The organism is Bacteroides sp. B1-V-101 (assembly GCF_023656585.1).
In the GTDB taxonomy this organism is placed as follows: Bacteria; Bacteroidota; Bacteroidia; order Bacteroidales; family Bacteroidaceae; genus Bacteroides; species Bacteroides thetaiotaomicron.
Window position 1 is genome coordinate 1 of record NZ_JAMOKH010000027.1, and the last position, 57671, is coordinate 57671.

Here is a 57671-nt window from a genome sequence, read left to right on the forward strand (position 1 = left end):
CTGATTCAGCCTATAGTCATTTAAGACTAGTGTCAAAGTTAGTTCACTGCAACTCTACTTTTCAAATATACACTTATATTTTGTTGTGATATTTAATACTGCAAATGTAAATGTGTCAAAAGTCAGTAGTAACTAAATTCCCCTCCTTCAGGAAGGAGGTGGCTGAAAGCCGGGGTAGTAGGTATACTGCATGGTTGAATATCAATAGCTTATGTGTTCACCTACCACCTCCCCCTACGGGTACTCCTCCTTCCTGAAGGAGGAGGGTTTAGTTACTTTTGACTTTTGATACGCCTTCTTTTTGTTTGTGAGATATTACTTCTGTTTTATTTTCGGTTTATCAATAAACCTCCAGCTCGTAGATTCTTGCAGCCTTCAGACTGTTGTTTTGTGTAGATTGTGTAACCAGCAGTCTGACGTAACGTACCGAAGTCGGCTTAAACTGGCGAACTACCGTGTTTTTCTTGTTATCACTCAGTTCATCAATCGTTTTCCATTCTTCGTCCGAACTGTTTCTGCCTTGTAAGAAGCAGGTATGAGTGATAAAGACGCTGCCTTCATTTCCGGCATTTACCAACTTCCATCCACGGATCGTCTGTTCCTTTCCGAAGTCGAAGTCAATGTAGTTGGGAGCCGTGCTTGTATCACACCATTTCGTCTTCACATCACCGTCTACGGCATATCTTGCAACTTCTTTTTCGTTGGTTTCACCGGAACATTTGATTAGTTTGGCTTGTTTCAACAGGTTTGTTTTAGTCGTCGCTTCTTCTCCATTGTCTGCTTTCAAGGCTGTGCGGAACAATTCCGAGGCCGGAGTTACTGCCGGATACTTCTCATTAACCAGCGTTGCGGCAAATAATACGATATCTGCATGATCCGGTAAAGTAACCGTAGTCGCTCCTTTAGGAATATCCATGCCAAACTTGAACATATACGTAAACTCATAAGCCTCATCTTTGTCAGAAGCATGACGGTGAGTGCCGACATAAGCGATTTCTGCATCTTTCAGGAAGCCTTCCGTATGTCCCAGATGCTCCCACTGACCGATAAAACCGGTATAGGAAGGTACGGTGATTTCCTGTGAGTTGTTACCGGTGCTGAAGGTAGCAACTGCATCTTCACCGGCAGAGGCTGCCAGGAAATAGATACGGTTGTAAGAATGTCCGGTTGGCAACTGAAGTACATTGCCTTTGCAAGTCAAACCATTGGCAATTTCTTTCTCTCCCAAGCGGAAAGGAATGCCGTCGGCTTTCAGGATGGAGTCGGGGAGAAGTTCTGCTGCATAGCTGTTGCCCGATTCGAAGTTTCCTTCTTTGCGGAAAGCATTCCAGCTGAAACATCTGCGATCATAGTCCAAAGGCAGATAAGCGTATGCCGGAGCTTGAAGATCAGCTTTTTTCTTCAGCTTCACTTTAAATGTCTGTATGCTGTAGGGAGCGATGGATACATTCAGCTGGTTCTTGTTGAAGTCAGCGCTGCCGATCTCTTTTTCCGTACCGTCTGCAAGTACTGCCTTCTCTATTTCACCGGCGAAGGTGATGGCTGCCTGTTGCGGAGCTGCGCCTCCTGTTTCATATACACGTACTACATATTCATCGGATACTTCCGCTTTTTTCAGCGCTTTGATAACGACTTGATCGTTGCTTGAACGCACAAAAGCAAATTCCTTACCTAGTGTTCCGGTATGTTTCGGACTGCTGAAGGCTTTGATCGGTTGATTCAGAATTTCAGCTTTGATGGCGGTGGCGGGTTTGTCAAGTGCTCCGTCATGTCCTGTGAGGCTATAAGTAAATGTATGGAAGCCGAAATCCTGGCGATCCTGATAAGCGTAATTCCCTTTTGTTTCCGGTGTATGGAGAAGAGTCAGACGGACGGTATTGTTATCTGGTTTATCCCATCCATATTTACTGTCATTCAGGATCGATACGCCGTAGCTGTTGTTCTTATCGGTCAGGTCTGCCCATTGCTGCGCATATACTTCGTAAGCGGTCTGTACATTATTACCTCTTTCCACGCTGCCGATTCCCAGATCGTAAGTAGCCTTTTCATTTTCTATATTCAGAGGAAACTCTGCTTTCAGCAGTGTGTTTGTTGACTGCCAGTCTATTTCGTTATAGAAATCTATGCGGTCGGCACGGCTGCCTTCGTAGAGGCGGATGTATTGCTTGAAGAGCGATTTGCCATGCTTCTTCTCAATGCAGAGTGCTTTACGGAGTGCGCCGTTTTCCACTAAAGTGATCTTTGCACCGTCTGTGATGGAGACAGGTTCACGGTCGATGGTCTCTTTCAGGATTTCCCATGCAGGCCATGCGTACGACTTGTTTTCGGTGAAGAGTGCCAGGCGAATCGCTTTTCCGTCTTTTACGAGTTCTTTGTTGTTGCGCTTGTCGGTCAGTGAGATGATATCTCCGTTTTTATCCAGTGTGATTTTGTAGACGGAGTTTTCGATGGCTGAGGCTGCTGAAGGAGAGATCGTTTTTTCAGATCCTCCGGTGCGGACATCGTACACTGCATAACTGTTTGCGGGCAGTGACGCTGCAACCAGGATGTGAGCACGTCCGTTCTCGTAACCGATCATTTGCGAAGCGACTTTCTTGCCTTGTGCATTGTATACAGTGAAGCCTTTCGGGGCTTTAGGCTGTTCGAGGATGATCTCTGTCAAGTCCGATACAGGGAAAGCGTTTGCATTATAAAGAACGACAGGCGTTCCTTTCACGCGTGTATCCATCTGTCCGGCAATGGCGTTGACGGAAGAAGTCAGTACTTGTGAGAATTGTTTCAGAGAGATCAGTTCATCGTTCCATGAGAACTCATAGGCACGGGGGATACTCGTTCCCGTCAGGTCATCATGGAATTGATGGAAGATGAAACGTTTCCATGCCTCCGTCAGCGTGTGTTGCGGATAGCTGGCGGTACCCAGCCATTCGGCAGCGACCGCCGCTCTTTCTGCTGCATCGCCCAACTGTTCGTTTTGTCGGTTGTACAGCTTCATGGCTGCCTGCGAAGTGTAGCAACCTGTTCCGTGAACATCCATCAATAACTCTCCGTCAAATACCGGTAGTTCCGGGTGATTGTTGAACGGCAGATAATCTTTGAACAACTGATCGCTGGTAGCACTGATCACCTCTACCGGGCCATCACCTTTGATTCCCTGTTCTACAGAACGTACCGAACCCAGAGTAGGAGAGCCACCGATATCCCCTGTTCCATAATAGCGGTAGACCGTATTGAGCGGAGTACGTTGGGCTAATTTTTCCAGATCTTTATTCTTCGAGAGATCTTCGTTGTTCCATTTGCGTCCGTAGTCATATCCGTGGGCTAGCATTACTTGTTTGCCGTCAATGCCCTTCCAGAGTCCGATGGTAAACGGATGCTTGCTCTTTCCATAGAAGGGATGATTACGCCAGTCCAGCTTCTGTGAAGAGAAGCCGATCAGTCCGCAGTGTGCGGCAATGGTGGGAAGCGTCCATCCGAATCCGAAGCAGTCCGGCAGGAAGATATCCGTTCCTTCTTTTCCGAACTCTTGCCGGTAGTACGTCTGTCCGAGCATGATGTTACGGATGGAGGCTTCGACGGAAGGAACCAACACATCACTTGCTTCCCAGCTACTTCCGGCGATATGCCAGCGGCCTTCCTCGATGAATTTCTTCATCTCTTCATACTGTTCGGGATAGTATTCCTTCATCCACGCATACTTCACTCCCCCTTCAAAGTTGAAAACGTATTCGGGATATTTCTTTAGCAGAAATAAGTTCTGACTAATGGTATTCCAGACATATTCGTTGATTGTTGTCTGGATGTCCCAGTTCCACTGGGTGTCGAGGTGGGCGTCCGACACCATATAGGCTTTCACCTTTTTCTTCGCGGTGTCATCTTGTGCATAGCTTCCTCCTGCTAAGGCAAGGGCGAGGGCTACGGCAATTACTTTTTTGTTCATCATGGTTTATTTTTAACAAGTTTAGTAGTTTACAAATTTATACAAAACTAATGGAATTAATTCTATTAGGGTTTAGAATAGTACTTCTTTATGGAAATGGCACGGATATTTACCTTTTTGGCACCACTTTACATCTAGAAAGTATTCTTGTCCGGTTCGGGCTGCATCTTGTCAGTCATAAAGAATGATTGCTCAAGAAGCTTTTTGTCATTCAAAACGTGTCCAAATATAGCGGATTTCGAATGATTAGCTGTCCTTTGTAGTGCCAATATGTAGGCAAATATATTTTGTCTGTTCAGAGTACTCTATGGATAATTAGGGTATAAGATAAGTAGCTGATTATCATTCTATAATATATGTTTGTGAACAATGAAAGTACAGCAGGTGTCGGCAATGACAAACCAGTATCAATACTCTCTGACCATTTTATCTTATCATGTTTTTTAGATGTTGCGGTAATAACTCCCATGATATGCTCTCCATTTGTTTCCCAGTCATTACGTTTATTGCAGTTGATGTAGAAAAGAAATTTACAATGATTCTTTTAGTGTTTGTTGATAAAATAGCTTTTCTTGCATAACTTGGTTATATAAACTCAAATTCCCGTTCTCCATGTCCCGGCATGCAGATGAGCTGCATAATCTCCAAAGTGGCATGAGATTTCATTGTGATAAGGTTGCCTGCACCTTTTATCTGTATTTCTTAGTAATGTGATGTCTGTATACATTCCATAGTTATCCCAATATGTGTCTGTTAGTAGGCCGGGACCTGTTATGTCTAAAATCTCCTGTTGCGATTTTAAGATTATTGTGGCTCTTTCTGCCATTTCATCCATTATTCTGTGTAAAAAAGGATGTTTAGGGATTCCACCGAACATATAGTTGGCTATTCGAAGTCGATATCTTAAATTCAAGGCTTCTTGCTCTGCCTGGCAGACAATTTTCTCTTCTCCTAAAACCAAATTATACTTTCTCAACTCATCAAGTGGCTTTAAACTTAACATATCTAAATCCATATAGAATCCTCCATAGAGGTATACAAGGGCTAATCTTAAGAAGTCTGCTTTTTGTACATTGTGATAGAATGCATTATAGGATTCGATGTATTCAGGTAAATCTTGATTTAATATATCCTGTGCATCATCCTTATTATATAGGCGGATATTCCAGTCCGGATGATTGACTTGTATTTCTTGTTTGCATTTCTCGAATAGTTCGGGGAACGGTTCATCTTTGCGTAGAAAGATAAGGTGTATATTCTTTGGGATCATTATTTATTTTATTTTTAAAGGTTACTTACCAAACCAGGTACCAAAGAAATAGTGTATGGCATGAGCCTGATTGATACGCTCTTCCATTTCTTTAGGAATCTGGTTGTTTTTTATTTTCTCTACCTCCCATTGTCCGATAGGATATATTGTCTTTGATTCGAGGATACGTATGTCTTCTTTATGTGGAAATGCGTTGAATGCATGCGTTAGCAAGAAAGGGCCTGTGGAATCCAGTATATCAAATCCGTTATTAACAACTTTCCCACCGGAATGATTGATTAACCTTTGGCATACAAAGTTGATAAAATCATTATCGGGTGTTGACGCCATGAAAGCGTTGCAAATGATATATTCAAAACCAAAGCGTTTAGCATGCCAGTCGGGTTCCTTACCTACGATAAAATCCGATCCTTCTAGTAAGAACTCAATATTTTCGAGGCACTCGAAATCCATGTCTACGTACAATCCTCCATAAACTTTCAAGAGAAGATAGCGTATAGCGTCTGCTCTTTGTATGTTACAAGGATATGTATCATACTTCTCCAGGAAATCAGGGAAATGTTTGCAGACAAATTCCCTGTTCATTTCATCTGTCCATAGGATATATTCCCAATTCGGGAGATATTCTTTCCATGTTTGTGGCAGTTGGTCAAGAGGAGAAGGTACATCTTTTGTTTTCCATGTTTGGTGGATAATTCGTGGGATTCTTAAACTGTTTTTCATAGTCTTTATTGTTGAAATATTTTCTTTTCTTTAATATTTTCTCTTCTATATCGAATGAGGGTTTCATTGCTCTTCAACATGTCCGGAGTGTAGATTTGCGGTTGATAATATGCCTCTTCCAGTTTTTTAAACTTTCCATCCGGCATTATCTGATATTTAGTATCTATACGTTGCCCTTTCAGGTTATCTAGGTGTATAAAATTTCTTTTTATACTATCGAACTGAATGATGTAATTATTTTCAGGAAAGTTCAACTGTTGAACATTCACCGTAAAATCTTTATTGATTTGTGCTTCCATGGTTCTAGCTTTGCTGCATGTTCCAGGCCATTCACAAATGGGAATGTAGTCAATGATTGCTCCTGCAAAATTGAATGTAACTAACCAATGTTTATCCATATCGTGAAGAGCTGACCAAGTTCTGACTATTCCCATGATATATTTTCCATTAGTATCTTCAATGAGAGAAAGAACTGTTTCAATGGGAGGTCTCTTGTCTCTTTTGTCAAGATTAGCATAGAATGGAGAATTGCTTATTCTATAAGATGTACCTTGAGTTACTGCTCTCGTATGTTCAAAATCATCACGAGAGATACTGTTGTTGTCTTGGTAAACAAAGAATGAAATATCATAATTGATGGGTAGCTTTAGGAACTCATTTTTTGAAAAAACATAGAATACACGTTGCAAGTTCTTTTCTTTTATATCCGATAGCTTCACTAAAGAAGTGACTTTGTAGCTGTTTTGGCCATACATAGATAGTCCGCTTGCCATTATTAATATAATTAAAATTGCTACTTTTTTCATGGTTGATTATTATTTATAGATGATGATAGAGTCCACGGTAAAAGTGGACTCTATCGTTTCGTTCTAGGTTATACATTTTTATATTATAAAGATGTTGTATCATATTTCCCACCGTCGTTGGGTCTTACTTGAGTTACAGTATAATATCTGTTAGCAACCTTTGTGCTTCCCTCTAGCTTTAAATTTTCAGTTTTGTAGTAAAGGCGATTAATGTTGCTACATCCATCATCAGAGTTGGAAGTTGCATTATCCATAAATGTATAGTAATACTGTTGTCGTGAAGTATCATATCCTCTTCCTGTAACTACAATAAAATGGTCTGTACCGTCGATGTTTGGATTTAAATCGAGATCATAATCAACTCCTACTATGATAACTCGTTTTGCATTGAGATGTTTATCGATACATTCAATTGCATTTTTGTTGTTTTGAGCTGGATCATTTCCCCAGTTTGTTAATAATCCATTTGCAGAATCAACTAGCTTAAAAACATTTAAGCTACTTCCGTAATTGGATAATCCATATTTTTTTAGTGTTTCTTTGCAAAGACTTAAGCAATTAGCTCCTTCTCTCCAACCAACAAACCTACTTTTGTCCATTAATTCTATTGGATCTTTGGGAACGGGTTTGTCTCCACCTCCAGGTTTCGGACCATCACCGCTAGTTCCTCCACCGCTAGTTCCTCCACCACTAGTTCCACCACCAGTCCACCCGCTACCACTTCCCCAATCTCCACTTCCCCAGTGTCCGCTTCCCCAATACTCGCCAGAACCACTACCGCTGCCGGAACCACTACCGGAACCGAAACCTGATCCGCTACCGTAGATAGTTACGTCCGGTGTCATCCATCCAATGCCACATACATAGACGGTGGTATCTAAGGCTCCTTGGGCATTAAGCCGTTGATAAACTTCTTCTGTCATGCAATCATTGGGACCTGTACCTGCCCCTGAATTGTAACTGGAGATCAATATGGTTTGGTTGATCCCTCTTAATTTTAATTTCTCCGCTTTACTTTTCTTTTCCATAATACATGATAATTTTAGTGTTTATAAATAAAGTCGTTTCTTTTGGATGCATAGATAAGTTTATACACTTGTTTAAGTTGAAATCAATTGATACATATCACCCCATGATAAAGAAGATATTCTACTTCCGTCAGAATTAATTTGTAAGTTTGTTCTTTATCTTTGCTGATTTCAGATGAAAAACAAGGTAGCAATTCGTTGAACAGACATTCAAATGTCTTCTCTTCTTCTATGAGAATCAGAATATTATAACATAAATCGTTAATAAGCACTTCTTTAAAACCCTCATATAGCAGACATGGAATGCATACTATATCAAAGTGGTCTGAATGGCACTCTTTGTTTATACGTTCTTTAAGCAGTTTTTTTGCTTCTGTCGGCCAGGGTTCCGGAATTTCGTAAATGGATAGGTAGGGATTTCTATTAATAGTAAATATGGCTTGTTCCTCTTTTCCGGCATTTAGAAACATGAAATAGGAAGATGAGCATTTCTCCCAATCATACAGATCGGTATAAGATAGCTTTTCCCATTTTTTGGACAAAGAATGAAGATAATCTTGATAGGATGCAATACACATTTGTACACTCAAATCGGGGAAGGTAGTATTTTTAGCCTTGTTTTGCATTCGCTTATGATTATTCGCGAACAATTCTACTACTCTATTGTAATAGTCAGGATATTTATTTAATAGAGTTTTGCTAAGTAAATCACAAATCCGTTGGTTCTTTTTATGTCCGCCGATGATATGTAATAGTTTGGCTTTGTCGTATAGATAAAAATTACAGAAATCATCATAAATGTATCCATTGTCACGAACGCTGTGATCAAGGACTGTTGCCACAGGTTTGTTATAACTGTTTGACTGGGCATAAAACAATATTTGTTCAAAGAGGATATTGTTATTTATGTGAATATCTTTGCTGTTTATATCATTTAAATGGTTTGATTCGATAAAGTTAAATGCAGTCCGGCAGTATTCAGCTATAAACTCCAAGTCATTTCCTCCGATAATTCCTGCATTATATGACATGATAGAGTCTTTTTCTAATTCTTTTTTTAGGAAGGATGGCATTAATAAATCTTTTTGTAGAATATGATTCATCATACTTTTATAATAACTGCTTCCTATTTCTTTGTTCTGAGCAATCAATTCACTCATCTCTATGGTGTTGTCTAGTTTATTAGGCAAATATACATCTCCGTCTACATGTATGAAGGGTTCTTTTTGGAGTGAATAGGTTAATAACTTGGGATATGCCCAATGAGGTTCAGGGCAAGTTAGATTGTCGTATTGAATGATGATATCTGTATACGGTAGTTTCAATTGTTCGGCAAAGATTTCATATCCATGGGAATCGGTATATAAAACGATATTTTGATAGTTGTCTTTTAAAGAAAGACAACTTAATGCCCATGACATTAAATGGTATTGTGGATTCATCCATCCAAAACTATTGTCTAACAATGAATTATTTCCATGCCAAAAGGTTTGTACTATTTTCATAACTATTGATTTGTTGTGTGTTATTTCTATAGTGATAAAATTAGTAATAATGTGGAGGAAAAGGTCCTTCAGATAGGGCTAATTCGCATGGTTGGCGCAAATGTTTACTTTTTTGGCAGTGAAATATGTTTTTTGTGCATCAATCTTGATAAATATAAGAACTGCAAGGATCAGCACAACCTCTGTTCATTCAGAATTGTGTAATCCTTGCAGTTTTATTTATGTCGGGTAGAAAGAAACAGTTTGTTTAGGGCAGCGGATCTGCGGCAGCAGGTTTCTTCGGATTGTAGATAGCCATACCCACCTTGGAATCTGCGCAACCATAATACAGATACCATTTATCCTTATAATAAACCATCCCTTCGATGAACACCGTTCCGTCTACATACTGCCCGCTCTTTTCGAAACTATCCATCGGGCGGAAGAACGGTTCGTCGAGACGGGTGATGAAACGGGTCGGGTCATTGGCGTCGAAGAGGGCTTGTCCGGCAGCGTAAACATTGGCGGTATAGCGTTTGTCGCCTCTGCTTGCACTGTTTTTACCATTATACAGAAGTACGATTCCCTTTGGAGTATAAATAGCTGGAGGACCGCATTCCGTCAGCTGGCTGTCGAAGTGTCCGTCACGGGGTGAAAACAGTTTTCTCAGCGAGCCGTCCGTATTTACGTATGGAGTCCAGTTGACTAAATCTTCGGAAGTGGCGGCAAACACATGTTCCTCTCCCCAATACATGAAGTATTTTCCGTCGATTTTCTTGATCACCTGTTTCCCATTGACAACTTCGGTCAGAATGGAGCCGGACTTGCATCCTAAATTGAAGAACTTGCCGTCATACGCTTTGGCAAAAGCGGGACCGTGCTTTGTCCAGTCTTTCAGATTGCGTGAAGTGGCTATTGCCAGACGCGGAATGTGGCGGTTCCATTGCGTATAGGTCATCACATACAGTCCTTCTGCTGTGACGGCGATACGCGGGTCTTCGCATCCGCCCGGCCATTCCAGTTTCTTTTGAGTATCGTTATCCGGATAAAATACCGGAGTCTTTTCCCGCTTGAAGTGAATACCGTCACTCGAAGTGGCGTATCCGAGACGTGAGGTACGGTGACCGATACCGACACCGGATTTATCTTCTGCCCGATACAGCACGACAATCTTGCCGTCATGCAGGGTAGCCGCCGGATTGAAAGTGTCATTGGATTCCCATGCAACGTAATCCTGTGTCATCGGACAATAGAATTTCGTGTTCTCTATAGGAGATATCACCGGATTAGCTCCCTGTGGTCGTTCGAAGCCTCCGAATGCCCAATCGGGTAATACGTTCTTTTTGTCGTTGGAAGGTTGTCCCAAGGCGGTACAAGTCATCATGGTTGTAGTAACCAGAAATAAAAAGGTTGATTTCATATTATATAATTATTATTGGGGGAGTATATACTCTCTACATATAAATTAAAAAATAAAGATTTGCTGTCATCTGTCACATAAATGGGGGCAAATGAATGATTATGTGATTGTTATGAGGTGACGGCAAGGTGTGATAGCAGAGTGACAGTAGTTTTGCTGTCACTGTGGCATCGCGGAGACGCTTACGGCGAAGAAGGTCGGTTTCTGCGCCTTGATACCAAAGTTTCGTCGGTGAGAAACTAAAGTTTCATCGGTGAGAAACTGTGGTTTCATGAGTGAGAAACTTTAGTTCCAGCAGCTTGAAACTCTAGTTTCGGCAGCTTGAAACTTTAGTTCCAAAGGCATGAGAACTCTTGTTTCATACAGTGAAACGATTGGTTCCAAAGCATGGAACTATCGGTTTCACCGTATGAAGCAGTTATCACAATGTTAAATATAAAACGTTTAAATTTATAATCTAACATATTAATAATCAATATTTTACAAAGCAATTTAATCAAACTTATTTATATGTATACATACGATTTGCATACAAAAACACCGGATTCAAGAAAGCAAATACGCAAAAATACGAATTTTGAAATGAAAAATAGTAAGCCCTTTTTAGCACTATTTTCTTCCGTTTGTACTAATGTGAATAAAATGTGTATTGATTAAAAGTAATAATATTATTTTAGATTTTCAGCGATTTGATACAATCATTTGAGGAATAAACATTTAGCAGAGTATTTGAGTAGTATGAAGTAACGAATTGGCAACCGTTCCATTTTCTGCGATCTGTAATGCAATGCTGTCACATAACTCTCTGTAAATTTAAAAGTAGCCATTTTTTTGTACAATCAAAAAAATGGCTACTTTTAAATTTTCAAATGTAATAAATGCTATAAAGTAGTTTGTGAAAAATCCAAATGGTAAGAAACCTTATCTCCTTTTTCTTTAAAAAAATCACCTACACAGATAAGTTCAGGAATATCTGTTGTCCAAAAAGCTACAGAAGTCATTGATTGAGAGGAAAAATCTATTGTTTCCAACAGTTTATCTGCTTCTTTTTCGCATAACATTTTTAGTTCATCAAAACTATCAGTTGTTTTTCCACACTTAACGGAAAATCCTTGATTTAAGTTATTCATATTCATTGCTATTATTTGTTATAAGTCTTCGCCATTTGCACGATTGTATTCGTTATCATAAAACATTGTAATATAATATTTCCCATAATAGTCTGAAATCATAAACCAAACAGGGCGTTTTGACCAATCTTCCATTAAATATTCAGTCGAGAGTTTTATAATCTCTGACTGGGTTTCTTCGGTCGGATTTGCTAATTGCTCCTCTGTATATTTGGATAATAGGACAGATCGTAATTTTTCTCTAACGGTAACAGTATCTGTTGGCTGTTGATAAAAAACGGCTTCATATCGTTTCTTGTGAACACTTATTTCATAGGAGATGTCTTCGTCTTCGGGTATTGTATAGTCTTGTAAAGATACATATTTGGGATTATGTGCAAATTGTTCGCAGAGTCTATTGAACCTTATTTGAATAGCCCGTTCATCAACATTATTGGCATCAGCTACCATGATGCGGCAAACTTTGTTATTATTCGTCACTACAAAAACATTAACGTTTGCGCCATTAAATTCTCCTACTAAAGCTTCTGACATAGGATCATTCTGATAACCTTTTTCTTTTAGCTTGCGTACCATTTCTTTCTTGTTCCCATCAATAGGAATTCCAAGAAATTGGGTAACATCTTGTTGCGCATGTACGACTATTGAAAACATAAGCAACATCGTAATTGATAGTATTTTTTTCATATTACCAAGTTTTTTGTTCCCCAGTTACCATAAGAACCTTTACTAAACCACGAAGCGTGGAACTGCAATGCCACGTCTAAATTGAAGGTCGTAGGAAAACCCGTAGTACAGATATGGATATAGCAGCCCACGCTATAGCGTGAGAACCACTATGCAATCCCTTGTACTACATTTGAAAATTTCCTACGTTTTCAATTTACAAGATACGCATAACGCTTCTTCAAATTCTAAAATGTCTTGGAGGGAGTTGCTCTCTCCAAATGCAAAAATATGAAAAATGCAGGAAGCGCAATAATATTTCCTGCATTTTTTATGTTGGCACATAAGTATTTATAATCGTTACAGTTTGAATCCCTTGTTTTTCCGTTGCGGTTGCTGTATCGTTGGCCGTATTCGTCGGAGCAGCCTCTCGAACTGCTCCCTGAACCAGTCGAGGATGTTCTTCCCGTTGATGCGCAGGACAAAGCGTTTCCCTCTCTCTCCCTGCTCTATTCCCATCTGCGCAGTGGCACCTGTCACGGAGAGGGCTCTCTTGTGTTCCTCGGAGTAAAGGTTCCCGCTGTACTCCAACGGCTGGAACGTGAAAAGCCGGTCCGTCTGCTCGGGTGTGAAGCCTGCCGAATGGCAGTACCTCTCCATGCGCATCGCGTCGGCGAAAAGAGGAAACCAGCCGCACGCACGCTCCGTCCATTTTTGCAGATATGCCGTCCGCTCCCTTTCCCTTTCCAGTTTTTGGATGTAGTCGGTCTGCACCGTGGCAAGTTCCCTGCCGTGCTGTGCCCGCTGCCGTTGCAGACTGGCCTGCAAGTCCTCTATGCTCTCTTCACGGGCGGCTATTTCGTTTTGCAAGCTGCGGTTGTCCGCCTCCAGCTCCCTGATTTTCCCACTGCCCAAAAGAGAACCCACCTTCGCCATGATGGCGGTCTTTGCCTCCACCTTGACCGCCTCCAGCTTTTGCGTGTTGATTTCCTTTCTGGCCGTTTCCAGCCGTTTCTCCGCCTCTTCCTGCTCGGCTTGGAGTTGGCGCACGTTCTCTTCCAGTTCGTCCGTCTGCCGCCTCAAATCGCGGTAATACTGGGCGGTGGAGACATGCCGGGCTTCCGAACCTCTTATCCCGCGTTGCAGGCCGTATTTCACCATGACTCTGGCATAGTCGTCGTGATAGGCAATCAGTTTGGTACGGTTCAACACGTCGTCGGCACACAGCCGGACGGCATTCGCCTTCTTGCGGTAAGTTCGCCCTTCCTCCTTCGGCTTCTTCTGCCCCGCCTTCCTGCGCTCTCCCGTCACTATCGGTACAAGTGTGGCATGTATGTGCGGCGTGTGCTCGTCCATGTGCAGCACCGCCGAGACCACGTTCTCCCGCCCGAAGGTCCTGTACAGCCAGTCCATGCTGTCCCGGCACCAGTCGTCCAGTCTTCCGGCTTTCTCTATTTCCATCATGTCCTCATGTGTTCCTGAGAGCATGACACGGATGGCGCGTACCTGGTCGTGGGTGATTTTCCTTCTGATGCCCGCACTGCTGATGCGGGCCGCAATCGCGTCGTCACGCTCCCTGATGCCTTCGGGCATCCGGACGAGCTCGCGGTTCAGGTGCGTGCGCGTGGGGTCGACGTTCGGTGCTATCACCCTGCGCTCGATATGGTCGGACATCCGGCTGTCGGATGCCCCCTTCGCTTTTCTGAAATCGAGTGAGAAATATCCCATTGTAAAGTCTTTTTAGGTTTGACAATTCCGCCTGCCGTGCGGATATGCCTCACGGCGAACGGGGTGTGCAGAGGGGCCGGCCCCTCGCCTCAATAGGGCGTTTTTAGCTGCGCTTGCGCTGCGTGAAGAAAACGCCCTATTGAGCTATGGCTTTTCACTGTGCAAAAAGCCTGCGGGATGCGTGGGTTACATTCCGATGCCCTTCCCCTTTTTCTTGCCCGGCTGCTGCACCCACTGTACTTGCTTTGCCTGCTGTACCGGGTTCACCTGCTGTGACAACTTTTTTCCGTTCAGGTAGTCGTTCAGGTCCTTGTACCCGCTGTACACAGGTGATGCGTCGCGGACACGCGAACCGTACTCTCTTTGGATTTCGCGCAGGGCTTCCAGCCCGGCGCGGTCGTTGTCAAGGAAGCAGTGTATCCGCTCATAATTCCCCAGCAGCCGCAGGGCTTTGGAAAGATTGGAAACCGAGTTCAGCACGATATAGTCCTGTCCGTCAAGGGCGGGGCGGTCGGGATGCCCCGCCTGCCGCAGCGTGAGAAAGGAGAGGTAGTCCATGAAACCTTCGAAGAGGCAGCAGGTTTCCCCCGGTTCCGTTTGCCGTATGTGAGTGATGTCTTTCGGGGCTATGCAGCCCTTGAAGAACTTGTTGCGTATCTCGTAGCCTCCCGAACGGTTGGGAAAACCGACGGCAAAGTAGGGTTTGCCGTCGGTCAGATAGTGCACCTCCCTGCATTCTCTTTTTGCCAGTTCCGTATTTATCCCCCTTTCCCGCAGATAGGAGAATAAGGCGGGGGAAGAAAGCGGCATTACTTCCAACTGCCGGAAACTTGGTTGTGATAATGTCTGCCCGCCAAAAGAGAAGGAGACGGGGCGCACGTGCGGTGCCTGCCTTGCTATCATTTCCAGAAGGTAGGGCACATGGTCGGATGCGTAGAGTTCCGCCGCTAGTGCGATGATGTTGCCGCCTTTCCCGGTGGCAAAGTCATACCAGAGATTACGTTCGGTGTTCACCTTGAACGAGGCCTCGGTTTCCTCCCTCAACGGTGACTTGTACCATAGGTTGCCGCCCTGCCGTCTTACGGGTGAGTACCCCAGACTGTGCAGGTATTCGGCTATGCTGATTTGTTTCGCTGTCTGAATGTCCATACGTGTGAGTGTTTGAATGAATGACTGTTTTTGTTTTTTCGCCCGCACCTTCTTATATAAGGTACGGCATATACATGGCTTCACTTAAATGCTCGTATATATAGGATACGGGTATTAAGTGAAGCGGTTGCGTGATGTCCGCGCACCGCTTCGCTTTTCCCTTATATATAGGCACCGTGAATAAAGTGAAGCGTTTCTCCGCATCCGGTTTAATAATGGAAATCGGGCATGAAGGTGTATTTCCTGCCGTTCTCCTGCACTATCATCCGCTTGTTGCGCAACGTGATGATGAGCGATACCGCCTTGTGGTGGTTCAGTCTCACGCCGACGGAGGCATAGGCATTTATCAGCGCGTCCTCCAGTTCCTTGTAGCCGTATTCGCTTTTCAGTGCGAATGCCGCCTCCAGCGCGATGCGGTGCTGTTGCTCCGTGATGTGCCTGTACGCGTCGAACGGCTCCTGCTGCGGTCTTCCGGCTTTCCTCCCCTGCGGGGTATAGTTCTCCACCAGTTCGGGAAGTGCCCTGTCATTGATGCGGAAGGCGAACGGCTCGAAGTCCATCGCCCGGATGTGCATGGCCGATACCCGACTGATGTCGGCGTCGCCCTTGTCCTTCTCCACCAGCAGCACCGTCTCGGCCTTGTTGTTCAGTTCCGTGCCGATGTGCCCGCGCGCGTTCTCGTCACCCTTGTTCTGGTGCAGTATTGTGTGGATATGTATCTGGCGGTCGTCCGTCCACTGCATCAGCTTGGAGATGATGCGTGTGGATTCGCCGGGGCTGTTGATGTCGTACACCATGTCGCGGATGCCGTCTATCACGACAAGTCCCAGTTCCGGGGTATTGTAGATGGCCTGCTCCACAGCCGCGATGCGTTCTTTCGGGGTGTACTTGCGCAGGGCGAGAAATTCGAGGTGCTCGCTGTCCCGGTCGGTCGGCAGGCCTGCCATGCGCAGGATGCGTTCCATCACTTTGAGACAATGGTACGGGCTCTGTTCGGTATCAACGTAGAGGATTTTCCGCTTGTCCTTGGGCAGTTCCGCCGAATACAGCAGTACCGTGCCGTTCTTCAACGCCGCCGCGACGATGGCAGAGACGTTGAACGTCTTCTTGCTTTTCGCCTTGCCGATGGACGCGCTGAAATTGCCCAGCGTGCCGACGACAGTGCCGTTCGCCTTCAGTATCTCGGGAGCCTTCTCACATTTCATGCCGATGCTCAGCCGTGAGGCCTGCCAGATGATGATGGCGTTCTCACGGGTCACTTCTTCCATGCGCTCGTTACTTTCCATGGCTGCGGAGTTTTCGGTTTGCGCTTCTGGCGATGGCGAGTGCCGCCTCGCCCTTGTCGTTCACACGTCTTGCGAGGCTTTCGGCCCATACGAGCAGCTCCCTGCGGGAGAACAGCAGTTTGTTTCCGTACTTGCGGAACGGCACATTCCCCTTGGCGGTCAGCTTGTAGAGGCGGGCCTTCGAAATCAGGAACCCGTGCTGTTCGAGTACCCCCACAGCCGCATCCGGCGTGAGGTTGTCGGGTTCGTCCTTCGGCAGGGTGAGCCCTGCCAGTGTCTGCGAGACGCTCTCGCTCACGATTGCCCGGAGTTCCTCGGGCGTGGTAAGAATGATCTGGTTCATTTTCTTCCTTTCTTTTTGGGTGTTTGTACTATGGCTGTCGTCACAGCCGTTCCAACCGGTTGTGGCGCAAAGGAAGAATAAAGGAAAGCGAATATCGAACCGCAAATAACTTAACACGGATATGACTTTTATGGACGTTTCATGACTTTTGGTGACACTGCGTGGGGCGGGTAAAAAGGGAAACGGTGCCATAGGCGGATATAATCTTCCAATGGCACCGTTTTGCACACATATGTCAAGTGATTCGGAATGCACTATTATTTCACATCCTTTAACTTTCCGAGTTGGGAAATGACTTCTTCTATTACGAAATATTTCTCTCCCGGTATCCCGATGTCGGAGCGCGATATGAAGCCCAGCTCCTCCCACCGGGCTATGCTCTGGCGGCTCACGCCCGCCATCTTTGCCAGTACACTCTGGCCTATCATCTCCCTGCCGAGGATGACGGGGTATTTGTACTTGCGGGTGGCATGGCTGAACCTTATGCGTTCGATGACCGCCTCCACATTGTTTATGGTGGGCCGTACCCGCTCCTGTACGCGTATCACGGCCTCCGTTATCTCATATCCGGCAAGCCCGGGATGTCCGGAAAGCTCCTCCCATATGGCACCGAAACATTTGAGGTGCCGTATCTTTATCTCTCTGGTCTTCTTTCTTGGCATGGTCAGTCGAATTTGGTAAGTAACTGCGCGTTCCTCATCCGTTCGTCCCGCTCGAAACTGGCAAGGTAGTTCTCCGTTATGGCAAGGTTGGAGTGCCCCAGACTTTCGGATATGTAGGAGATATTCGTCCCGCTGCGCTTGAGCACGGTGGCGAACGAGTGCCGGGCCGAATACGTGGTCACGGGGGGCAGACCCACCGCCTCGGCTATCCTACCCAATACCTTGTTGCATTTCTGTATGACCGTATCGACAAGGTGCTTGGTGACGAAGCCGTCCTCCTTCCCCGTGGCGAACTTGAAGATGAGCGTGCCGGGGTTTCCGTCGTCGGGGTTACCCCAGCGGTCCATGATTTTCCGCATCTCGGGGGTGAGCACCGCACGTATGGTACGCACTTGCTTGGAAGTATTCATCGTTTTTGCCCTGACAAAACAGATTTCACCTCCCACGATGTTTCCGTAAGTAAGATAGAGCATGTCCCGGAAGTTGATGCCGTTGCAGAGGTAGGAGAAGAACCACATGTCCCGGTAAAGCTCGGTTTCCTCCCTTCCGTCGGTATAGGTGACGAGCCTCTTTATCTGCTCCAGTGTGAGTGCCAGCTTCCTGCCCTCGGCTGAGGGTATCTCGAACCTGTTCCTGCCGAACGGGAAGTGCGCCTCCTTTATTATGCCGTCCGCCTTTGCCCGGTTCATTATCGCCTTGAGCATCTTGAAATAGACGCTGAGCGTGGACTTGCTTTTCTTTTGGCCCGTCCAGAATCTTCCGCAGCGGTTCAGCCAGTCCACCGTGACGGCAGAAAACGGAATGTCTTTCCCTGCAAACTCCTCCACCGCCGTCAGCAGTGCATGATAGCTGCGGTACGTACCCGCCTGCCCGTTACGTTTCAACTCTTCCGTCTTCGCCTTTATCGCGGCGTTCACTGTCGCGGTGGAGCATCTGCCCAGCCGGACACTCAAAAGATCAAACGCGAAATCGCCACGCTCGGCGAGTGCCTCCACCTGCCCCTTGATGATTGAGAAGCTGTTCTCTATGTTCGAGCGTGCCTCCGTGAGCCTGCGGCTCTTGCTTTCCGCAAGGTTCGCCCAATCCTCCTTTGACAGCTCCTGCCCCGTGGAATAGTATTTCTGCCTGCGGTTGTGTATGACTTGTATCTTCACGGGGAACAAGCCGCTTTTCTTCGCCCTGCGTGCGTCCAGTACCGACAGCACCGAAATTCCGTCCTTTGAATACTTGTACATAATCTGCCGTTTTTGATGGTTCTTTACTTGGTCTGTATGCAAATATATGTGCATACGATTTGCATACAAAAATAGAGATTATCGGAAAACGATGCAAATTATTTGGAGAGAAAATTTGCTAAAACGCACTATAATACAGTGATTTGCGTATATAGGTCAAATGGTGGAAAATAAATAAAAATGGGCTTATTTTAACTTATAAGTAAAGATGGAGTAGAGACTACTGAATGCTATTCAGTAAGTCTGCCTTTCCTTCATTGACCAGTTTGAGGATCAGCTCTCCGAACAACGTATTCTGCCATGCAAACCATGCACGGGTAAAGTTTTTCGGGTCGTTTTTGTTGAATGATTCGTGTATGAAGCCGGTACCTGCATCCGTATCCATCAGCATTTTGATGCAAGTTTTGATTTCTGCGTCATTCTGGCTGGTGAAGGCTTTCATCATGATACTCATGGGCCATATCATGTCATATCCGATGTGCGGACCGCCGATACCTTCTCCGGCACTGCCTTTGAAGAAGTAAGGATTGTCTTCGCTCCATACAAACTTGCGGGTATTCTGATAAATCGGATCAGTCACTTTGACGTCGCCCAGATAAGGCAAAGCGATGAGACTCGGCACGTTGGCATCGTCCATCAGTAGCTGATTGCCGAAGCCGTCTACCTCGAAAGCATAAATCTTACCGTATTTCGGATGGTTGCAGACAGCATATTTCTTTAATGCTTTTTCTACTTCATCCGCCAGTGCGGTACATTCTTTGGCCAGCGCCGGTTTCTTGTTCACGGTGTTCAGAATTTCGGCAGCTTTGCGCAAGGAAGTGACGGCGAAGAAGTTGGAAGGAACGAGGAACTGGAAAGTCGTAGCGTCATCCGAAGGGCGGAAAGCGGAAGCAATCAGTCCGACAGGTTTCACCGGATTGCCCCAGCCATCATTGGTCATGGTGTCGAGTGCGCGTTCGGTCTTACGCTGGAATCTGTACGGACCTTTCGCGTCGTCCTTACGCTGCTGTTCCTTGAAAGTCTTCAGCACATTTGCGATGGCTTGCAGCCATTCGTCGGAGAATACGCTGGCATCGCCCGTTGTTTTCCAGTAATGGTATGCCAGGCGGATCGGGTAGCAGAGAGAGTCGATTTCCCATTTGCGTTCGTGAAGTTCCGGTTTCATGTCCGTCAGGTCGCTCATCCATTCGCCTCCTTCGGAGTTCATGTTGAAGGCGTTGGCGTACGGGTCGATATTGATACATTTAAACTGGCGGTTGATGACTCCTGCCAGCATCTTTTTCAGTTCGGGGTCTTTATTGGCAAGCTGCACATACGGCCATACCTGCGCACCGGAGTCGCGGAGCCACATGGCGTGGATGTCTCCGGTGTATACAAAAGTGTCCTCTTTTCCGTCGAAGTGAACGGTAGTGTCCAGTGTGTTCGGGAAGCAGTTCTCGAACATCCATGCCAGTTTCGCATTGGTCAGTAGTTGCTTGATGTGGTCAATCTGCCGTTCCACTTCCTGCGATACGAATAAGCGCTTGGAGGCTTCGGGGCGGTTGGTCTGGTAATTATTGACCCGGGTATTGTCTTGCTGGGTCACAAATTCGCGGTTTTCCATTGCTTGCACGCCGGCAGCGCCCGAAAGTGCTGCGCAGAGGCAAAGTGTTTTGGTTATATTCATGGTAATTGTTTTTTTAATTCATGTAAGGGTTAATAATCAATGTTTTATTTCTCGATTTCAGCGAACAGCTCGATCAGGCAGGCATTATCGAGCAGCCATTTATAAGGTTCCTCGTTATGTCCCGACCAGTCTCTGCCCAGTAATCCGTTGGCATCCCGGTAGTTTCTCCATGCGTGGAGCGCGTTCTCTGCCATCGCACGGACATAAGTCGGGTTGTGGTCAATCTTCTCCAGCGCCTTGAAGCCTCTGAACAGAATCACGTTAAACCACGACATATCCTTGTGTACCTTGACTGACGGGTCTTTCTTATCTGCTTTCGAACGGAAAAAGGCATCGGTTCCCGCGGCTGTCTTCTGGGCATCGCGCAAGTAATCCTTGTCTCCTGTCTCTTCGTACAGCAATACGCCTGCCTGAATCATTTGTCCACTGTTGTAGGCGTACTTGTCTTTCGAGACTTTCCCTTTCAGGTTGATATTGTCCCAGTAAAGGAAGTCGTCGGGATCACACAAGTGTTTTCTGGTCCATGCGTAAGTTTCCTTGGCCTTGTTCAGATACTTTTTGTCCTTCGTCAGACGATATAGCTTGACGCCGAGTACTGTTGACGGGGCATTGGAGCAGGTGTGCTTCGCTTCTTTCTGCTGTTCGCACCAGAAGATTCCTCCGCCCAGTTCGTTACTCCAGCCGCTGTAGATGTATTCGTACAGGGCAATGGCCTTTTTCAGATAGTCGGCCTTCTTTGTGAGGCGGTAGTAGTCGCAATAATCCAGTGCGATCCAGATGTTGTCATCGTAGTAGCGTCCATGCTGACCGTATTTGACTGGGTACGACTGATAACATGCCGGAAGTCGTTCTCCGTCCCAGTACTGTTCCAGTCCCGGCAGGATGCGCTTTTCCAGTATCGTCTTGTACTTCTTGTCTCCGGTAGCCTGGTACATGGCTACGCAACCGGACATCATCCCTGAGTAGGGCCACAGAAAGGAGGCCTTCAAGGTTCCGTTCTGCTGTGCTCCGCCCGCCAGATAAGTGATTTTCTGGTCGGGATTCACGGGATATGTTTCGGTAAGCAGCCCGTCTTCCGTCTGATATAAATTCAGAACATTGTCGAGGATAGAGTCGGCAATGGACACGAAAGGATGATTTTCCACCGTTTTTCCGGAAGCGGAAGCGAGGCAAAACAACATACAGGCTACAAAACATATATTTCTCATATGGGTATCAGATTATTTAATGAAGTATTCGGGGTTATTTTTGCTGACGTTGGTCAAACACCAATTCCACTTTTACAGGGAAATGGTCGGATGGCGTACGTGCTTCATAAGCCTTAATGGTGATCTCTTCCGGACAATCTCTCACGTCCTCCTTTTTACTGTTTTCCCGTACACTCCGATAGGTATCTGTCAGCACACCGTATCTCTTGACGTGGAAAGAAGGTGAAACGAAGATATGGTCGATGCGGCTTTCGGTAAAACTGTTCGGATCGAAGTTGTTGAAAGTTCCGTTGAGCGCATATCGGTAGTCGCACTTCTCGTAAGAATCGCAGAGGACGCCTTTGCTGACAAATGCGTCGTAGGACTGGTGGGTCTGGTCGACGTTGAAGTCTCCCGTCAGGATAGCCGGCAGATTCTTGCCTCTTCCCAGTTCTTTCATCTTTTCCTGTACGAGGAAAGCGCTCTCCACACGGGCTTTCTTGCCGATGTGGTCCATGTGGAGATTGAAGAACAGAAACTCGAAACCGGTATCTTTGCATTTGAAGTGACCCCAGCTGCAAATACGAGGCAATACGGCATCCCAGCCTTTGCTCGGCATGTCCGGAGTTTCCGACAGCCAGAAATCTCCTTTCTCTACGATGTCGAATTTGTCGGTGCGGTAGAAGATAGCGGAGTGTTCGCCTTTGTCTTTACCGTCGTCGCGCCCTACACCGATATAGTCATAGCCGGGAAGGGCTTCTTTCATGTCTTTCAGTTGGTGAAGGAAGCATTCCTGTGTGCCGAAAATATCGAAATCGTGATATTGCACGATCTGGGCAATCACCGGATAACGCTGTCCCCATCCGTCTCCACGGGCGGAGTCGGAACCGTTGGCATTTCTCAGGTTGTAGGAGGCAACGGTGAGCGAAGTAGGCTGATAGCTCTGGCAGTTGCAGAAGACTATCGCTGCAAGAACGATAAATAAAAGGTTTCTTAGTTTCATGTTTTCTTTAGTTTGTTTGGATTAGATCATTCATTAAAGCATTCAAAAGTACGACATTTTATTCAAATGAAAGGGAATACGGAATATCTTTTTCAGTCGTTCCCCGCTGTTTGTTCGGCGTAGGACTCATCTGATACTGGATATTCGCTCCTTTCAGTAATTGGTCGTGCGTCAGATAATTGCGGGTGAATACCTTGCCATTTACCTTCATATCCTTCACATAACGGTTGTCGGTGTTATTGTTGTTCGCTTTTATTGTGACGGTTTTTCCATTTTCCAGATGCAGCTTGGCTGATTTGAAAAGGGGAGTTCCCAGAATGTACTGATCTGTTCCCGGACAAACGGGGTAGAATCCTAAAGCCGAGAAGACATACCAGGCAGAAGTCTGACCGTTGTCTTCGTCACCGCAATATCCGTCGGGGCCTGCCGTGTAGAGCTTGTCCATGATTTCACGAACCCAGTGCTGGGCCTTCCAAGGTTCTCCCGAATAGTTGTAAAGATAAACCATGTGCTGGATAGGCTGGTTGCCGTGAGCGTACTGTCCCATGTTCATTACCTGCATTTCACGCATTTCGTGGATCATGCCACGGCTTTCCATACCCTGTTTGCCCGGAATGACAAAGACGGAATCCATCATGTTGTTGAACTCTTTCTTGCCTCCCATTAGGTCTATCAGCCCTTGCGGATCATGGAATACGCAGAAACTCCAGTGCCAGCTGTTGCCTTCGCAGAACTCGCCGCTCCAGTCTACTGCATCAAATTTGGGGTTGAACACACCTTTGTCGTCTTTGCCCACCATCAGTTTGCGTTTCGGGTGGTAGACGTTCTTGTAGTTCAGTGCACGTTGTTTGAAGATGTCGATTTCGCTTGCCGGTTTGCCCAGTTTCTTGCCTAGCGTGTAGATGGTCCAGTCGTTGTACGCATATTCCAGCGTGCGTGCAACATTCTGTCCTATACCGATATTGTTGGGGACATAACCCAGTTTGTTGTAGGCGTCGTATGCAAGGCGGCCCGAAGCTGTGCCGCGGAGATGGGCGTTTGCGTCATGTTTCAATGCTTCCCAAAGTGTTTCGATGTCATATCCGCGCAGTCCTTTGATATAAGCGTCGGCTACTACGGAAGCAGAGTTGTTGCCGACCATACAGTCACGGTGTCCGGGACTTGCCCATTCCGGAAGGAATCCGCTTTCAAGGTACGCATTGACCAGTCCTTCCTGCATCTTCTGATTCATGGACGGATACATCAGGTTCAGGAATGGGAACAGACAGCGGAACGTATCCCAGAAGCCGGTATCCGTAAACATATACCCCGGCAGCACTTTTCCGTTGTAAGGGCTGTAGTGTACGACCTGTCCTTTGGCGTCTATTTCATAAAAACTGCGTGGGAACAGCATCGAACGATAGAGGCAGGAATAGAAAGTGCGCAGATTGTCGATATTATCGTCTTCCACATCTACTTTGCTCATTTCACGGTTCCAGATGTCTTTTCCTTTAGTGACCAGCTGGTCGAAACTATCCTTGCCCAGTTCTTTGAGATTCAGTTCCGCCTGCTCATAACTGATAAAAGAAGAAGCGACACGTGCGTGAACGATCTCCCCTTTCTGGGTAGCGAATCCGATGATCGCTCCGGTATGGTTGCCCTGAACTTCTGTTTCGTTCGGGAGAATGTTGTTCTCTTTCACGCCGGAAGTAAAGGTAAACGGTTTGTCGAACTGGATGACAAAGTAATTCTTGAAGTTCTCCGGCACTCCGCCGCTGTTCTTGGTAGAATAACCGATGATCTTGTTTTCTTCCGGAATCACCTTTACATAAGAGCCTTTGTCGAATGCGTCGATAACGACATAAGCGTTCTTGGTTTCCGGATACGTGAAACGGAACATAACGGCACGCTCCGTCGGAACGAGTTCCGTGGTAACGTCGTGGTCTGCGAGATACACCTTATAATAATAAGGTTTGGCAATCTCCGCTTTGTGCGAGAACCAGCTGGCGCGTTGGTCCTGGTCGAATACCAGTCCGCCTGTGATCGGCATGATGGAGAACTGACCGTAGTCGTTCATCCACGGGCTGGGTTGATGTGTTTGTTTGAAGCCCCGGATTTTGTCGGCATTGTAGGTATATGCCCAACCGTCGCCCATTTTACCGGTTTGCGGTGTCCAGAAGTTCATTCCCCACGGCAGTGCCGTAGCCGGATAGGTATTTCCGGTCGATAACTCAAACTTGGACTGCGTTCCTACCAGCGTGCTGACATAGTCTACCGGATTCTTGACGGCAGAAATTTGCATGCTGTACAACACCGCACCTCCAATAAATAACAGGTGTTTAAATGAAAAATGTGTTTTCATGAACAAATGAATTTATGAATAAAATTAGTTTCTGTGACGAAAATAGAGAGAAAAGGAATGCCGCTACCGGAAGTCGAAATACTAAATCGCCCTGTGGCGCTATAATTAACCAAACTGGCACGCATTCTTACATATATTCTGCGCCAAAAAAGTGCTGGAAAGTTTTTTTGTTTACCTTTGTCATATTGCAAATCTAAGGATTCTATGCCATGAAAAAACATTGTATTTTACTTTTCTTCTACTGTCTTAATCTGCTGATGAATACAGCCGGCGCCTATAATTTGAAGCAGGTTGCCGACAAAGAATATATGTCCAACAGCTCTATTACTTCTCTGTGCCAGGACGACAAAGGACTGATGTGGATCGGCACTTGTGACGGACTCAATATCTATGACGGTCAGGAGATCGAAGAGTTTAAGACCCGTGACAAGGAGGATTACTTATCCGGCAATCAAATTGATAATATTATCTATACCGGCAACGATACTTATTGGTTCCAGACCTATTATAGCCTGATTCGTCTGGACCGTAAAACGAACTCCATTACACGCTTTAATGAGTTTCAGAAACTCTTCTTGATGAATAAGGATAATCATGGCACCTTGTTTATCATTAAAGACACCAACTGCATCTATTATTTTCATAAGAAGGAAGGCATCTTTAAGAAAATCAATGTGACTGGTATCCCGATATCGGATGTCATTACTTTCTTCTTTGATAAAAATAACCGTATGTGGGTGATGATGAAAGGGTATAATCGGTGTTATGACCTGCAACAGGACCCTCTGACGGAGAATATCACTTTAGTATCGCAGAAAAGCGGTTTGGATCATCACACGCCATTGATTTGTAGCTTTTACGATGACGCCGCCGTTTACTACGTGGATAAAGAATACAATCTCTATGCCTTTCATATTGAGAGTAAAAAGAATGAATTTATAGCTAACCTGGGAGCGAACATACAGGCGCATGACAAGATTTCCTCCATTGTTAAATATCATGATAGCTTTTTTGTCGGCTTAATGATGGACGGTGTTCTGACGTTGGAAAAACAAAAGGGCAGCGGTGAATATCAGATTCAGACCTTACCTATAAATAGCGGAACATTCAGCCTGATAAAAGACCGCTTTCAGGATGTTGTCTGGATTGGTACGGATGGGCAGGGCGTTTATCTTTACTCAAATCCTCTTTATTCTATAAAATCGGTGGTACTGAATAACTATACCGAAAAGATAGAACGGCCCGTGCGTGCTTTGCTGCTTGACAAGGAGCGTACTTTTTGGATCGGTACCAAAGGGAATGGAATACTTAAAATTTTTGATTATGAGGTACAAAAGAATATCTCGGACTGCCGCTCGGAGATACTGACAACATCGAACAGTGGTTTAGGCAGTAATGCGGTCTACTGTATCAGAGAAAGTAACCGTAACTTGCTATGGATCGGTGATGAAGAAGGACTGAACTTTTATTCGTATCGTGAACGCCGTATCAAGAAACTTCCTCTCTGGATTGATAATGAGGAATTCAAATACATACATGATATTTATGAAACGGAGGACTCGGAATTGTGGCTGGCCAGTGTGGGGATGGGAGTAGTCAGAGCGCGTATCGGAGGTACACCGGATCATCCGGTTCTTGAAAATGTGCAACGATATGTGGTCAATGGCGGAGAATTCGGCTCTAATTACTTCTTTACGATCTGCAAGGGGGACAGTCTGAACCTGTTGTTCGGCAATATGGGATACGGGGTATACCGCTTCAATGAAACGATCAACGGATTGGAACCGCTGACCACTCATAAGTATGAGAATATGAACTTGAACAAGGTAGTACCTATTATAAAAGATGATGCGGACAATTATTTGATCGGTACTACTTATGGAGTCATCAAGTATGCCTCAGAAAACTCTTATCAACTGTTTAATGCGAAAGACGGTTTTCTGAACAGTACTATTCATGCCATTCTGAGGCATTCGTCCGATAACTTCTGGCTGAGTACGAATCAGGGATTGATTAATTTTGATACCAAAAGAAATGTATTCCGCTCTTACGGCTTTGGCGACGGGCTTAAAGTCGTCGAATTTAGTGACGGAGCTTCCTACAGAGACCCGCAAACGGGTATACTGTTTTTTGGAGGAATCAACGGCTTTGTAGCTATTCAGGCAGACGGACGTCCCGAACAGCTTTATATGCCTCCCATCTACTTTGACAAACTCTCTATCTTTGGAGAACAATACAATCTTGGAGAGTTTATCACCCGTAAAAAAGAGAATGAAGTACTGAATTTGAAATACGACCAGAACTTCTTTGCCGTTTCATTCACCTCTGTCGATTATCTGAACGGAAATAACTGCACCTATTCTTATAAACTGAAAGGATTGAGTGACCAGTGGATTAATAATGGTAAAGAAAGTTCTGTCTCTTTCACGAACATGGCTCCCGGTGAGTATACGTTATTGGTGAAGTACTACAATAGTGTATTCGATAAAGAAAGTGAAGTCTATTCTTTGTTGATACGGATCGGTGACCCGTGGTACGCCTCTTGGTGGGCGTATCTCATTTATTCTTTATGTCTGCTTATGATAGCCGCCATGCTGGTACGTTCATTCATTCTCCGCACCAAACGGAAAAAGCAGGAACTGCTGAATGAAATAGAGAAACGCCATCAAAAGAATGTATTTGAGTCGAAACTTCGTTTCTTCACTAATATAGCTCACGAGTTCTGTACCCCGTTGACTCTTATCTACGGTCCTTGCGGACGTATCCTTTCATCAAAAGGACTCAGTAAATTCGTAGTCGATTATGTTCAGATGATTCAGACGAACGCGGAACGTTTGAATAACCTGATTCACGAACTGATCGAATTCCGCCGTATCGAAACCGGAAACCGGGAAGTGAGGATCGAAGCCCTGAATGTATCTTCCTTAATGAAAAATACGGCAAAAACCTTTGTCGATATGGCTAAATCCCGGAATATCACGTTCCTGAGCAAGATACCCGAGCAAGTTTCCTGGAACTCAGACAAAGGTTTTCTGAATACTATTATTATCAATCTGATATCCAATGCCTTCAAGTATACTCCGGATGGGAAAAGTATCAAAATAGAAGTGGATACCAACGATGAAAACCTGCTGGTTCTCCGGGTTGCCAATGAGGGAAGTACGATTAAAGAAGAAGACTTTCAATATGTTTTCAACCGTTATGCTATCCTGGATAGCTTTGAAAACCAGGATGAAAAGAACTTCTCCCGTAATGGGCTGGGACTTGCCATTTCCTACAATATGGCGAAATTGCTGAATGGTACGCTGAAAGTGGAAAATACGCCTGACGGCTGGGTATTGTTTACTTTGTCATTGCCTCCGCTGGAAGTGACTACCGGCGTATCGTCTTCTAAACGAATCACTTCGGAATACATTCCAAAAATAGAGTCGCAACTGGTGCTGAAACTTCCTCACTATGAATTTGACAAGATGCGGCCTACATTGCTGGTGATTGATGATGAACTGGAAATGTTGTGGTTCATCGGGGAAATCTTCTCTAACGATTTTAATGTGGTCACCCTGCAGGAGCCGGAACGGGTGGAGCAGGTATTGAATGAAGTTTATCCGAATGTGATCATTTGCGATATCATGATGCCGGGAGTTGGCGGTATCGAATTGACGAAACGGATTAAGTCGGTGAAGGAAACGTCACATATACCTATTATTATGGTTTCCGGCCGGCATGAAATGGAACAGCAGATGGCTGCACTTTCTGCAGGAGCCGAGATGTATATCACCAAACCGTTTAATGCCGAATATCTCCGTATCTCTGTTTGTCAGATGTTGGAACGTAAGGAAGTACTGAAGGATTATTTCAGTTCAGCAATCAGCTCTTTTGAAAAGACAGATGGTAAACTGACACATAAGGAATCGAAAAAGTTCCAGCAATCTGTTCTGAAGATTATCAATGACCACATTCAGGAGAAGGAACTGACTCCCCGTTTCATAGCCGATCATTTGGCTATCAGCGTTCGCAGCCTTTACCGGAAAATGGAGGAGATGGGGGAAGAAAGTCCTACGATTATGATTAAGGAGTGTCGTTTGCATGTAGCGAAAGATTTGCTGCTGAAAACGAAAAAGACGATTGATGAAATTGTATTCGAAGCCGGATTCTCTAATAAGGTCACTTTCTTTAAAGTATTCCGTGAAAAGTACGGATGCACGCCAAAAGAATTCCGGACCAAACACTTGGAAGAAGTGCAATAATCAGTCCCTTCTGTTGACTGTCTGTATAGCATAACGAGACTTTTTCCGGAAGGTGAAGAGTCTGATTACACTGAGAGAATATGCTCTATAGCAGGTTTGTAAGCGAGTAAATGTCTATGCCAAAAAAGTAAATAAGAAGTTCGTTTTCCTGTTATCGATATTCTGAATCTTATCTCAGCCTTCATTGCGGGGAATTTAACTTTTAAAGAAAACCGGAATATTATCAAATCATGCCAAAATAGTAAATATCCCTGCCGTGTGGCATAAAACACGAAGAAGGAAAACTCAGAATTTTGGCAAACACGCTAATTTTGCTGATGCAATAAAGAAGCAGGAATATATATAATATGTTTAACTAAATATCTCATGAAACTATGAATCAACAACACGATCCTCCACTTAATTTATTTAAGTATGCAATGATTCCTTTTTACCTTTTATTTCATTTTGTTTGAATTAAATTTAATATCTTATGAAACCTAATTTATTTATGAAGCGTAAGCTTGAAATCGGACTTACCTTATTAATAGGGATGTCTGCCTTTTGGGGTTGCAACAATGACTTGGCTCCGATACGCCAAAATCAAGCCTTACCTCCCGATTTGAGTAAACACTCTGTTTTCGAAAGTTTCTCTCCCGACAGTGGTGGTATCGGAACACAGTTAATCATCCGTGGAAAAAATTTCGGTTCCGATCCAAGTTATGTGAAGGTCACTGTAAATAACAAGGAAGCAGCTATTGTAGGAATGGACGATGAGGTAATCTATGCCATCGTTCCCGCACGTGCAGATACAGGTTATGTTCGTCTGTTTATAGGTAAAGACGAAAATATAGAAGAGTATGCTTCCGAGACAAAATTCCGTTATCAGTTTAAGCGTAATGTGACGACGATGGTGGGACAACACGGTATGAATGGTCGTGAGGACGGCAGTTATGCTGCTTCCAAGCTGCAGAGAACCTGGTTTTTGCTGACTGATAAAGACGGTTCGGTATTCTTTATAGATGAAGGACGTGGTCAGACACAGAATGGTGCTTTGCGCCGTGCACGTAATGGTGAAGTGGAAACTTTGGTGCAGTGTTCCAGCGGTCCGTTTCAGTCACCTACCTGTCTGGCGTTCAGTCCGGCTCAGGACACTCTTTATATCTCTCAGTATTCCTATACGGATGAGAGTAATACCAAGACTGACTTCAATATTATTTATGTAACGCGCGAAGGTGGATTCGTGGATGTAAGAGGACTTTGCAGAGCGAAGAAAGTCGGCACTACAGGACTGGCAGTACATCCCAAAACAGGGGAAGTGTTCTTCTGTAATAAAGGTACTGGCTATGTGTATCGTTTTGACGGACCGAGTTACGAAGACTTTACCCCTCTCTTCCGAATTAACAATGCAACGGAAATTGAAACCCGTATGACTTTTAATACCGAAGGTACGATCCTTTATGTAGCGGTATGTAACCGCCATTGTATCTATCAGGTTCCTTATGATGCTGCTACACATACTTTTGGGAATCCGGTTCTTTTTGTCGGCGCATGGGATGAAAGTGGCTATATCAATGGTACAGGTGCGACTGTCCGTCTGAATAAGCCGGAGCAGATGGCATTTGATGAAGACGGAAATATGTTTGTTCCCGAACGTAATAACCACATTATTCGTAAAATCACACCGGCAGGTTCCGCTTCTCTGTACGCCGGCCAACCCGAGCAGAGTGGATTTGGTGACGGTTTGCCCGAAGAAGCAAAATTCAATCAGCCCGAATGTGTGACGGTTTATCCGGACAACTCGGTCTATGTGGCTGACCGCGATAACCATGTTATTCGTCGTGTGACAGTAGAATAAATAATCTATAAAAAGAATTATCCATGAATAATATTCAAAAATGTATCGTATTACTCTTGACGGTAATGCTGCTCGTGCCTGATAGTGCATGGGCACAGGAGAGCAAGCAGGAATTTGTAATCAAGGGGGTAGTGGAAGATAATCTTGGTCCTGTTGCCGGTGCGTCGATTGTTGCTAAAAATCAGCCGGGCGTCGGTACGATTACCAACTTAGATGGAGAGTTTACCATAAAGGTGGGAGCTTATGATGTACTTCAAGTGACTTTTATTGGTTATCAGACAGTTGAAATTCCTGTGTTATCGATCAAAGACCGGAATAATCTGAAAGTGAAAATTGTAGAAGATAACCGTAAGATTGATGAGGTGGTGATTACTGCCAGTGGTATCCAGAAGAAAAAGACCTTGACCGGTGCCATTACCAATGTTGATATCAAACAGTTGAATGCTCCGGGAGCTAATCTTTCGAATGCATTGGCAGGTGTTGTACCGGGTATCATAGCGATGCAAACCAGCGGTGAACCGGGTGAAAATATGTCAGAGTTCTGGATCCGTGGTATGAGTACATTTGGTGCCAAGTCAGGAGCTTTAATACTGGTGGATGGAGTAGAACGTAGCTTTAATGAGATTCCGGTAGAAGATATTGAATCATTCTCAGTGTTGAAGGATGCGTCGGCAACTGCCATTTACGGACAACGTGGTGCAAATGGTGTTGTCCTGATTACTACCAAACGTGGTGAAAAAGGGAAAGTGAAGATTAATGTGAAAACCGGTTTCAGCTGGAATACTCCGGTGAAGGTTCCTGAATATGCAAATGCTTATGATTGGGCGAGTTTGGCTAATGAGGCTTTGGAAGGACGTTATGAAAGCCCTCTGTATACAAGTGAAGAGATGAATATTATCCGGTATGGACTGGACTCTGATCTTTATCCGAATGTAGACTGGAGAGACTTGATGCTGAAAAGTGGAGCTCCCAGCTATTATGCCAATATTAATTTCTCCGGTGGTAGCGATAATGTACGTTATTTCGTATCGGGACAGTATACCAGTGAAGACGGACGTTACCGTACTTCCAGTTCTGAAAATAAATACAATACAAATACGACGTATGAACGTTGGAACTATCGTGCGAATGTAGATATGAACTTAACCCGTTCAACGATATTGAAAGTGAGTGTAGGCGGATGGTTGGTTAACCGCAATTCTCCACAGAGCGATGCGGATGATATCTGGAAATCCTTTGCTTACTATACTCCGCTGTCTTCTCCGCGTAAATGGTCTACAGGTCAATGGCCGGTTGTTAATGGCATGACTACGCCTGAGTATCAGATGACTCAAACCGGATATCGCACTATTTGGGAAAGCAAAGTAGAAAGTAGCGTTGCTTTGGATCAGGACTTGTCGTTTATAACGAAAGGCTTGAAATTTTCCGGAGTCTTTGCTTTTGATACCTATAATAAGAATACCATCCGTCGTTCTAAAGCGCAAGAGTTGTGGTCTGCGGAATATTCTCGTGACGCAAACGGTAATCTGGTGTTGAAGAGAGTACAGAATGCTGCTGCAATGTCTCAGACAAAAAAAGTGGAAGGAGATAAACGTTATTATTTGCAAGCTTCTTTGGATTATAGCCGATTGTTCGCTCAGAAACATCGCGTTGGAGTGTTTGCTATGGTCTATCAGCAAGAGACTACTGACGTCAATTTTGATGAGAGTGATTTGATGGGATCTATTCCTCATCGCAACTTGGCTTATTCAGGACGTTTTACTTATGCTTTCCAAGATAAGTATATGGCAGAATTTAATTGGGGTTATACAGGTTCCGAGAATTTTGAACATGGAAAGCAATTTGGCTTTTTCCCGGCCGTATCTGCCGGATGGGTGGTTTCGGAAGAATCGTTTGTGAAGAAAGCGATGCCGTGGTTGGATCTGTTTAAGATTAGAGCTTCTTATGGTGAGGTGGGTAATGACCAGTTGAGAACTAGCTTGACCGATGATAAGGCACGTCGCTTCCCTTATATATCTTTGGTAAGTACGGATGATGGAGGATCGTATACTTTTGGTGAATTTGGTACTAACAAAGTACAAGGTTATCGTATTAAAACACTGGGAACATCGAATTTGACCTGGGAGGTTGCCAAGAAGTATGATATCGGTGTGGATTTCAGTATCTTTAATGGGAAAGTCACCGGAACAGTAGATTACTTTGTTGATAAACGGGATGATATCTTTATGCAACGCAATCAAATGCCGCTGACAACCGGTCTTGCCGACCAAACACCTATGGCCAATGTAGGTAAGATGAAATCAGTCGGATGGGATGGAAATATCGCTTTCACCCAGCAGATTGGACAGGTGAGTCTGCAACTCCGTGGTAATTTTACTTATCAGAAAACTGATATCCTGGATATGGATGAGGCCGCCAATGAATTATGGTACAAGATGAATAAGGGTTTCCAATTGAATCAGAGCCGTGGTTTTATCGCCCTGGGTTTGTTTAAAGATCAGGAAGACATTGACAGAAGTCCTTCTCAGGCATCTTTGGCTAACAAAACAATACTTCCGGGAGATATTAAATATAAAGATGTGAATGGTGACGGAGTCATCACAACGGATGATGAGGTACCTTTGGGATATCGTCAGCAGCCGGGACTTCAGTATGGTATCGGCTTGAGCGCCAGTTGGAAGAACTGGAACTTTAGCATGCTTCTCCAAGGAACCGGTAAATGTGACTTTTTCGTAGGCGGCAGTGGACCTCATGCTTTCCATGACGGTCGTACAGGTAATATTCTGCAAGTTATGGTAGATGGTAATCGTTGGATTCCAAAGGAAATTTCGGGCACGGAAGCTACGGAAAATCCGAATGCCGACTGGCCTCGCCTGACTTATGGAAACAACAATATGAACAACCGAGCATCTACGTTCTGGTTGAAGGATAGAAAATATCTGCGCTTAAGAAATGTGGAACTTTCTTATGACTTTCCTCAGGTATGGACACGCAAGTTCCTTGTGAGTAATCTGCGTCTTGGATTTATCGGACAGAACTTGTTTACTTGGGCACCGTTTGACTGGTGGGATCCAGAAGGTACAAATGAATCGGGAAGTAGCTATCCGATTAATAAAACTTTCTCCTGTTATCTTCAATTTAGCTTTTAAATCAAAAACTACGAATTATGAAAAGAATACTTTATACCATATTGCTGGCTATAGGTACATTGTCCTTCTCGTCATGTACCGATTATATCAATGTGGACAAATACTTTTATGATCAGGTATCTTTGGACTCCGCTTTCTCCAAACGTGTGTATGTGGATGGATGGTTGTCGAGTGCATACAGTGTAATGGATTATATTGGTGAATATAGAGAACCGTTCCGCTGGGCTAGTGATGATCTTTACCATCCGGACATGAAGGATTATGTGGAAGGAAACTATAGTGCTGATAATCAATTGAGCGATAAAGATCAAAATGAGTCACGACTGTGGAAATATTATGAAGGTATCCGAAAGGCATCTACTTTCATTCAGAATGTAGATCGCTGTTCGGAACTGACGATGGATGAAATAGCCGATATGAAAGGACAGGCACGTTTCTTGCGTGCTTATTGTTACTGGGCTTTGATACGCGTCTATGGTCCCGTACCTTTGATTCCTTTGGAAGGACTGGATGTGAATCTTTCTTATGAAGAACTTTCCTTGCCACGAGAGCATTTTGATAATCTGGTTGATTTTATAGATCAGGAATTGGCTGAATCAGCCCGTTCACTACCGACTAAAAGAACGGTCAACAATCTTGGACGTCCGACTCGCGGAGCTGCATTAGGACTTCGTTCACGTGTGTTGCTTTATGCGGCCAGCCCGCTTTTCAACGGAAATACGGATTTCTTTAATGTGAAAGACTGCTATGGTAATCAATTAGTGTCTCAGACTTATGATGAAACAAAGTGGGCGAAAGCGGCGGCAGCTGCTAAGGATGTGATTGAATTGGCTAAGGCTTCCGGTCTGTATGAACTGTATGTTGTAGCGCCGAAAGCGACCGTTCTGCCTTCACAACGTCCTCCTCATAATGCACTTTATTCGGATAAGAACTATCCGGAAGGTTGGGCGGACGTAGACCCGTTACTTTCTTATAAGTCCAACTTTGACGGTACGATTCTGGGATCGAAAAATCCGGAACTTATATTTACCCGGACAAGAATTGGAACAGGACATATCAATGACTGGGCTTACCAATCTACGCCAAAGACTTTAAAAGGAAACAATCGGTTGGCTGTTACTCAGAAGCAGGTCGATGCGTATGCGATGAACGACGGACGTTCTATCACAGAGGCGGAAGCTACCGGTGATTACGTAACCCAAGGTTTCACTACACAGGCGTATGCTGTGGCGAATCCTTTCCTGCCGGCTAAGGTGAATTTGATGTACAATAATCGTGAACCACGCTTCTATGCGTCCATCGCTTATAATGGTTCGGTTTGGGAAGCTTCCAGTGCTTCTGAATCTGAATTCCGCGATCAACAGATATTCTATTATCGTGGTCTGAACGATGGCAAACAGGGATTTAAGGAAGAATGTCCACTGACAGGAGTTACTTTAAAGAAGTTTTATAATTCGGAAGACTCACGGACTGAAGGCGGATATCTGGTTGATAAAACAGAGATGACCATTCGTTATGGTGAAATTCTTCTGATTTATGCCGAAGCGTTGAATGAGTTGACTTCGGGACAAGTTTACCATCTGACTACCTATACCGGAGCTGATGTAGAGATTCAGCGCAGTGTAGATGAAATGCGTTATGCTATCAAACGTATCCGTATGCGTGCCGGAGTACCTGACTATTCAGAGGAGACTTATAATAACCCGAACGATTTCCGTGTGAAATTGAAAAGAGAACGCCAGATAGAGTTATTGGGTGAGAATAGTATGCGCTACTTTGATTTACGCCGTTGGAAAGATGCTATGACAGAAGAAAACCAGTTATTGCAGGGGTGTAACATTAATATCAGTGATGATGAAACGCGTATTGCTGATTTTTATAAACAGACTATCATCACCTCGGTACACAAAGTGTTTGAACAGAAAATGTATTTGTGGCCTTTCCCGACTTACGAGCTGAAACGTAACGTGAATATGACGCAGAATCCTGAATGGTAAAACTAAATAAAATTGGCTTATTATGAAAAAAATAATATCTATATACGGAATAATGGGAAGTCTGCTGATCGCTATGCTGCCCGGAGTTTCTTCATGCGATAAATTGGAAGATGAATTATTCAAGAAGAATACATATATCATTCATAATGGTTGGCAGGATTACTCATTGGAGGTAGCTGATGATAATACCACCGTACTTCCTGTATATTTCGGAGTAAATGGTACATCGGGAAATGATAAGGAAATTCATATAATGATGGAAGTTGACCCGGATACACTGGATGCGTATAATAAGGACAAGTATAAGAGCCAGACGGATTTATATTATAAAATATTGCCGGAAGGAACCTATACGTTTGATGCCGATTCATGGAATATTAAAAGTGGAGAATTGAATGCGGCGGCTTATATCCATATCGACTTGAATAAGATTAGAGAAGTAGGCAACTTGTATAATGATTATGTACTTCCCTTGCGCATCACTTCTTCTACAGGAGAAGAGATGGGAGCGAATAAATATACGAAAGTATTGGCACATATCGGTTTCAAGAACGATTATTCGGGTATTTATAGTGGTAAGGGCGTTGTGACACAACAGGGAACAACTTATACGACTGAAACGACCAGCACACAACTTTATGCAATTAATAATAATACCTGCTATATGTTTGTGGGCGAGAAGACACGTTCCAACACTACGGACTATCTGAATTATGTGGTTGAAATAAAACGTGATGATTTCGGAGACATAACGTTAACCAGCCATGTGGATGGATTGAAGTTTAAACCTTATAGTGCCAAACTCAGTCGTAAATATACGTATAACTATACAGACCAACGTTATTATACAGAAATTACTACCATTGAATTGGCTTATGAATATCAGGACTCTGCACAGGGCGAATCATTAATGATGTCGTTCGAAGGTACTTTCTCTATGTCAAGAGATGTATTGAGAGTAGACTATCCTAATGTAGACGTAGAAGAGTAATTTACCTTAGTTATAATATATATGAAAGTGATGAAATACTTCGTTCTCGCATCATTGCTTTGTCTTAGTGCATGCGGCGATGATAACGACAACAAAAATAATGAGACACCCCAGAATCTGGCAGAGCTAACCGTTGACGCCAGTGAAATCAGTATCGCACAGGGGGATACCAGAACCGTAAAAATTACGTCCGGTAATGGCGAATATGAGGTGACTTCGGCAAACGAAGAAGTGGTGACGGCAGAAGTCGATGGTGATATAGTGACACTGACAGCTGTAGAAGGACATAACAATGCTCAGGGTGTAGTATACGTGAAAGACAAGTACTACCAGCGCGCTAAGATTTTGGTTAACACGGCGGCAGAGTTTGATCTGAAGTTGAATAAGACGTTATTTACGCTTTATTCGCAGGTGGAAGGCGCCGATGAAGCTTTCGTCAAAATCTATACAGGAAACGGAGGTTATTCGCTGGAAGTGATAGATGAAAATAATTGTATCGAAGTCGATCAGTCTACACTTGAAGACTCGGAATCATTCACCGTGAAAGGCATCGCCCAGGGAAATGCCGAGGTCAAGATAACCGACCGGAAAGGAAAAGAAGCCTTTGTGAATCTGAATGTGATTGCTCCTAAACAGATTACGACCGACGCTGATGAAAAGGGTGTACTGATCAATGCTAATCAAGGTTCTCAGCAAGTAAAGATTTTGAGTGGTAACGGAGAGTATAAAATACTTGATGCCGGCGATACGAAAGTAGTCCGTCTCGAACTTTATGGTAACGTAGTGACAGTGACCGGAAGAAAAGCCGGCGAAACTTCCTTTACGCTGACTGACGCCAAGGGACAGGTATCGCAACCTATTCAGGTGAAGATTGCACCGGACAAACGTTGGTGTATGAATCTGGGAAGAGACTATGCCGTGTGGACGCATTTCGGAGAAATGACAGGCGAAGGAGTAGAAGCATTGAAAGCTGCGACCAACGATTTCAAATTGAAGAAGATGACCTGGGAGCTGACTTGCCGTATCGATAATACTTATTGGTTGCAGACCATTATGGGTAAAGAAGGTTACTTTATTCTCCGTGGCGGTGACGATGGTGAAAAAGGCAAAGAAGGCGGTAATCAGTGGAAAGTCATTGACCTGGTAGGGACAGGCGATAAATTACAACTGAGAACAGGGCATAATGCGATTAAGCTTGGCGAGTGGATGCATCTGGCTTTGGTGGTAGACTGTGACGTAGCACAAAGTAATCCGAGTGAAAAGTACAAGCTTTATATTAATGGCAGCAGAGTTGCCTGGGGAGAAATAAAGAGGAATGATCTCAATTTCTCAGAAATAGATCTTTGCGCAGGAAATGATGGAGGAAAAGTATCCATTGGTAAGGCTAGTGATAATAATCGTTTCTTGGGCGGAGCTGTACTTGAAGCACGTATCTGGTCTGTATGCCGTACGGAAGCGCAACTGAAAGCCAACGCATGGGACTTTGTGGAAGAAAACCCGGAAGGTTTGTTAGGACGCTGGGATTTCTCTGCCGGTGCACCGGTTGCTTACATTGAAGATGGTACTGACTCCGATCACGAGTTGTTGATGCATGTTTGTAAGTACGACAGCTTCAATGCTACAGAATTCCCAATGAGCAGATTCGGGGAAGCTCCTATCGAAGTACCTTTTAAGTAATCTCTAAATTTGAAGAAAAATGAAAGCAATATTCAAACTGTTTATATTGAACTTCTTGGCTTTGGCATTACTTCCATCTTGTAGTGATGATGATCAGTCAAACTCAGAACAGAATGATCCCATCAGTGGCAATATTTCTCCGGTAGGTTCATTTTCCGTAGAAGCTACCAATAACGAGAATGAACTTCTGGTGAAATGGACCAATCCCAGTAATCGCGACGTGGATATGGTAGAACTCTCTTACAGGGACGTGGAAGCGAGCTTGTCTCGTGCTACCGACTTCTCGCCGGGACATATCATCATACAGGTAGAACGTGATGTTACACAGGAATATCTGTTGAAAGTTCCTTATTTTGCTACTTACGAAGTTTCTGCCGTAGCTATCAGTAAAGCCGGCAAGCGATCGGTACCCGAAAGCCGTATTATGATGCCTTATCATGAAAAGGTGGATGAGCCGGAACTGAAACTGCCGGAAATGCTGGACCGTGCACATTCTTACATGACTTCTGTCATTGGATATTATTTCGGCAAGAGTTCCAGAAGCTGCTGGCGTGGTAATTATCCTTATGATGGAAAAGGTTATTGGGATGGTGATGCGTTAGTTTGGGGACAAGGTGGCGGTCTTTCGGCATTTGTCGCTATGCGTGATGCAACCAAAGAGAGCGAAGTGGAGAATATCTATGGCGCAATGGATGATATGATGTTCAAAGGAATACAGTATTTCTGTCAGCTGGATCGTGGAATCCTGGCTTATTCTTGCTACCCGGCTGCCGGTAACGAACGTTTTTACGATGATAACGTATGGATCGGGCTCGATATGGTCGACTGGTATACGGAAACGAAAGAGATGCGTTATCTGACACAGGCAAAGGTGGTATGGCGCTACCTGATCGATCACGGTTGGGATGAGACTTGCGGAGGAGGCGTGCACTGGAGGGAGTTGAACGAACACACTACCAGCAAGCACTCTTGCTCTACCGGACCTACTGCTGTGATGGGCTGTAAGATGTATCTGGCAACTCAGGAACAGGAATATCTCGACTGGGCGATCAAATGTTACGACTATATGCTGGATGTATTGCAAGACAAGTCCGACCATTTATTCTATGACAATGTACGCCCGAATAAGGATGATCCCAATCTGCCGGGTGATCTTGAAAAGAACAAGTATTCTTACAATTCCGGACAGCCGTTGCAGGCAGCCTGTCTTTTATATAAGATTACCGGCGAACAGAAATATCTGGATGAAGCGTATGCGATTGCTGAAAGCTGTCATAAGAAATGGTTTATGCCCTATCGTTCCAAAGAACTGAACCTTACTTTCAATATTCTTGCTCCGGGACATGCCTGGTTCAATACGATCATGTGCCGCGGATTCTTTGAACTTTATTCTATAGACAATGACCGTAAATATATCGATGATATCGAAAAGTCAATGATTCATGCGTGGAGCAGTAGCTGTCATCAGGGTAACAACTTGCTGAATGACGATGATCTGAGAGGGGGAACGACCAAGACCGGTTGGGAAATACTCCATCAGGGGGCATTGGTTGAATTGTATGCCCGGTTGGCAGTATTGGAACGTGAAAACCGATAGTTGAATGATTCCCGTTTAGGGAAAATAAGAAAATAAAAAAGCCATCCCCGGAATAGACGAAGTAGGGATGGCTTTTTTTGTAGTGTGCTTACTATTGTTCGGCAGACTATGTTCCGTGAGTTTTTGGAAAGGTTATTCCTTGACAGGCTCAGCCGGTTTGTCTTTGGATGCAGTGTCAGTAACGACTGTATCGTTGACAATAGCGGTCGGTGCACTCAGTTCTGTCTTAACAGGTTCCTCGCTCTTGGTTACAGTATCTTTTACTACTGTATCATTAACGATAGCTGTTGCATTAACTTCTGCCAGGGCTGTCGCAGCTTCTGCAGAGTTCTGAGCCTTAACAAGGAATGAACCACCACAAACAAACATAAACATTGCTACTACTAATACTAATTTTTTCATAATCGTTTGCTTTAATGATTATTAAACATATATTTTCAATTCTCTCTTATGTGTTAAGGAATCGGTTGTTGCTTTATCTAACGGCTAATTAAAGATCAAAGTGCGTGCCAAAGACTGATGTACGCTATCAATGTATTGATTATAAGTGAGATATGTGAATGATGTACATTGTCTATTGTGTGGAAACGCATGGGGAATGTGTGGAAAATGGGGTGGGGAGTGTGGAATTATTCCACAATAGTCTGCTTTGTTACGTAAATAATAATAAGTAATGCAAGAATGGTTATGTTTCAATGAACCTATACTTAATGAGTAAAGAACTAAAGCATCTGAAAAACGAAAAGTAATGAACTAATTATCAGATTCCTGCAAAGTCTTTTATTCTCACCGCAATGAGAATAATTTCTCACTGCAATGAGAAAATTTTCTCAAAGGCATGAGAATTTTTTCTCATCGTGGTGAGAATTTTTTCTCAAAGGCATGAGAATACTTTGAGAATATAGTAAACTGTATTTGGCTGTGTATTAATATAATAATAGTTGTAGGCTTTCTGCTTTATACCAGTATTTGAGTAGCCTTAGAAACTATGTATTGGTAAAATGCATAGTTTTTCGTCTGTTTAGCTGGAATATCATGTTACTTGTTTGGAGCTGACTAAACTGGTGAATGATTACTCAATTTCGTCCGGCCAAAGACAAGGTTTACCCGTAGCTTTGACAATAGGACGTTGGGCATCAACTTTTCTCAAATAGGTTCCTAACTCTTTAGAAAGCCGTTTCACAATATCCGGATGTTGTGCGCTGAGATCATTACTTTCGCCTATATCATCGGGGATATTGAACAGTTCTTTTTTACCTGTACCATAGTAATAGATTAATTTCCAGTCACCGTTGCGTACGGCACAGTTAAAGTTGATTCCCGGACCGTCGTTTCCCCAGTTGTTGGGCATATTCCAGAAGAGGCTGCGTCCTTTGGAAGGATTTCCGGTCTGTTTCAGTAAAGGTATGAAGCTGATGCCGTCGATAGGCTGAACTGTCTTGTATTTTTTGATACCCGCCATTTCGAGTATAGTAGGATAGAAGTCTTCTATCAGCAGATAGTCATTGCATTTGCTGCCAGGGGCTACGACACCGGGCCAGCTGACGATCATCGGTTCACGGATGCCGCCTTCATAGGTGGAGCCTTTACCACTGTTGAGAGGATGATTCTGGGTGTGCAGTTTGCCGTCACGCCAATACGATTCGGCGGCAAGTCCTCCGTTGTCGCTCATGAAAATGATAATGGTATTGTCGGCTTCTCCGCTTTTTTCCAGCCAGTCCATCAGATCGCCCAGACTCTTGTCCATGCCTTCAATCAGTGTGGCGTATGCGGCTTCATGGTCGGTCATGCCTTTTTTCTTGTATTTGTCGTAGAAACGTTTGTCCTTGTCCAATGGGACGTGGATGGCATATTGGGACATATACAGGTAGAAAGGTTGGTTGTACTTCTTAGCTTTGTTCAGAGCTTTGATAGCTTCCAGAGTTAATGCTTCGGTGACGAAGGTCTCCGTACCCCAGTACTTTTCAAGTCCGGGAACGGCCATGAGTGATATTGGCTTTCCGTCTTTGTTGTGACCGTAATTCTCTTCTCCTAGATAGCTGGCGAGTCCTCCGGCAGCATGTCCGGCTATGTTTACTTCGAAGCCCCAGTGGTGCGGGTCTTCTCCCGGAGTGTCTATGGCACCGAAATGTGCTTTTCCGCAATGAATCGTATGATAGCCGCTGTCTTTCAGCAGTTGTACGAAGGAAGTTCCTACGAATGTGTTGTTGGTGCCGGGCACTTGGCTTACTCCGTTGTAGTTCCAGTCCGGCACATCCAGCACTTTGTCCTTGCGGTCTGTCTTTGTGTTCTTTTGCAGCGTCCAGTTGGTTACGCGGTGGCGTGCCGCGTTCGTTCCGGTGATGAGGCTGCATCGGGTGGGGGAACTGATACTGCTGGCATACGCTTGTGTGAACATCATGCCTTGTTTGGCAAGTCGTTCCATGTTGGGTGTTTCGTACAGCTTATTGTAATCTGTCTTTTGTGTCCAGAAGGGGAGTGAAGTGTCTTGCCATCCCATGTCGTCTACCATGAAAAGGATGATGTTGGGGCGTTTGTCCACACGCTGTGTCTGGGCGGACTTCTGTGCTTGCAGGCTGGTGGCAGCCAGTGGCACGAGTGCGAGGGGGAAAAGTAGTTTTTTGTTCATGGATTAATTATTTAGTGTTATTTCTTTATTTCAATTCTGCCGGCCTTTTTGATCGGTATGCTCCGTAATTCCTGTTTCCCGTGGGAGTCTGTCCATATTCTTAATGTACCGGTGCAGTGGACATCCAATATCAGCTTATCGGTAGTACGTTTGAGTATCTGTACAGTGGCAGGCGAGAGGTATTTCTCTTGTATGCCGATGACAGCCCAGCCTTTACGGATGGGGCAAAGATGGAACAGACTATCTGTAAATCCGGATAACTTTATTTTTTTTTCAGATGCGTTCAATACTTCGGCGCTCTGTTTTTCCCAGTTGAATGCGAGAGTGCTGTCGCAAGAAGAATCTGCGGATTTGCCGGTGCTTTCCCGTAACAGGTAATCTTCCCGTTTGACGAAACTTTCTACTTCCCGATAAGCGGGAGAAGTGTTCAGATTGTAGCAAATGACTGAGAGCGCTTCGTCTCCTGTAGGGGCATATACGCGGTAGGCTTTACCGCTTTGCAGGGGATTGGTCAGTATGGATTCCGGAGTCGGGACGGCGGGAGCTGCCGGACGGAATATCTTTCCGGTTTCATCAATCAGAGGGCGGATATTATCGGCAATAAATTCGCTTGGAGAGTCGGACAGGTAAACAGGTCCGCCGGAGACCGCTTTCGAACGTGCCATCAGACTGCCGCAAACGGTATCGCAGGAATGAAACATATCGTGGTCGGGCCAGACGGTCTGCCCCAGTATGAGTGTATTGGTATATGACTGGAACAGATGTGATTTAGCCATATCCTCGTCATATTTCTTATAGTCGATGCTGGCACGGGTTACGCTGCTGTACAAGGTATGATCAATGTTCAGCACATTTTGTGCCATGCAGTTCATCAGTCCCATTTGCATCCGATGTGTCTGATGTTCCAGGGCAAGATTGCAATCCTTAGCCTGTCGGATAACCTGCGTTCCGCCCATATAGAGCGGGAGGGTGAAAGATTGATTGTCTATCTTCAAGAAGTCAAATCCATACTCCTTCATGGTATGGACATAATATTCGTACCATGTTTCTATCTTTTCTGTACTGGTGCCGGGCAGTAAACTGCCGTTGTAGGAGTGTAGAACTTGCCGGATTTCCGGCGGAAAGTCATTCTCGGCAGAGATTCCCATCCAATAGCCGGAAAGGCTGTACCATAGCCCCATCCATCGGATTTTATCTGCTTGTTTGCGCTTCATGATGCGGCTCCATCCGTTCGGGAAACGTTTTTTGTCGGGGACGAGGCTGGTCAGTTGCCGGTTCTTGTTCGCTATGTGTCCGTCGTCAATTAAGACATAACGTACCGGTATGCCGGATGCTTCGATGGCATCGATATCGTTCAGTATTTTCGTTTCATCAATGTCATAATGATAATGTTCCCACGTACACCATCCCAGATAGTTGAAGGCATTGAAATACTCTTTGTCCGCTCTTTTGCGGAGGGCAGATACGGCTTTATCTGCGATTAACGAATCGTAGGCGTCACTGAATACATGGTAGATGGATGAAGATTTCCGGAAAATCAGGAGGGGGAGTCGGCCGGTCAGTGCATCTTCTCCTAGTGTGGAGACATACAATGTGAGCGTGCCGTCCTGATTAACCTGAAACCAGCTGAGGCTGTTGCTACCCGCAATGGCTTTGGCGAACAGATATTCTCCGTCTGCAAGTTCAAGGAGCAGTGCGTCGCCCGATGCGGACGGCAGGGCATTGGAAGGAATGCCTGCATAATCGCTCCGTGTGAGGTCTTCGAGATGGTTGAACATCCAAGGGAGCAACCGATTGGTGTTATTCGGCCATTGATAGTCGCCGGGGCGGGAATCACGGCTGAAGAATATGCCACGAACATACAAAGGAAGTGCAACCTTATACGAAAGAGTGCTTTGGTGTTCCGGCACTTGTTGTTCGTATAAAATGGGGGTGGATGGAGTATGGGTGTTCAGGTCGATGATTTCTTCCATCCGATAAGCTGCAACATCTTTGTATGTCTTCCCTTTATGGTAGATAAACGGGTTCTGTGCAGACAGCGATGCTTCCGCAAAGATGCCCGTCAATAGCCATAAACAGATGTGGATTATTCTTTTCATACCTTTTGTGTTATTTTACGGAATAGGCGCTGAAGTTTATAATATCCGGCAGTGCGACAGATTCGGATACAGTCAGCCTTAATGCTGTGGCTTCTACCGGTTCAAACTTTTCGATTCGTTTGTGCCCCACAGATTCTCCTTTGCAGACTGTTTGCCATTTGCCCTTCACTTTGGCTTCTATCTGATATTGTCGGATGCGTTCTCCGTTTTTGATGTTTTCCTGAATGATGCAGTAATTGACAGGCTGCTCTTTCCCGAGTTTCAGTGTCAGGCTTTTCTTTTGTCCCGAAATGCGGGCTATCGGGGAGGAGAACCGCCGACTGATTTCATCTCCCATTTCTTTCAGGCGCTGTGCGTCTCCGGCGGGGATTAATCCGGTCGGGTCAGGAGTTAGTCCGAGAATAAGCGTGGCGTTTCTTCCTACTGACTTTTCATATTTATCCATCAGCGTGTTTAGTGGATAGATGTTGTTCTCGTCATCCAGTTCCCAGAACCATTCGTGGCGGCCGTTTGCTCCTCGTAGCGGAGTGTCTGCCATCGCCGGTACCCAGTATTTGCCGTTCTTATCGCCGTGTTTTAACAGTTCGAGCTGGTCGATACTGCTTTCAATGCGTTTATGGTGTGAGCAGGGGACGGGAAAGGTAGACCAGCAGGGATATTCCACTGTACCTGTCTCCGAACCTCCCCAACGGAAGTCGGCACGGTCGATGTTATGATAGAAAAGGCAGTTTGGCTGATACTTGTTGACAATCGGTTCCACATCGGGGCCATCGCCACGGGGATCATCGGCTCCGCCGTCAAACCATATCATATATAAATCTCCGTAGCGGGTGCAGAGTTCTGTCACCATTTTCTCGCACAGGCGCTTGTACCATGCCTGGCGGTTGCGGGCGAACGCTCCTTCTCCTTCGGCCTTGAAGTTATGGATGCCCAGCAGGGAGTTCCATCGGATACCGATATAGATGCCCGGTTGCAGACCATATTTGCGGCAGGAGTTGACGAAGTCACGGACAATGTCTCCTTTCCCGTCTCTCCATTTCACGGCTTTCAGGCAATAAGGGTTGACGTCGCTTTGCCAAAGTCCGAAACCTGTTTCGTGGGTGGCGGTCAGTACGGCAAATTTGCATCCGGCAGCTTTGGCAGCTTGTACCCATTGGTCAGTATTCAGTTCGGTCGGGTTGAAGATGTTGTAATCTTCGATGGGATTGATACGGTTGTTGCCTTGTCCGTAGCGGATACCGTCAAACACGTGCAGGTCATAATGGAAGACAGCTCCCATTTCCGCCTCATGCCATTTGAGTTGATGGGGCTTGGGGACGGGGATAGCCTGTTGTTGTGCGAAGCTGCAAACTGAGTATAGGATAAAAAGAGAGAGATAGCAAAGTTTCTTCATGGTGTTTATTTAGTTACGGTTGCAAGATAATGGGCAAATGAATCGTTGGTATGGAGTAGCCATGCCTTGAGTTGTTTGTTGAATTGCCGGACCAGACGGGGGGATTGTCCGGCAATATTATCCATTTGATAGGGGTCTTTGGTTCGGTCGTAAAGAACTGTTTCGTCTATTTTTCCATTGGTTGCGTGGACTGCGAATGTATGGGTTGACGTACGTAGCCCGCGGTATCCGGTGGTATGATTGTCAAACTGTACATAATAATAAGGTTGTACCACTTCTTTTTTACTCTTGCCCAGAATATGGCGGGATAAGTCGAAAGTCTGTACCGTTTCGGGTATTTCCTTTCGGAATCCCATCAAGGAAAGGAGAGATGGATATAAGTCGGCGAAGGCAATCATCAAATGGTCGTCTTTGCGTGGCTTTATCTTTGCCGGCCACGAGATAATCATGGGGATGCGCATGGCTTCTTCGTAGAAGATATCCTTTCCGGCATTGTTGTGAGCTCCCATGCAGATGCCATGATCGGAAGTAAATACAATGATGGTATTTTCAAACAGTCCGTTGCTTTTGAGGGTTTCGATGATACGTCCTACCTGCTCGTCTACCCCTGTGATACAGGCGTAATAATTGCGTATGTTATTTCTGAAATAGTTTCCCATTTCGGTTCCTTTGGCGGGTATGTCCGGGCGGTGGGCACAGAGGGCTTCCACATCTATATCCTTATATAGGGCTTTGTATTTGTCGGGAACCAGTTCGTAACCGGTATGCGGAGGATTCATCGATACGACCAGTGCGAAAGGTTGTTTATTCTCTTTTTGTGTCTGAATGTATTCGATGGCTTTGTCCGCTTCGTATGCAGGGCCCCATTGGTTGACGTAGTAGAAACTGTCACGTGGAGCAGTCGTGTCCCAGTACATCGGTTTCAGATGATAATCGTATGTCCCGTAGGCTGTCCAGTATTCAAATCCGTGGCGGCGTTCGGGCGGACACCATTCGTTCCACGCTACTTTGCCACGATTGTTGTAAGTGTCTACATAAGGCTTGTAAGGAGAATCCAGATGCCATTTTCCTATGTATCCCGTACGGTAGTTCATGTCTTTTAGTACATCACTCCAACAGCGGGCCTCCTGTGGAAGCTCCACTCCGTAAGGCGCTGTTTGTGAATTGCAGTTGCCTGTTACTTTATTATGCAGGGGGTACATGCCTGTCATCAGCATGGCACGGGCGGGTGATGAAACAGGATAACTGCTGACTGCATTAGTGAATAAGACTCCTTCGGAAGCCAGATGATCCAGGCAAGGAGTCTTTACAGGTTCTTTGCCCAGACAACCTAGTGCGTCCCCCCGATACTGGTCTGCCATGATGAAGACAAGATTCGGAGACGTCTGGGCGGCAAGCGGAAGAACCGGAACGACGAGTGTAGCTCCGATGAACCATTTATGATAATATGTAGTCTTTGGTATGCGTATTATCATAAAAATATCTCCTTTGTGTCTGACTGGTTAAGATAAACTAAGGTCATTGTATATTATTTAAAAGGTGTACATCAGGTTGTTATATGGCTGCAAATGTACGCAAACAATGTGGTTCCGAATATGCCTGTTTCTTTCATTCAACATACATGTTTAATTCATAAGTCCATTTCTTTATTCGTTTTTTTGTATGTTCTGACTTAATTTCGTTTATTTGCCCTAAATTGTCTAATAGAATGAAGCACTTAAATCTAATCCTGATTATCCTGATTCTGAGTTGTTGCCCGCTGCATCCTGCCTATGCTTTTTTTGATAAAGATATTCGGCTGCTGACAATGAGGGATGGATTGGCGGATAACACGATTCCTTGCATCTATAAGGATGAAGACGGATTTATGTGGTTTGGGACGGATGACGGATTAAGCCGTTATGACGGAAAAACGATTCAGAATTTCAAGCCTGCGGATACGTATGCTTCGGTTGCTGCCATTGTGCGACTGTCAGATGACTTTTTAGGAATTGTATCCGATGGATACCTCTATTATTTCAACCGGAAGCAGGAAACTTTTCTTCCGATACATACTGAATCAGATACTGCCATAGGTGTATTTAATGTCCTGCCCGCCGACGATTCTTCTTTTTGGGGAATATCGGGAAACAGACTGATACTCTGTCAATGGGAGATACAACAAGGAAAGGAAGAAGAAAAAACGGCTGTTCGGGTACGCATACAAAAGACCTTTCAGTTATTAGAAGAAAAAGGAGAAGTCTTTTCTTCTCTGTGCTATCATGAAAAAGCCGGGAACGGAATATGGCTGACAACTAACCGAGGCAATCTGATCCTGTTTCATCCGGATACTCCGGAGGCGTATCAGAAGATACCGCTGACAGACGGAAAACCATTACAAGTCACTTCCATCTTGAACAGAGACGGAGTTGTCTGGGTTTCTACCATCGGCAAAGGCATTGTCCGTTATCACACGAAGTCGGGGCATATGGACCGGATTTCGTACGGCGGGACAGGAAAAGAGAATCTTCTTTCTCATACAGATGTTTATCAGACTATATTTATCGGCAATAACCGCTATCTGGCAGTGACATGGGGTGGCTATACACTGTTGATGCCGGATGAAAAGCAGCCGGAAGAACTGACGTCGGAGATATATAACAATACGCATACACAGATTTACCGAAACCTCGAAACACGTATGATTTCTGCCTGTTACGATCCTAATGGCCTTCTTTGGATTGGTACTAACGGTGGAGGAGTGATGTATTCTGATTTGAGGTCACAGTTTTATGACCGTTACTATCAGGACAGGCATAACGAAATATGTGATATCCTCATGGATGATAGTCATCGGTTATGGTTGGCGACCTATCACAAAGGAATCATGCGAAGTGACATACCGTACGCACAAGGGAAAAAACTGAGTTTCTCTAAAGTCGATACAGGCAGCGGGAAATCGGAAGAAACGATGTTGTGTGCCTTGAAAGATGTAGAAGGCAATCTGTGGTTTGGAAATATAAACGGTACGTTGACTGTTTATCATGTCCGGACCGGTCGTTTCGTGACCCATTCACTGTTGGTGGACGGTGTTGGCAACAGGGCTTCGGTGTGGGCTTTGTATATGGATGATAAGAACAGGCTCTATGTAGGTACGGGAGACGGGCTTTTATTGTATAACCGTCAGACAGGTATATGCGCCAAATTATCAGCAGCACACTATTTAAATGAGAAAAGACAACCTTTCATCCGTGCGATTGCTCAGACAAAAGATGGAACGATATGGCTGGGGACCAGCAATATGGGAGTTTGCAGAGTGGTTGAATCCGCTTCCGGAGGTATCTCCGTAGAAAATGGATATGAGCGGAAGATGAATATGGAATATCGTTCGGTACGTTCGCTGCTGGCATCCTCGGATGGGAATTTATATATAGGTTATACGGATGGCTTTGCCATCCTGTCTCCACAACAAAACAGAATCAGTGCCCGTTATACCACGAATGACGGACTGTGCAGTAACTTCATCGGCTGCATAGCGGAAGACAGCGAAGGACATATCTGGTTGGGAAGCAACTCCGGCATATCGCGGTATGGTCGTCGTCAGCATCTCTTTTACAATTACTACATAGCAGGTAGTAACCGTTCTGCCGTATTCAGTGACAAGACTTTGTTCTTCGGAAATAATCAGAGTCTGACTTATTTCAATCCGGAGGATATAAATGCCTATCCGACCAACGGACGGGTGTTAATAACCGGTTTGGAAGTGGATAACCATCCTGTCGGGACTGGAGAAAAGATTAATAATCAGATCATCCTCAATCAATTCATCCCTTTTACGGATCGCATTGTACTGGATAATGATAACAAAGATTTCTCCTTGACTTTCAACAACCTGTCCTACTCGGACGAACAACAAAAATATAATTACCGGCTTTTGCCTTATCAGGGGAATTGGCTGATTTCTGATGAGGGAGAGAAAGCCTCGTACACCAACCTCCCAGCCGGTGAGTATGTATTTGAAGTGAAGAATATACATCCGAACGGTCAGACAGGGGTGGTAACTTCGCTGAAGATCGTCATTCTTCCTCATTGGAGTCAGACTTTTGCTTTCCGGCTTTTCGTTTCCCTGTTATTGTTGGGAGGAGTGGCTTATGGAGTACGGTTGATCAGAATACGGCAGAAACGGATGGAACACGAAATGCAGATGAAACATGAACTGTTGACGGTCAGTATGGAGCGTGAGAAAGAACGTCAGATACGTGTGGAACGCGAGAACTTTTTCACGGGCGTTGCCCACGAACTGCGTACTCCGCTGACTTTGATCCTTGCCCCGTTACAGGAATTGATGAAACAGTGCAATCCATTGGAAGACTTTTATAAGAAATTGCAGGTCATGTATAAGAATGCGGCCTCACTGCATACCTTGGTCGATCAGTTGCTTTATGTACAAAAGATAGGGGCCGGGATGGTCAGACTTCAGTTATCCGAGATTGATTTGGTGCAGCTGGTCTGCAATGTGTCGGAACCGTTCCGGCAGATGGCCGAAATCAAAGGCTTGCAATTTGATGTTGATTTGCCCGAAGGGAAGTTCCTGTATTGGGTAGATGAGGGAAAGATCGCTTCGGCCGTGCAAAATCTTCTTTCAAATGCGTTTAAGTATACCCCATCGGGAGGTCGTGTCCTGCTTTCCGTCTCTCATCTGATGAAAAGTGGGCAGGGTTATTGCCGGATCACCGTTTCGGATACAGGCGCAGGGATTCCGGAATGGTTGCAGAAATATGCTTTTGAATCGTTCGTAACGGGAGATAATGTACCTGAGATGTCAACGAAGGCAGGAATTGGACTGCATATTGTGAAGAACACGATGGACTTGCATCATGGCTTGGTAACGCTGAAGAGTGTGCCGGACGAAGGAAGTACCTTTGCCCTTTATATTCCCGAAGGCAAAGCGCATTTTGCAAAAGATTCTTATGAACTTATTGACAGCCGTCAGGAAAAGACAAAGCAAAATGAAGAATTGAAACCGGAATCGTTTCTTTCGATAACGGAAAACAAAACACGGGAAACAGCGGCTAAAAAAAGTCTGCTGATTATCGAAGATAATGAGGATGTCCGCGAATATATTCGGAGCTTATTCATTTCCAGATATGTAGTCAGTGAAGCCTGCAATGGTGAGGAAGGGGTGCGGATAGCCAAAGAACAGTTGCCCGATCTTATTATCTCGGATGTGATGATGCCCGTAAAGGACGGCTTTGCTTGTTGCAGGGAAATTCGTATGCAGCAGGAAACTGCGCATATTCCTATTTTGATACTGACTGCCAGAGCAGAAGATGCTGACATCCTGCAAGGCTGTAATAGCGGAGCGGATGATTATATGATGAAACCCTTTAATCCGGAGATATTAAAGACCAAAGTGGATAACCTGATTTTGCAGCGTGAGCGATTGAAGCGGATTTATACGAAAGCCCTGATGCTGAAACAGGAATCGGAAGAAGGGGAGAAAGAAGATGCCTTCTTGCAACAACTGATTCATATCATAGAAGCTAACCTTTCCAATGCGGACTTTAATGTAAAAATGTTGGCGGAGCAACTGAATATGAGTCAGCCTACATTGTACCGGAAGGTGAAACAGCGCAGTGATTTGTCTGTTATAGATATGATTCGCAGTATACGTATAAGCAAGGCGGCGACATTGATTCTGGAGAATCGCTATTCTATTCAGGAAATTTCGGAAATGGTTGGTTATTCCGATACCCGTACTTTGCGCAAGCACTTCATGGAGCAGTTCGGCGTATCTCCTTCTAAATATATAGGTAGTACTGATTGATAACCTACAAGTCGATATTATATAGTTTCAGCTTATTATATAATGTCTTCCGGTCGATATTCAGTAATTGTGCCGCTTTGCTCTTGTTATTTCCGGTTTGGCGCAATGCCTCCAGAATGTGTTCTTTCTCTGTCTCTTCGTTGCGTAGCGCCATGCTTGCGGAACAAACGGTACTTGTTTCCAGTAATTCGGTTCCTAACTCAAGAAGAGTGATGAAACTGCCTTGTGCCAGTAAAGTAGCTCTTTTTACGATATTCTTCATTTGGCGTAAGTTGCCCGGCCAGTGATAATTGAGTAAGGCTTGTGAGGCTTTCGAGTCAAAACCGATCAGATGCTTGTCCAGTTCCTTGTTTGCCTGATCGAGGAAAAAGTTGGCAAACAACAGGATATCTTCTTTCCGTTCTTTCAGGTCCGGCATCCGCAGGGTAAATTCATTGATACGATGGAAAAGGTCTTCACGGAAAGTTCCTTTCTCGATAGCCTGTTCTAGATTCTCGTTGGTGGCTGATACCAGACGGATATCAACCGATACCTCTTGCGTGGAACCGACCGGACGAATCTTTCTCTCCTGCAAGGCACGGAGAAGTTGTATCTGTACCTCATAACTGAGGTTCCCTATTTCATCCAGAAAGATAGTGCCTCCATTGGCGGCAACGAACGCTCCGGTCTTGTCCGTCAGTGCTCCTGTAAAAGAGCCCTTCACATGACCGAAAAACTCGGATGCAGCTAATTCTTTGGGGATCGAACCGCAGTCTACCGCGATAAACGGCTTGTCATTCCGTTTGCTCAGTTGATGGATGCGGTGCGCCACATACTCTTTTCCCGTTCCGCTGGAACCGTTGATCAGTACGGACATATTGGTGGGAGCTACCAGGCCTACATAATTATAGAGTTGCTTGGCGGCATCACTTTCTCCTTCCAGATAAGCATGATGGGCTTCGGTGGCATTTCCGGACGAGGCGGAAGAACCTTTCTTTGCAGAAGTTTTGGCTGCGGTGTGCGCAGTCGGTGCTTCTTTCGTTTGTAAAGCTTCCGACATCTTTTTGAGCAGCTCTTCCGGATTCACCGGTTTGGCAACATAGTCGCGTGCTCCCAGTTTCATCGCCTGTACTGCCGATTGGATATCGGCATAACCGGTCATGATGATCAAAGGAATATCGATTCCTTTTTCGTTCATCCATTTCAGAAGATCGATTCCGTCGTGATCCGGTAAGCGTAAATCGGACAGGATTAAGTCTGCCCCTTGTCCTTCAATGTGCTTCTGGGCACGGGCAATGTTACTGACTGACGACACTTCAAACCCTTTTTTACTTAGCCAGGTTTTCAGCATCATTCCGAAAGTGATATCGTCTTCTATTATTAATATGGATTTCATCATACTCTCTTTTGCCTCTTTTAATGCTACAAAGGTAAGAGGATTTGGGCGAAAGTAGTATATTTGCAAACTTAAATTAAATAAAAGTGTTATGAAAAAGATTGCATACTTACTATTAACCATATCGTTTTGCGGACTTACGGCCTGCAAAACCGGAACAAAAAAAGGAGGAAATATGGACAACGAAACGTTGGTAAAGATTGAAACAACCTTGGGAGACATCAAGGTTAAGTTGTATAATGAGACGCCGAAACATCGTGATAATTTCATTAAGCTGGCGGAAGACGGTGTTTATGAAGGAACGCTGTTCCACCGTGTTATCAAAGACTTTATGATTCAGGCAGGAGACCCGGATTCAAAGAATGCACCGAAAGGAAAGATGCTGGGTGCAGGAGATGTGGGTTACACCCTTCCGGCCGAATTTGTTTATCCGAAGTATTTTCACAAAAAAGGCGCTTTGTCGGCTGCCCGTCAAGGAGACAATGTTAATCCGAAGAAAGAATCATCCGGTTGCCAGTTCTACATTGTGACAGGCAAGGTGTACAACGACTCTACATTGCTGGGCATGGAAAGCCAGATGAATGAGAATAAGATCAATGTTATTTTCAATACGTTGGCTCAGAAGCACATGAAAGAAATTTATAAGATGCGGAAGGAAAACGATGAAAATGGTTTGTATGAATTGCAGGAGAAGCTTTTTGCAGAGGCGGAAGCGGAAGCTGCCAAACAACCGGAATTTCACTTTACGCCGGAACAGATCGAAGCTTATACGACTGTAGGAGGTACTCCTCATCTGGACGGTGAGTATACGGTTTTCGGTGAAGTAATCGAAGGCATGGACATCGTGGATAAGATTCAGCAGGTGAAAACCGACCGTAGCGACCGCCCCGAAGAGGACGTGAAGATTGTAAAAGTAGAAGTACTAGATTAAGTAGAATGAAGATCAACAGGCATATTCTGGACAATGGGTTACGTCTGGTACATTCGCAGGACGAAAGTACGCAGATGGTAGCTCTTAATGTATTATATAATGTGGGAGCCCGCGACGAACATCCCGAGCATACAGGCTTTGCTCATTTGTTCGAACACTTGATGTTCGGAGGTTCGGTGAACATTCCCGATTATGATATGCCGTTGCAACTGGCAGGCGGCGAGAATAATGCCTGGACCAATAATGACATAACCAATTACTACCTCACTGTACCCCGGCAGAATGTAGAGACCGGCTTTTGGCTGGAATCCGACCGTATGTTGAGCCTTGATTTCAGTGAACGGAGTCTGGAAGTACAGCGTGGAGTAGTAATGGAAGAATTCAAGCAGCGTTGCCTGAATCAGCCTTACGGAGACGTCGGTCATCTTTTGCGTCCTCTGGCATATCGGGCGCATACTTATCAGTGGCCTACCATCGGAAAAGATTTGTCGCACATAGCCAATGCGACGCTGGAAGAGGTGAAAGCATTCTTCTTCCGTTTTTATGCGCCGAACAATGCAGTGCTGGCCGTAACGGGAAATATCTCTTTTGAAGAAGCAGTCGCATTGACGGAAAAATGGTTCGGTCCCATCCCTCGCAGGGAGGTTCCTCAACGGAATCTGCCGCAGGAACCGGAGCAGACAGAAGAACGACGGTTGACAGTAGAGCGCAACGTACCCATCGACTCATTATTCATGGCGTATCATATGTGCAGTCATGATCATCCGGATTATTACGCTTTTGATATATTGTCGGATTTGTTGAGCAACGGACGTTCCAGTCGTCTGAATCAACGGCTGGTACAGCAAAAACAATTATTTTCGAGTATCGACGCTTATATTTCCGGTAGTGTGGATGCCGGATTGTTCCATATCTCAGGCAAACCTGCGGCAGGTGTTTCGCTGGAACAGGCGGAAGCGGCCGTACGTGAAGAACTGGAACGTTTGCAACAAGAACCTGTTGACGAACAGGAACTGGAAAAAGTGAAGAATAAATTCGAATCGACGCAGATATTCGGCAATATCAATTATTTGAATGTCGCTACCAATCTTGCGTGGTATGAACTGTTGGGCAGGGCGGAAGATATGGAAAAGGAGGTAGATCGTTATCGCGCTGTTACTGCCGGACAATTGCAAAAGGTAGCTCAGTCTGCTTTCCGGAAGGAGAATGGAGTGATACTTTATTATAAGAAACAGATATCCTGACCTCTCCTTATCGGCGGGATATTTATTGGAGGCAACGGCGGGATGCGGAGTTGCCGGAATATGCGATTAACTACGGAAAAATAAATGAGAAATATCTATAGTATATATAAGGAGCATTACAAAGCGCTGCTTTCTCTCGGATTGCCCATTGTAATCGGGCAAATAGGAGTTATCGTGCTAGGGTTTGCCGATACGTTGATGATCGGTCATCATAGTACGATAGAACTGGGTGCTGCTTCTTTCGTCAATAATGTATTCAATCTGGTGATTATTTTCAGTACAGGCTTCTCGTACGGGCTGACCCCTATCGTGGGAGGTTTGTATGGAACTCATCAGTACGCTTCGGCAGGACAGGCGTTGCGTAACAGCCTGCTGGCAAATTTGTTGGTGGCACTCTTGCTTACCATCGGTATGACTGTCCTTTATTTTAATGTGGGAAATTTGGGACAGCCGGAAGAACTTATTCCCCTGATAAAACCTTATTATCTGGTTCTGCTGGCTTCGCTCGTATTTGTGATGCTGTTCAATGGCTTCAAGCAGTTTACGGATGGAATTACGGATACTAAGACCGCCATGTGGATATTGCTCGGCGGAAATGTGCTGAATATTATCGGCAACTATATCCTGATATACGGAAAGCTGGGCTTGCCGGAAATGGGCTTGCTGGGTGCAGGTATCAGTACGCTGTTCTCGCGTATCATGATGGTAGTCGTATTTATCATAGTCTTTATGCGGAGTCCGCGTTTTCTTCGTTTTAAGCTCGGCTTCTATCGTCTGGGATGGTCGAAGGCTATATTCGGACGATTGAATTCGCTGGGTTGGCCGATTGCTTTTCAGATGGGGATGGAGACGGCTTCGTTCAGCCTGAGTGCGGTGATGATTGGCTGGCTGGGCACCATTGCGCTGGCTTCTCATCAGGTCATGCTGGCTATTTCCCAGTTTACGTTTATGATGTATTACGGGATGGGGGCAGCTGTGGCTGTCCGTGTGAGTAACTTTAACGGGCAGGGCGATATACTCAATGTACGTCGTTCGGCTTATGCCGGTTTTCATGTGATGATGGCGTTGGGCGTTGTGCTTTCTTCCATCGTATTCCTTTGCCGCAATTATCTGGGAGGCTGGTTTACCGATAGTACCGAAGTGGCGGCTATGGTAACTTCGCTTATCCTTCCGTTCCTTGTATATCAGTTTGGAGATGGATTGCAGATAACCTTTGCCAATGCCTTGCGTGGAATCTCAGATGTAAAACTGATGATGCTGATTGCCTTCATTGCTTATTTCCTTATTTCGCTTCCGGTCGGCTATTTTTGCGGATTCGTGTTGGAGTGGGGGATCATAGGTGTCTGGATGGCATTTCCTTTTGGGTTGACCAGTGCCGGTCTGATGTTATGGTGGCGTTTCCATCACAAGACGAAACTACCGCCTTCCATTCAAAATTCATAATTTAAAATATTAATTGCCTATGGCTTCCTTTCGCTCCACCAAACTGAAAATAACCATCGGCTATATATTGCTGCTGGCGATTCTTCTTTTTTCTCTGGTGTTTGTGCATCAGGAGATGGAGACGCTGTCGGCTGCGGACGATCAGCAGAATCTGCGGACAGACAGTCTGCTGAGTCTTCTCCATGAGAAAGA

The 57671-nt window shown here is 44.9% G+C and carries 36 protein-coding genes and 1 pseudogene (1 of these 37 running past the window's edge); 12 read left to right on the forward strand and 25 right to left on the reverse strand.

Going from position 1 to position 57671, the window contains the following annotated elements; all coding sequences use genetic code 11:
- Positions 1-340 precede the first annotated feature (340 nt).
- The 19 genes and pseudogenes from NBH01_RS18085 to NBH01_RS18175 all read right to left on the reverse strand — a co-directional run bounded on the left by NBH01_RS18085 (position 341) and on the right by NBH01_RS18175 (position 25064).
- Positions 341-3937 (reverse strand): beta-sandwich domain-containing protein, encoded by a 3597-nt coding sequence (locus NBH01_RS18085; protein WP_374692573.1) that lies wholly within the window; start codon positions 3935-3937, stop codon positions 341-343.
- Positions 3938-4532: 595 nt separating this feature from the next.
- Complete coding sequence (locus tag NBH01_RS18090; RefSeq protein ID WP_234141547.1) at positions 4533-5207, reverse strand: glycosyltransferase family 32 protein; 675 nt, start codon at positions 5205-5207, stop codon at positions 4533-4535.
- A 21-nt stretch (positions 5208-5228) separates the two neighbouring features.
- The gene (locus NBH01_RS18095; RefSeq protein ID WP_008766952.1) at positions 5229-5930 is read right to left on the reverse strand and encodes a glycosyltransferase family 32 protein; all 702 of its coding nucleotides are present in this window, start codon (positions 5928-5930) and stop codon (positions 5229-5231) included.
- A 5-nt stretch (positions 5931-5935) separates the two neighbouring features.
- Positions 5936-6736, reverse strand: coding sequence for a hypothetical protein (locus tag NBH01_RS18100; RefSeq protein ID WP_008766951.1), 801 nt, complete (start codon positions 6734-6736; stop codon positions 5936-5938).
- An 83-nt stretch (positions 6737-6819) separates the two neighbouring features.
- Complete coding sequence (locus tag NBH01_RS18105; protein WP_118337412.1) at positions 6820-7764, reverse strand: hypothetical protein; 945 nt, start codon at positions 7762-7764, stop codon at positions 6820-6822.
- An 83-nt stretch (positions 7765-7847) separates the two neighbouring features.
- The gene (locus NBH01_RS18110; protein ID WP_008762716.1) at positions 7848-9269 is read right to left on the reverse strand and encodes a DUF6734 family protein; all 1422 of its coding nucleotides are present in this window, start codon (positions 9267-9269) and stop codon (positions 7848-7850) included.
- Between the two features lie 247 nt (positions 9270-9516).
- Positions 9517-10668, reverse strand: coding sequence for a beta-1,2-mannosidase (locus NBH01_RS18115; RefSeq protein WP_008762717.1), 1152 nt, complete (start codon positions 10666-10668; stop codon positions 9517-9519).
- An 881-nt stretch (positions 10669-11549) separates the two neighbouring features.
- The gene (locus NBH01_RS18120; protein WP_229532295.1) at positions 11550-11798 is read right to left on the reverse strand and encodes a hypothetical protein; all 249 of its coding nucleotides are present in this window, start codon (positions 11796-11798) and stop codon (positions 11550-11552) included.
- 18 nt (positions 11799-11816) lie between these two features.
- Positions 11817-12485 carry a hypothetical protein gene (locus NBH01_RS18125; protein WP_117589461.1) on the reverse strand — a complete coding sequence of 223 codons (669 nt, stop codon included), beginning with the start codon at positions 12483-12485 and terminating at the stop codon, positions 11817-11819.
- Positions 12486-12824: 339 nt separating this feature from the next.
- Positions 12825-14192, reverse strand: coding sequence for a MobV family relaxase (mobV, locus tag NBH01_RS18130; RefSeq protein ID WP_117589462.1), 1368 nt, complete (start codon positions 14190-14192; stop codon positions 12825-12827).
- A gap of 186 nt (positions 14193-14378) precedes the next feature.
- Positions 14379-15341 (reverse strand): DUF8464 domain-containing protein, encoded by a 963-nt coding sequence (locus NBH01_RS18135; RefSeq protein WP_117589463.1) that lies wholly within the window; start codon positions 15339-15341, stop codon positions 14379-14381.
- Positions 15342-15550: 209 nt separating this feature from the next.
- A complete protein-coding gene (locus NBH01_RS18140) occupies positions 15551-16627 on the reverse strand; it encodes an AAA family ATPase (RefSeq protein WP_117616358.1) in 1077 nt (358 codons plus the stop codon).
- Positions 16617-16970 (reverse strand): helix-turn-helix domain-containing protein, encoded by a 354-nt coding sequence (locus tag NBH01_RS18145; RefSeq protein ID WP_016277254.1) that lies wholly within the window; start codon positions 16968-16970, stop codon positions 16617-16619. The genes NBH01_RS18140 and NBH01_RS18145 overlap by 11 nt, the downstream gene beginning before the upstream one ends.
- Before the next feature lie 257 nt (positions 16971-17227).
- Positions 17228-17632, reverse strand: a complete 405-nt coding sequence (locus NBH01_RS18150) for a hypothetical protein (RefSeq protein ID WP_117589464.1) — start codon at positions 17630-17632, stop codon at positions 17228-17230.
- A 2-nt stretch (positions 17633-17634) separates the two neighbouring features.
- Positions 17635-18867 carry a site-specific integrase gene (locus tag NBH01_RS18155; RefSeq protein ID WP_250700209.1) on the reverse strand — a complete coding sequence of 411 codons (1233 nt, stop codon included), beginning with the start codon at positions 18865-18867 and terminating at the stop codon, positions 17635-17637.
- Between the two features lie 220 nt (positions 18868-19087).
- Positions 19088-20410 (reverse strand): annotated as a pseudogene (locus NBH01_RS18160) (glycoside hydrolase family 125 protein); the annotation flags it as partial.
- 167 nt (positions 20411-20577) lie between these two features.
- Positions 20578-21741 (reverse strand): glycoside hydrolase family 76 protein, encoded by a 1164-nt coding sequence (locus NBH01_RS18165; protein ID WP_022470868.1) that lies wholly within the window; start codon positions 21739-21741, stop codon positions 20578-20580.
- Positions 21742-21775: 34 nt separating this feature from the next.
- Positions 21776-22723, reverse strand: a complete 948-nt coding sequence (locus NBH01_RS18170) for an endonuclease/exonuclease/phosphatase family protein (RefSeq protein WP_022470867.1) — start codon at positions 22721-22723, stop codon at positions 21776-21778.
- A 58-nt stretch (positions 22724-22781) separates the two neighbouring features.
- A complete protein-coding gene (locus NBH01_RS18175; protein ID WP_022470866.1) occupies positions 22782-25064 on the reverse strand; it encodes a GH92 family glycosyl hydrolase in 2283 nt (760 codons plus the stop codon).
- A gap of 209 nt (positions 25065-25273) precedes the next feature.
- On the opposite strand from NBH01_RS18175, the gene NBH01_RS18180 reads away from it, so the two are divergent.
- The 7 genes from NBH01_RS18180 (at position 25274) to NBH01_RS18210 (ending at position 40559) form a co-directional block, all read left to right on the forward strand.
- Positions 25274-29311: a hybrid sensor histidine kinase/response regulator transcription factor gene (locus NBH01_RS18180; protein WP_061473577.1), complete on the forward strand. Its 4038-nt coding sequence runs from the start codon at positions 25274-25276 to the stop codon at positions 29309-29311.
- Between the two features lie 472 nt (positions 29312-29783).
- Positions 29784-31148, forward strand: coding sequence for an IPT/TIG domain-containing protein (locus tag NBH01_RS18185; RefSeq protein ID WP_008766945.1), 1365 nt, complete (start codon positions 29784-29786; stop codon positions 31146-31148).
- A 23-nt stretch (positions 31149-31171) separates the two neighbouring features.
- A complete protein-coding gene (locus NBH01_RS18190) occupies positions 31172-34297 on the forward strand; it encodes a SusC/RagA family TonB-linked outer membrane protein (protein ID WP_008766944.1) in 3126 nt (1041 codons plus the stop codon).
- A gap of 17 nt (positions 34298-34314) precedes the next feature.
- The gene (locus tag NBH01_RS18195) at positions 34315-36294 is read left to right on the forward strand and encodes a RagB/SusD family nutrient uptake outer membrane protein (protein WP_048698578.1); all 1980 of its coding nucleotides are present in this window, start codon (positions 34315-34317) and stop codon (positions 36292-36294) included.
- A 22-nt stretch (positions 36295-36316) separates the two neighbouring features.
- The gene (locus NBH01_RS18200) at positions 36317-37285 is read left to right on the forward strand and encodes a BT_3987 domain-containing protein (protein WP_048698579.1); all 969 of its coding nucleotides are present in this window, start codon (positions 36317-36319) and stop codon (positions 37283-37285) included.
- A 30-nt stretch (positions 37286-37315) separates the two neighbouring features.
- Positions 37316-38962, forward strand: a complete 1647-nt coding sequence (locus tag NBH01_RS18205; RefSeq protein ID WP_055229979.1) for a LamG-like jellyroll fold domain-containing protein — start codon at positions 37316-37318, stop codon at positions 38960-38962.
- A gap of 19 nt (positions 38963-38981) precedes the next feature.
- Positions 38982-40559, forward strand: coding sequence for a glycoside hydrolase family 76 protein (locus NBH01_RS18210; RefSeq protein ID WP_032850584.1), 1578 nt, complete (start codon positions 38982-38984; stop codon positions 40557-40559).
- Between the two features lie 132 nt (positions 40560-40691).
- On the opposite strand, the gene NBH01_RS18215 is transcribed toward NBH01_RS18210, so the two are convergent.
- From NBH01_RS18215 to NBH01_RS18235, 5 genes are all read right to left on the reverse strand, one after another.
- On the reverse strand, positions 40692-40961 hold the full coding sequence (locus tag NBH01_RS18215; RefSeq protein ID WP_008762730.1) for a hypothetical protein: 270 nt from the start codon (positions 40959-40961) through the stop codon (positions 40692-40694).
- A 670-nt stretch (positions 40962-41631) separates the two neighbouring features.
- Positions 41632-43188, reverse strand: a complete 1557-nt coding sequence (locus NBH01_RS18220; protein ID WP_055229895.1) for a sulfatase — start codon at positions 43186-43188, stop codon at positions 41632-41634.
- A gap of 17 nt (positions 43189-43205) precedes the next feature.
- Positions 43206-45287 (reverse strand): Sip1-related alpha-galactosidase, encoded by a 2082-nt coding sequence (locus tag NBH01_RS18225; protein WP_225679439.1) that lies wholly within the window; start codon positions 45285-45287, stop codon positions 43206-43208.
- A gap of 10 nt (positions 45288-45297) precedes the next feature.
- A complete protein-coding gene (locus tag NBH01_RS18230) occupies positions 45298-46680 on the reverse strand; it encodes an alpha-L-fucosidase (RefSeq protein WP_225679436.1) in 1383 nt (460 codons plus the stop codon).
- Positions 46681-46685: 5 nt separating this feature from the next.
- Entirely contained in the window at positions 46686-48155 is a 1470-nt protein-coding gene (locus NBH01_RS18235) for a sulfatase family protein (RefSeq protein ID WP_196045757.1), read from the reverse strand.
- A gap of 233 nt (positions 48156-48388) precedes the next feature.
- On the opposite strand from NBH01_RS18235, the gene NBH01_RS18240 reads away from it, so the two are divergent.
- Positions 48389-52486, forward strand: a complete 4098-nt coding sequence (locus NBH01_RS18240; protein ID WP_225679434.1) for a hybrid sensor histidine kinase/response regulator transcription factor — start codon at positions 48389-48391, stop codon at positions 52484-52486.
- A 4-nt stretch (positions 52487-52490) separates the two neighbouring features.
- Here NBH01_RS18240 and NBH01_RS18245 read toward each other — a convergent pair whose 3' ends face one another.
- The gene (locus NBH01_RS18245; RefSeq protein WP_195440907.1) at positions 52491-53864 is read right to left on the reverse strand and encodes a sigma-54-dependent transcriptional regulator; all 1374 of its coding nucleotides are present in this window, start codon (positions 53862-53864) and stop codon (positions 52491-52493) included.
- Positions 53865-53952: 88 nt separating this feature from the next.
- On the opposite strand from NBH01_RS18245, the gene NBH01_RS18250 reads away from it, so the two are divergent.
- From NBH01_RS18250 to NBH01_RS18265, 4 genes are all read left to right on the forward strand, one after another.
- Positions 53953-54792, forward strand: coding sequence for a peptidylprolyl isomerase (locus NBH01_RS18250; protein ID WP_008762736.1), 840 nt, complete (start codon positions 53953-53955; stop codon positions 54790-54792).
- A 5-nt stretch (positions 54793-54797) separates the two neighbouring features.
- Entirely contained in the window at positions 54798-56036 is a 1239-nt protein-coding gene (locus NBH01_RS18255; RefSeq protein WP_225679432.1) for a M16 family metallopeptidase, read from the forward strand.
- Positions 56037-56120: 84 nt separating this feature from the next.
- On the forward strand, positions 56121-57479 hold the full coding sequence (locus tag NBH01_RS18260; protein ID WP_225679430.1) for an MATE family efflux transporter: 1359 nt from the start codon (positions 56121-56123) through the stop codon (positions 57477-57479).
- A gap of 19 nt (positions 57480-57498) precedes the next feature.
- Positions 57499-57671 carry the beginning of an ATP-binding response regulator gene (locus NBH01_RS18265; protein ID WP_225679428.1) on the forward strand. 2206 nt of this gene lie beyond the right edge of the window, so the window shows 173 of its 2379 coding nt (coding positions 1-173); the start codon lies at positions 57499-57501; its stop codon lies beyond the right edge, outside the window.

What these genes read in the sequence shown, in the direction of transcription:
- NBH01_RS18085 (WP_374692573.1), bottom strand. Translation starts at nt 3,937, where the DNA reads ATGAACAAAAAAGTAATTGCCGTAGCCCTCGCCCTTGCCTTAGCAGGA.
- NBH01_RS18090 (WP_234141547.1), bottom strand. Translation starts at nt 5,207, where the DNA reads ATGATCCCAAAGAATATACACCTTATCTTTCTACGCAAAGATGAACCG.
- NBH01_RS18095 (WP_008766952.1), bottom strand. Translation starts at nt 5,930, where the DNA reads ATGAAAAACAGTTTAAGAATCCCACGAATTATCCACCAAACATGGAAA.
- NBH01_RS18100 (WP_008766951.1), bottom strand. Translation starts at nt 6,736, where the DNA reads ATGAAAAAAGTAGCAATTTTAATTATATTAATAATGGCAAGCGGACTA.
- NBH01_RS18105 (WP_118337412.1), bottom strand. Translation starts at nt 7,764, where the DNA reads ATGGAAAAGAAAAGTAAAGCGGAGAAATTAAAATTAAGAGGGATCAAC.
- NBH01_RS18110 (WP_008762716.1), bottom strand. Translation starts at nt 9,269, where the DNA reads ATGAAAATAGTACAAACCTTTTGGCATGGAAATAATTCATTGTTAGAC.
- NBH01_RS18115 (WP_008762717.1), bottom strand. Translation starts at nt 10,668, where the DNA reads ATGAAATCAACCTTTTTATTTCTGGTTACTACAACCATGATGACTTGT.
- NBH01_RS18120 (WP_229532295.1), bottom strand. Translation starts at nt 11,798, where the DNA reads ATGAATAACTTAAATCAAGGATTTTCCGTTAAGTGTGGAAAAACAACT.
- NBH01_RS18125 (WP_117589461.1), bottom strand. Translation starts at nt 12,485, where the DNA reads ATGAAAAAAATACTATCAATTACGATGTTGCTTATGTTTTCAATAGTC.
- mobV (WP_117589462.1), bottom strand. Translation starts at nt 14,192, where the DNA reads ATGGGATATTTCTCACTCGATTTCAGAAAAGCGAAGGGGGCATCCGAC.
- NBH01_RS18135 (WP_117589463.1), bottom strand. Translation starts at nt 15,341, where the DNA reads ATGGACATTCAGACAGCGAAACAAATCAGCATAGCCGAATACCTGCAC.
- NBH01_RS18140 (WP_117616358.1), bottom strand. Translation starts at nt 16,627, where the DNA reads ATGGAAAGTAACGAGCGCATGGAAGAAGTGACCCGTGAGAACGCCATC.
- NBH01_RS18145 (WP_016277254.1), bottom strand. Translation starts at nt 16,970, where the DNA reads ATGAACCAGATCATTCTTACCACGCCCGAGGAACTCCGGGCAATCGTG.
- NBH01_RS18150 (WP_117589464.1), bottom strand. Translation starts at nt 17,632, where the DNA reads ATGCCAAGAAAGAAGACCAGAGAGATAAAGATACGGCACCTCAAATGT.
- NBH01_RS18155 (WP_250700209.1), bottom strand. Translation starts at nt 18,867, where the DNA reads ATGTACAAGTATTCAAAGGACGGAATTTCGGTGCTGTCGGTACTGGAC.
- NBH01_RS18165 (WP_022470868.1), bottom strand. Translation starts at nt 21,741, where the DNA reads ATGAGAAATATATGTTTTGTAGCCTGTATGTTGTTTTGCCTCGCTTCC.
- NBH01_RS18170 (WP_022470867.1), bottom strand. Translation starts at nt 22,723, where the DNA reads ATGAAACTAAGAAACCTTTTATTTATCGTTCTTGCAGCGATAGTCTTC.
- NBH01_RS18175 (WP_022470866.1), bottom strand. Translation starts at nt 25,064, where the DNA reads ATGAAAACACATTTTTCATTTAAACACCTGTTATTTATTGGAGGTGCG.
- NBH01_RS18180 (WP_061473577.1), top strand. Translation starts at nt 25,274, where the DNA reads ATGAAAAAACATTGTATTTTACTTTTCTTCTACTGTCTTAATCTGCTG.
- NBH01_RS18185 (WP_008766945.1), top strand. Translation starts at nt 29,784, where the DNA reads ATGAAACCTAATTTATTTATGAAGCGTAAGCTTGAAATCGGACTTACC.
- NBH01_RS18190 (WP_008766944.1), top strand. Translation starts at nt 31,172, where the DNA reads ATGAATAATATTCAAAAATGTATCGTATTACTCTTGACGGTAATGCTG.
- NBH01_RS18195 (WP_048698578.1), top strand. Translation starts at nt 34,315, where the DNA reads ATGAAAAGAATACTTTATACCATATTGCTGGCTATAGGTACATTGTCC.
- NBH01_RS18200 (WP_048698579.1), top strand. Translation starts at nt 36,317, where the DNA reads ATGAAAAAAATAATATCTATATACGGAATAATGGGAAGTCTGCTGATC.
- NBH01_RS18205 (WP_055229979.1), top strand. Translation starts at nt 37,316, where the DNA reads ATGAAATACTTCGTTCTCGCATCATTGCTTTGTCTTAGTGCATGCGGC.
- NBH01_RS18210 (WP_032850584.1), top strand. Translation starts at nt 38,982, where the DNA reads ATGAAAGCAATATTCAAACTGTTTATATTGAACTTCTTGGCTTTGGCA.
- NBH01_RS18215 (WP_008762730.1), bottom strand. Translation starts at nt 40,961, where the DNA reads ATGAAAAAATTAGTATTAGTAGTAGCAATGTTTATGTTTGTTTGTGGT.
- NBH01_RS18220 (WP_055229895.1), bottom strand. Translation starts at nt 43,188, where the DNA reads ATGAACAAAAAACTACTTTTCCCCCTCGCACTCGTGCCACTGGCTGCC.
- NBH01_RS18225 (WP_225679439.1), bottom strand. Translation starts at nt 45,287, where the DNA reads ATGAAAAGAATAATCCACATCTGTTTATGGCTATTGACGGGCATCTTT.
- NBH01_RS18230 (WP_225679436.1), bottom strand. Translation starts at nt 46,680, where the DNA reads ATGAAGAAACTTTGCTATCTCTCTCTTTTTATCCTATACTCAGTTTGC.
- NBH01_RS18235 (WP_196045757.1), bottom strand. Translation starts at nt 48,155, where the DNA reads ATGATAATACGCATACCAAAGACTACATATTATCATAAATGGTTCATC.
- NBH01_RS18240 (WP_225679434.1), top strand. Translation starts at nt 48,389, where the DNA reads ATGAAGCACTTAAATCTAATCCTGATTATCCTGATTCTGAGTTGTTGC.
- NBH01_RS18245 (WP_195440907.1), bottom strand. Translation starts at nt 53,864, where the DNA reads ATGATGAAATCCATATTAATAATAGAAGACGATATCACTTTCGGAATG.
- NBH01_RS18250 (WP_008762736.1), top strand. Translation starts at nt 53,953, where the DNA reads ATGAAAAAGATTGCATACTTACTATTAACCATATCGTTTTGCGGACTT.
- NBH01_RS18255 (WP_225679432.1), top strand. Translation starts at nt 54,798, where the DNA reads ATGAAGATCAACAGGCATATTCTGGACAATGGGTTACGTCTGGTACAT.
- NBH01_RS18260 (WP_225679430.1), top strand. Translation starts at nt 56,121, where the DNA reads ATGAGAAATATCTATAGTATATATAAGGAGCATTACAAAGCGCTGCTT.